This window comes from Leucobacter albus (genome assembly GCF_039528015.1).
GTDB lineage: Bacteria > Actinomycetota > Actinomycetes > Actinomycetales > Microbacteriaceae > Leucobacter > Leucobacter albus.
Map to the genome: position 1 here is coordinate 37098 of NZ_BAAAKZ010000001.1, position 57671 is coordinate 94768.

Sequence of the window (57671 nt, forward strand, 5' to 3'; positions counted from 1 at the left end):
ATGTTTAACGGCATCGTGTTCACAGGCTTCGCGCTGCTGCTGGTACTCGGCAGGTGGCAAGACGCTTTGTTCGGGCTCCCCGCGCTGTTCAACACCGTGATCGGGGTCGTGCAGGAGTTCAATGCGAAGCGCACGCTCGACCGCCTCGCGGTGCTCAATGCGCCCTCGGCGAGGGTGCTTCGCGACGGCGCAGAGGTTGAACTCGCACCCGAGCGGGTCGTGCTCGGCGACCTGCTCGTGCTGCGCCCCGGCGACCAGGTCACTGCCGATGCGAAGGTGGTTGAGACAGACCACCGGGGGCCGCGCGGCCTCGAGGTCGACGAGTCGCTGCTCACCGGCGAGTCTGACCCGATCAGAAAGGCGGTCGCCGACGAGGTGCTCTCGGGCTCGAGCGTCGTCGCTGGCACCGCGCTCGCCGAGGTTGTCGGCGTCGGCGCCGACTCGTATGCGTCGAAGCTCACTGTCGAGGCGCGGGAGTTCTCGCTCGTGAAGTCTGAGCTGCGCGGCAGCATCGATCGCCTGCTCAAGTGGATCTCGTGGGCCCTGATTCCGCTCATTCTCGTGGTCGTCAATGGCCAGATGATGGCGTTCGGTGGGTGGCAGGCCGCGCTCGCGTCGGGCGCCTGGCGCGAGGCGGCGGTCGGCACGGTCGCGGCCGTGATCGCGATGGTGCCGCTCGGCCTCGTGCTCATCACGAGCATCGCGTTTGCGGTGAGCGGCACGAAGCTCGCGCGCGATCAGGTGCTCATTCAGGAGCTCCCGGCCGTCGAGGGCCTCGCTCGGGTCGACGCCCTCTGCCTCGATAAGACGGGCACGGTCACCACCGGCGAGATGCGGTTCGATAGCGCCATCGAGCTCGCCCCGGTTCCCGGCTGGGAGGCGATTCTCGGCAGCATCGGAACCGACCCGGGGGCGAACGGTACTGCGCGCTGCCTGGCGGATCCGTATGGCTCCCGCCCCGCCGTCGAGATCGCTGCCGAGGTGCCGTTCGATTCGGCCAGGAAATGGAGCGCGCTGGCGACGACGGGTTTCGGATCCGCCCCCGACCGCGCCGCCCCCGACGGCGCGTGTGCGCCCGGCACCTGGGTGTTCGGCGCACCCGAATTCGTGCTGACCGGCACTGACTCCGACGCCGCGCGAAGCGCGCTGAGGCGCACCGGCGCGCTCGCCGAGGCCGGCCTGCGCACCCTGGTGCTCGCGCACTCGCCAGAGCACATCGGCGAGGCAGAGCACCCCGAGCTCCCCGCCGGGCTCACGCCGGTCGCGATTCTGACGTTCCGCGAGCAGGTGCGCGCAGACGCCTCCGAAACGATGGCCTACTTCAAAAAGCAGGGCGTCGACGTGCGGCTGATCTCGGGCGACGACCCGCGAACCGTGTCGGCCGTTGCTCGCGAGGTCGGCATCGAGCACAGCGCTGGCATCGACGCGCGCACCCTGCCGGAAGACATTGAAGAGCTCGCCGAGGTGCTCGAGCGCGAGCACGTGTTTGGCCGGGTTACACCGCGGCAGAAGCGGCAGATGGTGCACGCGCTGCAGAGCCGCGGCCACGTCGTCGCGATGACGGGTGACGGCGTGAACGACGCGCTCGCGATTAAGGATGCGGATCTCGGGATCGCGATGGACACCGCGACCCCCGCGACGAAGGCTGTTGCCAGGCTTGTGCTGCTCGACGGGCGCTTCGAGCGGCTGCCGGGGGTTGTCGCCGAGGGTAGGCGCGTGATCGCCAACATCGAGCGAGTCTCGAAGCTGTTCCTCACCAAGACGACCTATGCGCTCGCCATCGGCCTGATCTTTGGGCTCCTGGCGTGGGCCTTCCCCTTCCTGCCGCGACAGCTGTCGATCACCGACGGCCTCACCATTGGCATCCCCGCGTTCTTCCTCGCGCTCATGCCGAACGCTGACCGCTACCGCTCGGGTTTCTTGAAGCGCTCACTCTCATTCTCGATTCCCGCGGGCATCATCGTGACCGCCGCGGTGCTGACGCTCCACTTCGTTGCCCGGGCCATCGGGCCGTTCACCGAGATGGAGCTGCAGTCGGCATCGACGCTCACGCTCGCGGGTATCGCGCTGTGGGTGCTCGCCGTGCTCGCGCGGCCGATCCACCCGTTCCGGGTGCTCGTCGTGCTCGCGATGTACGCGGGGCTCGGGCTCGTGTGGGCGATTCCGTTCGTGCGCGACTTCTTCCAGGTGACCTGGTTGCCCGACGACCTTGGGTTGCTCGTGGTTGGCATCGTCGCGGTCGGCATCGTGCTCGTTGAGATCTTGCGGGCCTGGCACCGGCGGCGCACCGCGGCCTAGCGGGTCGCCCGCGAACCCCGCTACGCCGCCCGCCCCCGCTCGGCCGTGAGCGCGACGAGCGCCGCGAAGCGGGCGACGTAGTCGCGCACGAACTCCCGCGTGCGCTCGTCGACGAAGGCCCCGCTGTCGTCGAGCAGTGTCGGCGACTGCCCGAGAAACACCTCTGGCTGGCCGGGCAGCGGCATGTCGAAGTACGAGAGCGCGAGCCGCAGGTTTTTCTGCGAGCTGTAGCCGCCCATGCGGCCGACCGAGTGGCTGATGATGCCGGCGGGCAGCCCGCGCCATGCGACGTCGCTGTTCGGTTTCGAGCCGATATCGACGGCGTTCTTCAGACACGCTGGGATCGTGCGGTTGTTTTCGGGGGTGACGAACAGCACCCCGGTCGATGCCTTGATGGTCTCGCGAAAGCGGGTGTACTCGGCAGGCGTCGGGGTGCCAGGCGATGCGGGGTCGTCGTAGTCGAAGTTGTAGAGCGGCAGCTCGCCGATGGGCACGATGTTCGCTTCGAAGCCGTCTGGCATCAGAGCGATCGCGTTTCGCGCGATCTTGCGCGCGAAGGAGCCGGCGCGCAGGCTCCCGACGATGACGGAGATGGTGTGAGTCACAGTGTGCCTTTCGTTCGGGGTTGGTTGAGGGGTTGGGGGAGGGCGGCGGATCCGCGACAGATCTGCCGCGGATCCGCCGCCGCGCGCGTGCTCCGCTAGAAATCCCAGTCTTCGTCGCTCGTCTCCTCGGCCTTGCCGATGACGTACGACGAGCCGGAGCCCGAGAAGAAGTCGTGATTCTCGTCGGAGCCCGGCGCGAGCGCCGCGAGAATCTCGGGGTTCACCTGGGTCTCGCCCGCGTCGAAGCGGGCGGGGTAGCCGAGGTTCATGAGCGCCTTGTTCGCGTTGTAGCGCACGAACACGGCGACGTCGTCCATGAGGCCGAGGGGCTCATAGAGTTCGCCCGAGTACTGCAGCTCGAGCTCGTAGAGCTCCTCAAGTAGCTCCATGGTGAACTCGCGCATGTGCTGCTGCGTGGCCTGCGAGTGGGTCTCGAGCCCGCGCTGGTACTTGTACCCCGAGTAGTAGCCGTGCACGGCCTTATCGCGCAGAATCAGGCGAATCATGTCGGCCGTGTTCGTGAGCGTCGCGTGCACCGAGAAGTGCAGCGGCAGGTAGAACCCGGCATAGAGCAGCAGCGACGAGAGCAGCGTCGACGAGACCTTGCGCTTGAGTGGGTCGTCGCCGAAGTAGTGCGCGAGCACTGTCTTAGAGCGCTGCTGCAGCAGCTCGTTGCCGACGGCCCAGCGGTAGGCGTCGTCGATCTCGGGGGTGCTCGTGAGCGTCGAAAACACCGACGAATACGAGCGCGCGTGCACCGACTGCATGAACGCGATGTTCGTGTACACGGCCTCCTCGTGCTCGGTGCGCGCGTCTTGAATCTGGCAGATCTCGCCGACTGTCGCCTGCACGGTGTCGAGCATCGTGAGGCCGGTGAACACGCGCATCGTGAGCGTGCGCTCCTCGGCCTTAAGCCCCTCCCACGCCGGCAGGTCGTTCGACAGCGGCACCTTTTCTGGCAGCCAGAAGTTCGCGGTGAGCCTGTTCCACACCTCGAGGTCTTTGTCGTCGCTCATGCGGTTCCAGTTGATAGGGCGCAGCCGCGCGGCGGGGTCGCGGCGGTAGCCTGGCGGCGTCACCGACACCTCGGTGAGCGGGCGGCCGGGTTCGAGGGGAGTGCTAATGGGGTGCGGCATGGTGGTTCCTTTGCGGGGTGGTGATGGGTTGTGGGGCGGATCCGCGGGCGTCACAGCGCGCACGAGACGCACCCCTCGATCTCGGTGCCCTCGAGCGCTGGCTGGCGCAGCCGAATGTAGTAGAGCGTCTTGATGCCCTTGCGCCACGCGTAGATCTGCGCCCTGTTGATGTCGCGGGTCGTCGCCGTGTCCTTAAAGAACAGCGTGAGCGAGAGGCCCTGGTCGACGTGCTGCGTCGCCGCAGCGTAGGTGTCGATGATCTTCTCGGGGCCGATCTCATAGGCGTCTTCGAAGAACTCGGCGTTATCGTTCGTCATGAACGGCGCCGGGTAGTACACGCGCCCGAGCTTGCCCTCCTTGCGAATCTCAACCTTCGAGGCGATCGGGTGGATCGACGCCGTCGAGTTGTTTACGTACGAGATCGATCCCGTCGGCGGCACCGCCTGCAGGTAGGCGTTATAGATGCCGTGCTCGCGCACCGACTCGCGGAGGGTCTCCCAGTCGGCGCGCGACGGGACGCGCACCCCCGCAGCGGCGAACAGCTCGCGCACCCGCGCGGTCGCGGGCTGCCACTCGCGCTCCGTGTAGCGGTCGAAGTAGCTGCCGTCGGCGTAGCTCGACTCCGCGAAGCCGGCGAACGTCTCGCCGCGCTCGATCGCGAGCAGGTTCGAGGCGCGGATCGCGTGGTACGCGACTGTCAGGAAATACAGGTTGGTGAAATCGATGCCCTCGGCGCTGCCGTACCTGACGCGCTCGGATGCGAGGTAGCCGTGGAGGTTCATCTGGCCGAGGCCGATCGCGTGCGACGCGTCGTTGCCTGCCGCGACCGACGGCACCGCGGCGACGTCGGTCTGCTCGGAGACGCTCGTGAGCGCGCGCACCGCGGTCTCGACGGTCTGCCCGAAATCGGGCGAGCGCATCACCTCGGCGATGTTCAGCGAGCCGAGGTTACACGAGATGTCGTGCCCGATCTCGTCGTAGCCGATCGCCGCGTCGAAGCGCGATGGCGTGTTCACCTGCAAAATCTCGCTGCAGAGGTTCGACATGTTGATGCGCCCCTGGAGCGGGTTCGCGCGATTCACCGTGTCCTCGAACAACACGTACGGGTAGCCGCTCTCGAACTGCAGCTCGGCGAGCGTCTTGAAGAAATCGCGCGCGCTGATCTCGGTCTTGCGAATGCGCGGGTTCGCGACGAGCTCGTCGTAGCGATCGTTCACGGCGATATCAGCGAACGGCACCCCGTACTCGCGCTCAACGTCGTAGGGGCTGAAGAGCTGCATGGGCAGGTTTTCTTTCGCGAGCCGAAACGTGACGTCAGGAATCACGACGCCGAGCGACAGCGTCTTGATGCGAATCTTCTCGTCTGCGTTCTCACGCTTCGTGTCGAGAAACCGCAGAATGTCGGGGTGGTGGGCGTGCAAGTACACGGCGCCGGCCCCCTGCCGCGCGCCGAGTTGGTTCGCGTACGAGAACGAATCCTCGAGAATCTTCATCACCGGCACGACGCCAGAGGCCTGGTCGCGCACCTGCTTGATCGGCGCACCCGACTCGCGCAGGTTCGTGAGCAGCAGCGCCACCCCGCCGCCGCGCTTCGAGAGCTGCAGTGCGGAGTTCACGCCGCGGCCGATCGACTCGAGGTTGTCTTCGAGCCTGAGCAGAAAGCACGACACGAGCTCCCCGCGCTGCGCCTTGCCGGCATTGAGGAACGTTGGCGTTGCCGGCTGGAAGCGGCCCGCGAGCATGTCGTCGGCGAGTCGCGTCGCGAGCGCCTCGTCGCCGCTGGCAAGGTACAGGGCTGTCGCGACGACGCGCTCGGCGAAGGTCTCGAGGTACTGCTCGCCGTCGAACGTCTTGAGCGCGTATGACTGATGGAATTTGAAGGCCCCGAGAAAGGTCTGGAACCGGTGCCCTGCGGCCGCTGCACGGTCGTGGATCCGCGTCAAAAACGCGCGGTCGTAGCGCTGCAAGAACCCGGCCTCGTAGTAGTCGTTCGCGACGAGCCAGTCGAGCCGCTCGTGCGTGCTGGCGAATTGCCTGCGGCGGGGCGCGACGTGCTGCCTGAAGTACTCGCGCGCTGCCTCGCGGTCTTTGCCCAGCTGCATGCTGCCGTCTGGGGCGAAGAGGTTGAGCTGGGCGTTGAGGGCGTGATAATCCTTGCGCGCGCCGATGCCTGTGCCGATGCCTGTGCCGATGGGCCGGGCGGCTCGCTCGTTCGCGGGCGCTGCTGCGGTGATTGTCGTCATGCTGACTTCCTTGTTTCGTGTGGGTGGAGGTGCGGGTGATGCTGGGGGTTGCGCTGTGGGTTGCGCTCTGGGTGCGCGTGGAGTTCTTGCCAAAAGCGAGACAGCCCGGTGGTGACCTGCTCGACGTCGCGGTCGGTGCCGAGCAGCTCGAAGCGGTAGAGCTCTGGCACCCCGCACTTTCGCGCAATGATCGGCCCGGCGATGCAGTAGTGCTCGCCGAAGTTCGTGTTGCCGGCGGTGATGACGCCGCGCAGCAGCGCTCGGTTCGCGGGGTCGTTGAGAAACTGCGCGACCTGCCGGGGCACGGCCCCCGCGCGCTCGCCGCCGCCGTAGGTGGGGAGGGTGAGCACAAACGGCCGCGCGACGCGAATCATGGGTTCGAGCCGGGGCCTCAGTGGAATGCGCACGGCGGGCCTGTCGAGGCGCTCGACGAAGCGCCTCGTGTTCTCCGAGACGCTTGAGAAGTAGACGAGGTCTGGTGAAGAATCTGCTGCCAGCTCGCGGGGCGCGAGGGCTGTGCGATTGGCCGAGTGTGGTCGGTGCATGCCGCTCCAGTCGAAGTGGTGAGTGAGACGCGCGTACTCGCCGAACACTAGATCTAGTGGTCTTGGTGTGCGAGTTGGGCATATGTAGTATGCGACGGTCGCGCCGGGTTGAGAGTGAGACACGCCGAATAAATTAATACGGGTAGGCGAACTTTCTCTGGACGCGTGCCACTTGGCGCTCTCGGCGAATTTTGTCTAATCGGTTGGCGTCGGGGGTGTCGCACCCGATAGGGTGTTCGCTGGGGATTAAGCCTGTTGGGGCAGGTTTGGTCAATCTCGGTGCCGCATTCGTGGCTACCGACGCATAGACGCGACTCAATCTCGAGCGCGTCTAATTTTTTGATCCTGGGGGGAAGCGTCGATGTCTGAGTACATCGCGCAGCGCTCGCGCGCGCGCATTTTCATGAATTGGCTAGCGGGGGCGTTAGTCGCACTGCTGGTCGTCGGCGGCTTTAGTGCCCCGGCGATGGCGTCGAGCGACAGCTTCACTGTCGAGATGCCAGACACCGAGACCCACAACGGGCTGCCCGTGCTCGTCGAAGGCCAGACCTACAACATGGTCTTTGGCTACGGCATCATGGATGACGGCGAGGAGATTCTCGTCACGCTGCCAGCGGGCGTCTCCATTCCCGAGGAGATTCTCGGCGTGCAGGTTGGCAACAAGGCCGTCGAGTCGCTGACCATGGTCGAGCCGGGCAAGCTGCTCGTGAAATTCAAGAACCCGTTCCCGAAAGACGGGACCAACCAGGGCACGCTCGGCGTGAAGTTCACCCTCGACAAGATCGACACCGTTGGTGTGAACGAGCTTGTGTGGGGCGTGAATGGCGTGCCAACCAAGCAGACGTTCATCGTCACGACCGAAGACAACAAGCCGCAGAACACCGACACCTGGGCTGACAAGCACGGCGACGTGACCTGGCTCGAGCACACGGTCGTCGACGGCAAGGTCTCGATCGACCGGTCGGTGCTCGAAACCGTGTTCCCCTACACCGTTCGGGTTTCCAGCAAAGACGGTCGCCCTGTGTCGCTCACCGATCAGCTCGGCCCGAACCTCGTGTTCGCTGGGGAACTGAAGGGCACGAAGGTCGTGCGCGATGCGAACGGCATGAATCCGAAGGAAGACGCCCTGACCGACCTTCCCGAGATCTCGGGCACGGAGTTCAGCTACGACTTCACCGCCGAGGCGAACTCCTTGTACACCTTCACCTACGGGGCGAAGATTAACGGCGAGGAGGGGCTTGCGAAGATCACCGCAGATCTGCAGGCTGCCTACGACGCGGTTGCCTACGACACCGACGAAAAGGAAGCGGGCGGCGATTATTCGACGAAGCTGACGAACGGCGTTACCGTTGCGGGCGAGACGAAGGTCGCAGAGACGTTGATCAAGGGCAATGTTCCGGTCGCCCCAAGCCCGAAACCGGGTGACGCGTTCGACAAGAAGGTCGTTCCAGGCAAGCAGGCGTTCGAAGAAAAGCTCACCGCCGGCGCGAAGCTCGATGCTCCCATCGACCTGAGCTACACCCTCAAGGCAGACCTCACCGTGTGGGGGCCGTTCGTGGGTAACACGAAGCACGAGCTGAAGCAGAACGTCGTCGTGAGCGACACGCTCGCGGCTCCCGCAACCTGGCTTTCGGGCGAGGCCGGCGCGCCGGTGCTTACCGACGCGGCAGGCGCAACCTTCAAGCTGACCGAGGCGACCGAGCTCAAGGGCAAGGACAAGATTGCCGAGCTCATCGCTGACAACGCGTACGAGCACTACTACGTCTTTGACGGCCAGAACCTCTTCGTGAACCTCGGCAAAGACGTCACGAAGCACTACACCCTGACAGTCCCGGCGCAGCTCGACGAGCTGCCCGCGAAGGAGACAGGCCAGACGACCTACCTCTGGGAGTTCAAGCAGAAGAACTCGGCGAAGTTCATCTTTGGCGCGGGCAAGTCGGAGTCCAAGAACGCGACGACGACCATCACGACGCTGAAGGATCTGACCGGCGAGACGATCACCGACGGTAACAAGTTCTCGAAGACGGCGCTCGGCGGCACGGTCTCGCTCACCTCGGGCGAGTCGGCGAAGGTGCCCTACTCCTTCAAGGTTGCACAGGGCGTCGGCGACGCTGCGAAGTCGAGCATCGTCGACAAGGTTGACCACGAGGTCTTCAACGTCACCGAGGCCACGCTCCCCGAGATCAAGGATTCGATCACCGGCAACTACGGCGGGGCAAAGATCGACGGCGCGAGCTTCGACCTGTCGCTCGATGACAAGCAGCGGCTCGTCTTCACCCCGAACGCCGACTTCGCGAAGGGCACTGGCGCGACCGCACCCTTCATGAAGGCCTGGGAGATCACCTTCGAGCTGCCGACCCACGTGTTCAAGGGCAAGCAGACTCTCGAGGTCTCGAACACCGCCGACTACAACGGCAGCGACCTCGAGTACTCAATCACCTCGAGCTCGTCGACCAAGGCCACGAGCTACGGCGACGAGATGGAGGTGCGCAAGCACGTCTACGCGGGCGACGGTAAGTTCACGACGAACTTCCGCGCCGAAGTTGATGGCAACGGAAAGCTCATCAAGGACGAGTTCACCTACCGCGTCGAGCTCGAGCCGCACGGCTCCTTCGACCGCATGGTGTTCGACGTCGTCGACGTGCTGCCAAAGGAGCTCCAGTTCCTCGGGTTCGTCGCGAAGAGCGACCTCGATTCGGGCCGCTACGACGCGAGCACCTCGTACCAGATTCCGGGTTCACACCTTGGCGTGACCTTTGATGAGACGAAAAACACCCTGACGGTTGCCAAGGGCAAGCTCAACAAGGGCGAGGTCGTTTCGCTCTTCTTCAAGGTGAGGCTCACCGATCCGAAGGAGAATGTTGGCGTCACGAACATCATCGGTTCGTCTGGCGCGACGATCACGCCGACGAACGATTACCCGCTGAGCCTCCTCAAGCGCGACAGTGCCGATGCGGCAAAGCTCATCACCGACGAGAACGCTCGCTTCTCTGTGCTTGATGTAGACAAGAACGTTGTGCTCAAGGACCTGCAGGTCAAGGACGGCAGGATCGTGACGGCCGACGGCGGCACCCCCGTCGTTGAGCAGCCTGGCACCTTCTGGCTGCGCGAGGACACCGCACCCGCCGGCTACAAGAAGACCGACGAACTGCTCGAGATCGGCTTCAAGGCCGACGACAGCGCCAAGGAGGTCGTGCTCTTCAACGACCGCGAGAACTACGCGATCGGTGACTTTACCTGGATCGATACGAACCGCGACGGCATTCAGGATGCCGGCGAGGAGATTCTCAAGGGCGTGAAGGTTGACCTGCTGCAGAACGGCAAGATTGTCGACACGAAGTACACCGACGACAACGGCCGCTACCTGTTCGACGAGCTCCCCGCGGGCGAGTACCAGGTGCAGTTCACCCTCACCGACGAGCAGCAGAAGCAGTACACGTTCACGACCCAGAACTCGGGCAAGAACGGTGCTGTTGACTCCGACGCCGAGCGCGGAACTGGCCTCACCGCCAAGTTCGTGCTCGACGGCTCGAACAAGAACCTCACGAAGGATTACGAGCACGGCGATGTGAAGGCGACCGAGGGTATCGACCCGACGTGGGATGCCGGTGTTGTCAAGAAGACCTACGCGATCGGCGACTTTACCTGGGTCGACGTGAACCGCGACGGTATTCAAGACGACAAGGACGAGATTCTTCCGGGCGTCACCGTCGAGCTGTGGCAGGGCGACACCCTCGTTGCCTCGAAGGAGACCGACGACAACGGGCACTACCTCTTCGACAACCTTGAGGCTGGCGAGTACGAGGTCAAGTTCATCTTGACCGACGAGCAGCAGAAGGTCTACCGCTTCACCGAGCAGAACGCCGGCGACGACGTTGCTGCTGACTCTGACGCAGACCCGAAGACCGGTATTACGAAGACGATCGTGCTCGACGACTCGAACACGAACCTCACGCACGACTACACCACCGCCAAGGTGGGTGCGACCGAGGGCATCGACCCGACGTGGGACGCTGGCGTCATCAAGAAGAGCTGGGCGATCGGTGACTACACCTGGATCGACGTCGACCGTGACGGCGTTCAGGGTGAGGGCGACACGTTCCTCCCCGGCGTCAAGGTAGAGCTCATGCAGGGCGACAAAGTCATCGCGACGGAGTTCTCCGACGAGAACGGCCGCTACGTCTTCGACGAGCTCGAGGCCGGCGAGTACCAGGTGCGGTTCACCCTCACCGACGACCAGAAGAAGATCTACACCTTCACTGACCGCACAGTCGGCGACGACGGCGCGATCGACTCGAACGCCGAGCGCGGAACGGGCCTCACGACGACCATCGTTGTTGGCGACGAGAACCCGAACCTCACGAAGGATTACGACTTCAAGCCTGTGACCGCGACCGAGGGCATCGACCCGACGTGGGACGCCGGCGTTGTGGTGAAGACCTACGCGATCGGCGACTTTACCTGGGTCGACGTGAACCGCGACGGTATTCAGGATGAGAAGGACGAGATTCTTCCGGGCGTCACCGTCGAGCTGTGGCAGGGCGACACCCTCGTTGCCTCGAAGGAGACCGACGACAACGGGCACTACCTCTTCGACAACCTTGAGGCTGGCGAGTACGAGGTCAAGTTCATCTTGACCGACGAGCAGCAGAAGGTCTACACCTTCACGTCGAAGCTCGCTGGCGACGACGATGCTGCCGACTCCGATGCTGATCGCAAGACCGGTCTGACCGAGAAGATCGTGCTCGGAGACGACAACCCGAACCTCACGCTCGACTACACGACCGCTGAGGTGAAGGCGACCGAGGGTATCGACCCGACGTGGGATGCCGGCGTTGTGCTGAAGAGCTACGCGATCGGTGACGTCGTGTGGATCGACACGAACAAGAACGGTATTCAGGATGGCTCTGAGAAGGTGCTGCCCGGTGTGAAGGTCGAGCTGTTCAAGGATGGCAAGGTCATCAAGACCGCAACCACCGACAAGAACGGTCGCTACCTGTTCGACGACCTCATGGCCGGCGAGTACGAGGTGAAGTTCACGCTCACCAAGGAGCAGCAGAAGGTCTACAAGTTCACGAAGCAGCACGCTGGCGACAGCGACGCGGTTGACTCGAACGCAGACCCGAAGACCGGCTTCACCACGAAGATCGTGCTGAACGATGACAACGCGAACCTCACGTTCGACTACGAGTTCGGCACCTTCCGTGCGACGCAGGGCATCGACCCGACGTGGGACGCAGGCGTGATCGTGCTCGACATCGCAGCAGCAGAGAAGGGCACGCCCGGCGTGAACGATCTGCCGAGCACCGGTGGTTCGCTGCCGCTCACGCTCGGGGGCATCGCCCTCGCGCTGCTCGCGGCTGGTGGATCGCTGATCCTCTGGCGCCGCCGCACCGCGTAAGCGTGGTGTGGGGTAACGCGTAGCTTCCGCTAGTACGCTCTTCCCTCCATAGAAGGGGCCCACCCGGCATTGTGCCGGGTGGGCCCCTCCTGCGTATCTCATGGGTATTTCGTGTTTCGATGCGGAGCAGGCGCATCGAGGCGGGATTGCTCTGTGCGCGGCCGAGGTAGCAGGTGTGACTCGACTCAGACCGTGCGTGGTGTCAGTGGCCGTCGCTATTGTGAGCGGCATGGCCAAACGAAGCTCAGCCCGCACCCCGCGCATCGAACCGCTCGCGCTCAACCACCTCACCGAGGGTGAGGGAGCGGCCCTCGTGGCAGGTGCTGATCTCGACGGGCTGCGGTTCGAGCGCCTGGTGGCCCCCGCCTCGCTCGCGGGCACCACGCTGCTCGAATGTGAGGTGACCGAGCTCACCGCCGATCGGCTGGATATGCGTGGGGCCCGCGTGCTCGAGTCGCGGCTGGCGCGCTGGGCGGCGCCAACCATCGCCGCGCACGGGAGTAGTTGGCGCGACGCGGAGCTCATCGAATCGCGCATCGGGGCGCTCGACGTGACCGATGCCGACGTGCGCCGCCTGGTCGTCGAGGGGTCGAAGCTCGGCTGGGTGAACCTGCGCGGCTCAACTGTGCACGACGTGGTATTTCGCAACTGCACGTTCGATGAGCTCGACTTCGGTGGGGCACAGCTCGCCCGCGTGGCGTTCGAGGACTGCGTCACCGAGAAGCTCACACTCACCCAAGCCAGGGCTGACGGGCTCGACCTGCGCGGGCTCGAATTTCACGCAATCGAGGGGCTCGAGGGGCTGCGCGGCGCGACGATCTCGGGCGAGCAGACCCAACTGCTCGCTGAGACCTTCGCCGCCCACTTCGGGGCCACGGTCGAGGGCTGAGCTGCCGACCCGCGCCTGTGCTCCGCGCCCGGGATTCCGCGGTCTGCGCTCAATAAGCAGACAGCGCTCAATAGCCCAGATGCGGCCCTAAATTGCCTACCGGGTGCGGATTACCTAGGGAACTGCTGCCCCAGCCCGCACTAGCCGAGAACGAACTGCCGAAGGTCGGCCGGGGTCATCGCGTGGTGCGCTGCCCCGGCTGCCTCCTCCGGCTTACCGAAGCCCCACTCGACGAAGACGACGGGCATGTTGTGCTCGGCGCCGCCCTCGACGTCGTGGTAGCGGTCGCCGATGAGCACGGGGCGCGAGACGTCGGCACCGGCGGCCGTGAGCCGGTCGAGCGCCTGCTGCACGACGAACGCCTTGCCGTCGAGCTGCCCCTCGGGGCCCGAGCGCGCGCCAGACAGTGCGGTGAATGAGGGCAGCAGCTCGTAGTGGTCGAGAATCGCGCGCACCTGCGTCTCGGGCTTGGTGCTCGCGGTTGCCTGCGGAATCCCGGCAGCCGAAACAGCGCGCACGATCTCGGGCACGCCAGGGTACAGGTCGACCGTGCTCGCGTATCCGGGGGCAGACGAGAGGCCCCGGTACTGCGTGAGCGCGCGCTGCGCCTCATCTGGGCTCATGCCGCCGCGCAGCTGGAACGACTCGAGCAGCGGCGGGCCCATCCACATCGCGAGCTCCGAAGCATCTGGGGCCGGCCGGCCGAACGACTCGAACACCTCGGTGAGCCTCGCGAAGATGCCGCGAGTGGCGTCTGCAATCGTGCCGTCAACGTCCCAGAGAATACAGCTGAACCCCGAAGTTTCCATGCCTCAATCCTAGGCCTCGCAGATACGACGCCGCGGGAATAGGGCCGTGGGCACATTGGTTGTGGCCAAGAGATACCCCCAGGGGGTACGGTGGAAGTGACCCAACAGCAGTGCAGGGGGAACCATGAACAACGAACACGGTACACACGAAGGCCACCCGGGCTCGCCAGCGGGCCCGGGCCACGGAGCCGACGACCACGCCGACCACGCCGACCACGCGGGTCACGCCGACCAAGCCGACCACGATGCACACGGGGCCGGTAACCACGCCGGCCACGGCGGCCACGAAGGCGGCGGCCACGACGGCCACGCCGACCACGCGGGCCACGCGGGCCACGACGGCCACGTCGCCCAGTATCGCCGCATGTTCTGGATCATGCTCGTGCTGGCGATCCCCACCGTGGGGCTCTCTGGCATGTTCGCGTCGATCGTTGGCTACCCGCTGCCCGATGTGGCGTGGCTGAAATGGATCTCGCCGGTGCTCGGCACGGTGATGTACGTCTGGGGCGGCAAGCCGTTCCTCACCGGGGCCGTCGACGAGATCAAGGCGCGCAAGCCCGGGATGATGCTGCTCATCGCGCTCGCGATCACCGTCGCCTTCCTCGCGTCGTGGGCTGCGACGCTCGGGCTGATCCACCACGGGCTCGATTTCTGGTGGGAGCTCGCGCTCCTCGTTGTCATCATGCTGCTCGGCCACTGGATCGAGATGCGCTCGCTCGCGCAGACGACCTCGGCGCTCGACTCGCTCGCGGCGCTCCTGCCCGACGAGGCCGAGCGCGTCGAGGGCGGAGAGATCGTGAAGGTCTCACCGAGCGCCCTGCGCGTCGGCGACGTTGTCGTCGTACGGCCCGGCGGCAGCGTGCCAGCCGACGGTCGCGTCGTCGAGGGCCGGGCCTCGTTCGACGAGTCGATGGTCACGGGCGAATCGCGCACAGTCGGCCGCGGCGTCGGCGAGCCCGTCTCGGCTGGCACGGTCGCGACCGACTCCGGCGTGCGCATCGAGGTCACCGCGATCGGCGATGACACCGCGCTCGCCGGCATCCAGCGGCTCGTCACCGAGGCCCAGAACTCCTCGTCGCGCGCGCAGCGGCTCGCCGACACCGCGGCTGGCTGGCTGTTCTGGTTCGCGCTCGCGGCCGCGGCGATCACCGCGATCGTGTGGACCCTCGTCGGCCAACCCGACAACGCCATCGTGCGCACGATCACCGTGCTCGTGATCGCCTGCCCCCACGCGCTGGGGCTCGCAATCCCGCTCGTCGTGTCGATCGCGACCGAGCGTGCGGCCCGCGCCGGCATTCTCGTGAAGGATCGCCTCGCGCTCGAGAGCATGCGCCTCGTCGACGCCGTGCTGTTCGACAAGACCGGCACGCTCACCAAGGGCGAGCCGACTGTCACGCACGTCGACGTCGCTGGCTCGCTCAGCGAAGACGAAGTAGTTGCCCTTGCCGCGGCGGCGGAGCAGGACAGCGAGCACCCGCTCGCGCAGGCCATCGTGCGCGCCGCGCGCGACCGCGGCCTCGAGGTGCCGGCCTCGGCCGACTTCAGCTCGTCGCCGGCCGTCGGCGTGACCGCGACCGTCGGTGGCGCCGTGGTGCGCGTCGGGGGCCCCTACATGCTCGAGGAGGAGGGTGCCAGCGAGCTCGGCGTCGCCGAGACCTGGCGCGAGCGCGGCGCGATCATTCTGCACGTGCTGCGGGGCGGTGAGTTGATCGGCGCGCTCGCGCTGAGCGACGAGATTCGCCCAGAGTCGCGCGACGCTGTGCTGGCGCTCCACAAGCTCGGCGTCGAGGTCGTGATGATCACGGGCGACGCGCAGGCCGTCGCGCAGACCGTGGCCGACGAGCTTGGCATCGACAGGGTGCTTGCGGGCGTGCGGCCAGAAGACAAGGCAGCCGAGGTGCTCAAGCTGCAGCGCGAGGGCAGGCGCGTCGCCATGGTCGGCGATGGCGTGAACGACGCCCCGGCGCTCGCCCAGGCAGACGTTGGCCTTGCGATCGGCGCCGGCACCGACGTTGCGATCGCCTCGGCGGGCGTGATCCTCGCGAGCGACGACCCGCGCTCGGTGATCTCGGTCATCGAGCTCTCGAAGGCGACGTACCGCAAGATGCGACAGAACCTCTGGTGGGCGGCCGGCTACAACCTCATTTCGGTGCCGCTCGCGGCCGGAGTGCTCGCGCCCGTCGGCTTCGTGCTGCCGATGTCGGTCGGAGCCATTCTCATGTCGCTCTCGACCGTGGTAGTTGCCCTGAACGCGCAGCTGCTGCGAAGGCTCGACCTGCGGCCCGAGGTCACCACGAGCGAGGTGCTCAGGGGGTAACGTGCTGACGTGCTGACACTGGCGCGTGCCACCGGGTAGTCTCGGTGACACGCGCCAGTGCGCATCGGGTCGGGGGACCCGTTGGTCTGCGCGGCGGAAGGGGGCGGCCGTGGCCGATGGTGTTCGTGCCGATGGGGGCCGCGACGAAGGTGTTCGCGCCGATGCGGCTGCCGCACTCGCTGACCGCCTGAGCTTTCAGCTCTACGCCGCCTCGCGCGCGCTCACGAGCGCGTACCGGCGCGAGCTGCAACACTTCGGGCTGACCTACCCGCAATACCTCGCTTTGCGGGCTCTGGGCGCCGGCGACGGCCAGCCGGTCTCCGACCTGTGCGCGGCGCTCGAGCTCGACTCCGGCACCGTCTCGCCGCTGCTCTCCCGCCTCGCGGCCGAGGGCTACATCGTGCGTGAGCGAGTGGGGGCTGACGGCAGGCAGGTGCGGGTGTTCTGCACCGACAGCGGCCGCGAACTGCAGGCAAGGCTTGAAGGCGTTCCGGCCGAGGTCGCGCGGAGCCTCGCACTCACCGAGGCCGACTTCGGGCAGCTCTGCGCGATGCTCGGCTCACTGCGCGACACGGCGCGCCGCGCTCTCTCCGACGCGCCCGACCCCGCCGCCCGCGGCTGACGCGCCCGACCCCGCCCCGCCCGCCCCGCCCGAACCAGCGTCGATATGACACTTGTTGTCGCCATTTCGGCCGTCACGCGACCACAAGTGTCATATTCGTGCGGTTGTCGATATGGGCCCGGTCACCGAGCGCTCGTCGGCCCACTGCTCGACGCCGCGCAGCTCGGGCAGCCGGTCGCGGGTGAAGACCGGGTCCTTGCCCGATCGGCGCTGCGAAGAATAGTCGCGCAGCAGCTTGAACGCGACCCCAGACAGGAGCGCGATCGCGACGAGGTTGATGAGCGCCATAATGCCCATCACGCCGTCGGCGAGGTTCCACACGATGTCGGCCGAGACGAGAGCGCCCGCGAACACCGCCACGACGGCGACGACGCGGTAGCCGGTGAGCACGGCGCGGCCCGAGCGCAGAAACTCGATGTTTGATTCGCCGTAGTAGTAGTTTCCGAGAATCGACGAGAACGCGAGCAAGAAGATGATGACGGTGAGCAGCACGTTTGCCCACGGCCCGAGCGAGGTCGAGATCGCGCTCTGGGTGAGCTCGATGCCCTTCGCCGCGCCCGCGAGGTCTGGCGCCGCGACGAGCACGATGAACGCGGTGATCGAGCAGATGAGAAAGGTGTCGAAGTAGACGCCGAGGGTCTGCACGAGGCCCTGCTTCACGGGGTGGGTGACGGCCGCGGAGGCGCCCGCGTTGGGGGCGGATCCGAGACCCGCCTCATTCGAAAACATTCCTCGCTTGATGCCCGTGAGAATGACGTAGCCGAGCGCGGCGCCGGTGAACTGCTCGGCGCCGAACGCCGAGGTGAAAATCGTCGCGAACACCCCGGGAATCTCCCGCACATTGAGCGCGACGATGATGAGACCGAGCAGTAGGTAGAGCAGCGCCATGAGCGGCACGAGGGTCTGCGTGACCGAGGCGATGCGCCTCACGCCGCCGAAGATCACCGCGGCCATGAGGGCGGCGAGCACGCAGCCAGTGGCGAGCGGCAGCCAGCCTGGCATCTGCTCGCCGAGGGTGCCCGCGAGCGTCGCCTGAATGGTGTTTGCCTGCAGCGACGAGAAGGCAATCGGAAAGCAGGCGACGAGCACGACGGAGAACAGCACGCCCATCCAGCGCGCGCCGAGCCCGCGCTCCATGTAGTAGGCGGGGCCGCCCCGAAACCCGGTTTCGTCTTTGGTCTTGTAGAGCTGTGCGAGCGACGATTCGACGAACGACGATGCGCCGCCGATGAAGGCCATGAGCCACATCCAGAACACCGCGCCGGGGCCGCCAACGGCGATTGCCGTGCCGACGCCTGCGATGTTGCCGACGCCGACGCGCGAGGCCGCCGAGATCGTGAATGCCTGAAACGCTGAGACCGACTGCGGGGCGCCGTTCTCGTCTTTGGGCGTTGCGTCGGTGAGCGTGCGGAACATCTCGGGAATGAGTCGAAACTGCACCACGCCCGAGCGAATCGTGAGGTAGAGACCGAGCGCCACGACGATGGGCAGCACGAGCCACGTCCAGAACTGGTCGCCCCACTCGGCAATGAGGTCGCTGATCGCTTGCATGGGGAAAGCCTATGCGGGCCGAGGGGGTGAGAACAGCGTCGTTGCGCAAACTTAACCCTGCGCCTCGCGAGCCGCGGGCGACGCGCCGCCCGCAGCTCCGCGGGGCGGCGGTCAGCCGGAGATCTCGGTCCCGTCGACGTAGAGCCAGTTGCCGGCCTCGCGCACGAAGCGACTGCGCTCGCGCTGCTCGAACCGCCCCTCGGGGGTGCGGCCGATCGCGGTGAAGGTGACGTGCCCCTCGGTGTCGAAGGGCCCGCCGTGCTCGGCCGATTCGATGATGAGGCGGAGCCAGCGGGTCGCCGCGTCGAGCTCGAGCTCGGCCGGCCGTGTGCTTTCGTGCCAGCTGCGCAGCAGGTAGTCGGCCTCGCCGAGCGCGAAGGCGCTGTAGCGGGAGCGCATGAGCTGGGCCGCGGTGGGGGCTGGTGCGCCGAGGTGGATCGGGCCGCAGCATTCGCCGTAGGGGCTACCAAGCCCGCAGGGGCAGGGGGCGGCGTCGGCTGGCCTTGCATCGGAACTCACGGATCCACCGTACCGGCATCGCGCACGCGCCGCCGCTTGCATTCTGTATCACTGTCGTAATACAGTGGTACACGGCGGGTGCTAGCCCCGCCGCGAAAGGACCCACCATGCAGCTCGACGACTCCCGGCCCATCTGGGCACAGCTCGTCGACGAGTTCACGCGCCGCATCGCCTCGGGGGAGTGGCCGACGGGCCTGAAGGTTCCCTCGGTGCGCGAGCTCGCCCTCGAGCTCGGCGTGAACCCGAACACCGTACAGAAGGCGCTCGGCGAGGTCGACCGGATCGGACTCACCACCGCCGAGCGCACCGCAGGCAGGTTCGTCACGAGAGACGAGCAAGCAATCGAAGCGGCGCGCCAGGCGCTCGCCGCAACCACGGCCGACGCGCTCGTTGTGACAGCCGCCGGTCTCGGCATGACATTCGCCGATGCCGCCCAACTACTTGAACGCCGCTGGGCCGCGCACGCCGCCCCCGGCACCGACCGAAAGGACACCAGATGACCGAGCAGCACCTGCCGGCGTCACCGCCCGCGATCGAGGTGCGGGGCCTGAGCAAGGCCTACCGCGGCCGCCCGGCGCTTCTGAACCTCACGCTCAGCCTGCAGCCGGGCCAGATCGTCGGCCTCATGGGCGACAACGGCTCGGGCAAGACGACGCTGCTGAAGATTCTCGCCGGGGTTCTCGCCGACTGGCAGGGCTCGGTGCGGATAGCGGGGCACGCTCCCGGCCCGCAGTCGAAGGCGCTCGTCTCGTTCCTGCCAGACGCGTCGTTTCTGCCCGACCACCACAAGCCCGAAGACTCGATCGCGCAGTACGCGCGCTTTCACGCCGACTTCGACCGGGCAAAGGCCCGCGAGATGGTCGACTTCTTCGGCCTGCCGTGGGATCGCAGCCTGAAGGAGATGTCGAAGGGTATGCGCGAGAAGCTGCAGGTGTCGCTCGCGATGTCGAGGCGCGCGCACGTCTACCTGCTCGACGAGCCGATCTCGGGCGTCGACCCGGCCTCGCGCGACGTGATTCTCCGCGGCATCATCTCGAACTTCGCCGACGACGCGCTGATGTTCGTCTCCACCCACCTCATCCAAGACGTCGAATCAATCGTCGACTCCGTCGTGTTTCTGCGCGCGGGCCAGGTGCTCTTGCAGGGCGCGGCTGACGACCTGCGCGCCGAGCACGGCACGAGCCTCGACGGCCTCTTCCGAAAGGTGTACGCCGCATGATCGCCACGCTGTTCGCTGACGAGTTCCGCACCACCCGCAAGACGATTCTTCCGAGCATCGGCATCAAGCTTGCGATTATCGTCGCGGGGTATCTTGTCGCCGCGCTGAAGCTGCCGATCATCGGCGGCATTGGAATGAGCGTCGGTATCGCGGCATCGATTGCCCTCACCCCGGCGGTGCTCGCGCTGCTCGTCGCGCACTACTGGCGCACGATGTACGGCGCGCAGGGGTACTTCACGATGACGATCCCGGTGCGCGGGCGCACGATCTTCGCCGCGAAGGTGCTCTACGGCTTCGTCGCCGCCGTCGTCGCGCTGGCGCTGACGGTTGGCATGCTGCTGCTCGCCGGCATCGCCCACTCGCTGTCGCAGGGCGCGGGCCCGCTCGACTTCTTGCGCGAGGGCTTCGCGTTCGTGGAGCCGCGCACGGTGTGGCTTGCCGCGGCCGGTTTCCTGCTGTTCATGGCGTACACGGTCGTGTCGGGCGCCACGGCAATGTCGGTTGGCGCCGAGAGCCGCTTCAGTCACCTCGGGTTCGGCGCCCCGGTGATCTTCATGGTGATTCTGTACTTCGCGATGCAGCTCGTGGGGCTCGCTGCGATGGTGTTCGTGCCATTCGGGGTGCGGCTCACGGGCCCAGACGCCGGCTCGTTCGTCGCCGAGGGCATGATGCGCGATCTCACCGCGGCGCTCGCAGACCCGAGCGCAGAGCCCGGCGTGCTCGGCCTTGGCATCGTGCCGGTGTTCGTGCTCGCGGCGATCGCGCTCGCGTGGTGGGGCGCAACCTCGGTGGATCGCCGCACCTCGCTGCGCTAGGAGCTCGGGGCGCCGCGGAGCGGGAGCTACAGCGCCGGCTGCAGCTCTCGCACCACCGCGCCCCGGATCTCGCTGAACCGGGGCGCCGTGCCCGCGTTCTCGATGCCGTACACCGGCGGCACCGGCAGCGAGTTGTAGTGGAACGGGTTGCTCGCGTAGTACGCGCCGGTGTCGAGCAGCGCCACGAGATCCCCCTGCTCGAGCACGGGCAGCTCGCGGCCGCGGGCCACGAGATCCCCCGCGAAACAGCACGGCCCCGCTACATCTTGTACGGCGGTCGCGTGCGCGGGCTTTGCGGCGCCGGCCCTGTCGAACCCCTCGACCCTGAGCGGCCACGCGTCTGGCATGAACACCGTGCGCGTCGCGACCTGCGCGCCCGCGTGGGTGATCGCGACGCGGCGGCCGCCGACCTCTTTCGTGTACTCGACGTAGGCGGCGATGAAGCCGTGCTTCGCGAGAATGCTGCGGCCAAACTCGGTGACGATCTCGTAATCACCGGCAAACAACCGCGGCGCGCCCTCGGCGAGCGCCGCGACGTAGTCATCGAACGCGGAAATCGGGTTGTCGGTCTCGAAGTCGACGGGCAGCCCGCCGCCGATGTCGAGGGTGCGAATCTGCGCGTAGCCCGCGCGCGAGTTCACCTCGTCGGCGAACCTCACGAGCTCGTTTACCCCCTCAGCGATGAGGGGGAGCGGGCAGCCCTGCGAGCCGACGTGCGTGTGCGCGCGCCGCAGCCACGGCGACGCGAGGTACGCCTCGACGAGCTGCTCGCGCATGCCGGGGTCGCGCAGCGGCACGCCGAACTTGGAGTGCGCACTCGCGGTGCTCATCGCCGCGATCGCACCCGCGCCGACCTGCGGGTTCAGGCGAACACCGATCTCGGACTCAGATCCGCTTTCTTCGAGAATCGTGCGCACCCGCGCGAGCTCCTGGAAATTATCGACGTTCAGCGCCGCGCCGAGGCCGAGCGCTCGCCGCAGCTCGCCCCACGACTTCGCGGGCGAATCGAAGACGAGCCGCTCCGGCGTGATTCCCGCTTCGAGCGCGGCCGTGAGCTCGCCGTCGCTCGCGACCTCGGCCCCCATGCCGAGCTCGCCGAGCCGCGAGAGCACGGGCACGAGCGGGTTCGCCTTCACCGCGAAGGCGTGGAGCACCGGAATGTCTTTCGGAAACGCGGCGAGCAGGTGCTCGACGTTCAGGGCGACCCGCTCCCAGTCGAGAAACGCCACGAGCGGCGCGTGCTCCTCGTGCAACAACCCCTGCTGCAGGGCGTGGGTCAAGATGTTGGACCGTCGTGCGGAATCGCTCATGGTGTGCTGTGCTGCGCTCTCGTTGTCGTTGGTGGGCTAGCCGTGGTCTGCGGGGCCACTCCGGCAAAGGTGGGCCCTGAACCAGGCTAGGATTATTCGTTTGGCAGCAGATCCACCCCGAGGGATGACTTCGCGGGCGAATTCATCCCTGAGGGATGAGGATCGCGGGGGCCACAGCCCATATGGTGAACTGTGCCCTGCGGAGCTGCATGGGTAGGGCCCGCTCACGCCCGCCGCGAATCGCCTCGCTTAGCGATGCGCCGGCGATGCGCTGGCGGTGCGCGGCCCGAGAACTAAACAGAAGAAAGAACACACATGACTACCGCCACCCAACCGGGCGCAGCCGCCCAGACGGCCAAGGCAAAGCCGCACAGCACGACGATCACGTTCTGGCAGGGCGTCGCGATCATCTTCGGCGCGAACATCGGCGCCGGCATTCTTGCACTGCCGTACGGCGCGCGCAGCGGCGGCTTCCCCGCGCTGCTCATCGCGCTCATCGTAGCCGGCTTCCTCACCACGGCATCGATGCTGTACGTGGCAGAGGTCGCGCTGCGCACGAAGGAGCCGCTGCAGCTCGCGGGGCTCGCGAAGAAGTACCTCGGCAACACCGGCTCGTGGCTCGTGTTTGCCGGCGTCGCCGTGAACGGCCTCGGCGCGCTGATCGCGTACACCTCGGGCAGCGGCCGCATTCTCTCCGAGCTGCTCGGCCTGCCAGAGGCCGTCGGCAGCCTGCTCTTCTTCATTCCGGGCGTGCTCGTCGTCTGGTTCGGCCTGAAGGCGACGGGCCGCTCCGAGCAGGCGATCACGATCGCGATGCTCGTGCTGATTCTCGTGCTCTGCGGCTGGACGTTCTTCGGCCCAGGCATCGACGTGGCGAACATCACCTACGTGCAGCCGTACTTCATCATTCCCATCGTGAACCTCGCGGTGTTCGCGTTCATCGCGCAGTACACCGTGCCCGAGCTCGCGCGCGGCCTCGCGGCGAGCAACCCGCGCGCGCTGCCGCGCTCCATCGTTGTCGGCATGTGCGCGACCGGCTTCCTGCTCGCGCTCGTGCCCCTCGCCGCGCTCGGCATGATGGGCCGCGACGGCATCACCGAGGTCGTGACTGTCGCCTGGGGCGAGCAGCTCGGCTCGGTCGCGTACTACCTCGCGAACATCTTCGCGGTGCTCGCGATGATGACGTCGTTCTGGGCGATTGCGCTCACCCTGATGAGCAACATCTTCGACCGCTTCAAGTGGCCGTCTGAAAACGCTCCCGGGTACCGGGTCGCGGCGATTATCATTGTGGCAGTGCCCGCGTTCCTCATCGGGGTGTTCAAGCTCGCCGGCTTCGTGTCGGCGCTCGGTTACGCCGGAGGCTTCGCGGGGGCCATCATGTCCATCGTGCCGGTGCTCATGCTGCACCGGGCGCGCAAACACGGCGACCAGGAGCCGGCATGGAAGGCAGGCTGGGTGGCGCACCCGATCGTGCAGGCGCTGCTCATTGCGGTCTTCGGCCTCGCGTTCGTGTACTCGCTCGTGTCGGCGTTCGGCCTCGTTCCAGACGGTTGGGCGTAATGCTTCGCATTCCAGCGAGCTCCGCGATCACGGCGTTCTCGGCTCACTCCGAGCCGGTCGCCGTGGTCGCGCTCGGCGAGGCATTCGAGTGCGAGACGCAAGATTGCTACGCCGGGCAGATCACGTCTGAGGCCGTGCTCAGGCCGCACATCGACATGGCGCACTTCAACCCGGCGACGGGCCCGGTGTTCGTCGAGGGCGTGCTGGCCGGCGACGTGATTCGGGTCGATATCGAGGCGATCGACATCGGCGAGGCTGGCATCATGGCGCTGTCGCCGGGGCTTGGCGTGCTCGGCGACCGCATCGCAGCGGCAGACACCCGCGTGGTGCCGATCGCAGACGGGCAGGCGTGGGTCACCCCCGAGCTGCCCGTGCCGGTCGCCCCGATGATCGGGGTGCTCGGGGTAGCGCCAGCTGGCGACCCCATCGGCACCTCGTGGCCGGGCACGCACGGCGGCAACCTCGACACGCGCATTCTTCGGGCGGGCAGCGCGCTGCTGCTGCGCGCGCAGCACGACGGAGCGCTCGTCGCGGTCGGCGACCTGCACGCGGTGCAGGGCGACGGTGAGCTCGGTGGCACTGGGGTCGAGATCGCTGGCCGCGTGCGGCTCCGGGTGAGCGCCGTTGGCGCCGAGGCCTACGCAAGCGAGCTGCCAGCTGTCGTACACGAGGCCGGGCTGAGCCTGCTCGGGAGCGCGGCAACGCTCGACGAGGCGGTGCGCATCGCGTTCGCGGGCGCCGTCGACCTCGTGGGCGGCTGGCGGGGGCTTGCGTGGGAGGATGCGTACCGCGCCACGAGCCTCGTCGCGCGCACCGAGGTGAGCCAGCTTGTGAATCCGCTCGTCACGGCGCGCGTAACGATTCCGCGCGGCTGGTGCCCGGCCGCGCTGTTTGAGGCGCCGCCCGCGGGGGCCGCGCGTGGCTGACGCCCTGAAGATCGTGCTGGTGGAAGACCACCCGATCGTGCGGCTCGGGCTCGCGACCGTGATCGGGGCGCACGACGACCTCGGCGTCGTCGCCGAGGCAACCGACCCGTCAGGAGCGCTCGACGCGGTCGCCGAAACCGCACCCGATCTCGTGATCTTGCCGCTGCGCCTCGGTGGAGTGCGCGACGGGCTCGAGCTGTGTCGCGAGATCAAATCGATCGACGGCGGGCCGCGCGTGATGATGTACACCTCGTACACGAGCCAGTCTGATGCGACGCTCGCGTTTCTCTCTGGCGCCGACAGCTTTCTCACCAAAGACCACCCCGAGGGGCGGCTGATCGAGACCGTGCGCGCGACCGCGCGGGGAAACAGGGTGTGGAACGTCACGAGCGACACCGGCGCGAGCGCGCGCAATATCGAGGAGCGCGTGCAGCGGTCGGGGCTCACCGCGCGCGAGCAAGAGGTGCTCGGCTTTATGCTGCAGCGCTACACGAACGCCGAGATCGCGCGCGAGCTGTTTGTGACGGTGCCGACCGTGAAGACCCACGTCTCGAACGTGCTGCAGAAGCTCGGCATCGAGAGCCGCAAGGAGCTGTTCGGCTGAGCTGCGCTGAGCGGTGTTGAGCTGTGTTGAGCGGTGCTGAGCGACGTGCCACCGTACGCAACGGCGCCGCCGGCCAGGATGTTCCTGGCCGGCGGCGCCGTTTAGTGCCGCGTCGAGCTTTGCGCCGGGGTGCGCCCAGCGCAAACGACGCGGGCCGCGACCTACTCGCCGCGGCTGAACACCGCGAGCGACTCGAAGTGGTGCGTGTGCGGGAAGATGTCGAACGCCCGCAGCTCGAGCAGGTCGTAGCCCGAGTCGAGCAGCGACTTCGTGTCGCGGGCGAGCGCGACCGGGTCGCAGGCGACGTACACGATGTTCGCCGGGGCGAGCTCGGCGAGCTGCGCGGTCACGTCGCCGCCCGCACCCGAGCGGGGCGGATCGAGCACGATCGTGCCGCGGCGCAGCCGGTCGCGAACCGGCGCAGCCGCGTCGAGTAGCTCGGCAAGGTACTTGTCGACGCGGGCGGTCAGGGCGCGGGCGCCGACGATCTCCGAGAGATTCTCGGCAGCGTTGTCGGTCGCGTCTGGGTCTGACTCGACGGAGGTGATCTTCAGCCCGGGGCCCGCGGCCTCGGCGACCGCGGCTGCGAGCAGCCCTGCGCCGCCGTAGAGGTCGAGGTTCGCCGCGGCGGGGTCGAACTGGCCTGCCTCGATGAGGTCGGAGATCGCGTCGTGCACCGCGCCAAACAGCATCGCGGGGGCCTCGCGGTGCACCTGCCAGAAGCCGCCCGCGCGCACGATGAAACCGCGGTCTTCGACGAGCTCGGCGACGAGATCTTTCTCGCCACGGCGCTCCTTCTGGCCGACCTCGGTGAAGAGCATGCGGGGGTCGTCGTTCGCCGGGTCGATGAGGTCGATCGTCTGCAGGCCGTTCATCGCCTCGGCGAGCGGGGCGATCTGGTTCACGCCCTCGGTGGCGAGCGGCAGTGATGAGACCGGAATGACGGTGCGGCTGCGGGCCGCGTAGGGCCCGACCGCGCCCGTCTCGGGGTCGACGTGCAGGCGCACGCGGGTGCGGTAACCCAGACCGTTCGCCTCGTCGTCGCCCTCGGCCGGCTCCACGAGCTCTGCGAGGGTTTCCGAGAAGTCTTCGCCCTCTTCGCCGGCGAGCTCGATGTCGCCGAAGCGGGCCATCGAATCGACGAGCACCTCGGCCTTGAGCACGCGCTGGCGGGCGAGATCGATGTGGCCGAACTCGGCGCCGCCGGCGCGCTCGGCGGGGTCGCGGTCGACCGAGGCCTCGGCCCAGACGTGCTCGCGGCGATCTTCCGACGCGTCGATGACGCGGGTGACCGCTGCGCGGGCGAACGACTTCTTCTTCTGGTCGGTGATGCGGGCGAGCACGCGCTCGCCCGGGATAGCGTCGGCGACGAACACCACGCGCCCATCGTGGCGGGCGACGCTCACGCCGCCGTGGGCCATACCGGTGATTTCGAGCTCGATCTCGGAGCCGATTTCGAGGGGCGTGCTTGCGCGCTGTTCAGACATGGGAACTATTCTCCCACGCGAACTCAATGCTGATGCCTGGGAACGAGAAAGGGGCTAGGTGGCGAACCACCTAGCCCCCGCTCAGCGTGAGAGTTAGCCCATCAGCGCCGATGCGTCTGCGAGCTCGTCGGCCGCCGGCGCCTCAACCTTCACGGGCTCGCCCCACTTGGAGTACTCAACCGTGCCTGTGCCAACGCCGCCGGCGTTCGGCATGACGATGCGGCGGGGTAGGTCGTCGGAGCCGATGAACATGTCGTAGACGATCGTCTCGCCGAGCGTGGAGACGAGCGTGTCGATGTCGACGCCCTCTTGGGTCTGTGCCTGTGCCTCGAACAGCTTGCGCGTATCGAGGGTGAGCGTGAGCTGCGTGGTCTTTACACCGTCGATCTCGGGGCCCTTGGGGTCGGCCACAAAATCGGTGAGGGCTGCGCTGAAGCCCCCGACCTGGGAGCCGGGGTTAACCTGGTCGATCATTGCGCTGATGTCGCCAGCGCCGCCTGGCATCGTCGACATGTCGAGGAACTTGTTTTGCGACAGCTCGCCCATGTTCATGAACATCTTGCCGTCGACGAGGCGAATGTCGCTCGTCATACCCGAAACATCCATGCTCATCTGCATCTGGATCTTCTTCGGATCCTTGTCCAGAACGATGTCGGCTTCGAGGGCGCCGTCGACGGAGTCGCCGAGCTGCATCGTCATGTGGGCCGAGCCGGCGTTAAGCTGGGCCTTCTCGATGCGCTCCGCGAAGTTCTCCTTCGTGAGCTCGCCGCCCTTGGCCGGCGCCTCCTGGGTGGTGGTCGTGCCGCCGTCGGCGGGAGCCGACGGCGAGCTGCACCCGGTGAGGGCGAGCCCGCCAGCGAGCAGAATCGAAGTGGTCAGTGTGGCCTTACGTGAAAGCTTCATGCAATAACGGTAACGCGAGCGAGCACCGCAGCGCGATTCTCGCGACAAAATTGTGGAGAGATTGCCTAGGCTTTTGCGTATGCAACTGATTCTCGCCTCGACATCGCCCGCCCGCCTCTCTGTGCTCAGGGGCGCCGGCATCGAGCCGGTGTGCTTCTCCCCCGAGGTCGATGAGGAGGCTGAGGTCGCCGCGCGCGAGGCCGCACTCGGGCGTGCGCTCACCGCCGCCGAGCTCACCGAATACCTCGGCAGGCTCAAGGCCGAAGACGTGGTGCGCCGCTACGCGAGCGAGATCGCGGAGCTGGGCGGCGGGCTCGTGCTCGGGGGCGACTCGATGTTTCTGCTCGACGGCGAGGTGCTCGGCAAGCCCCACGTGCCAGAGGTCGCCCTCGAACGCTCGAAGCAGCACCGCGGCAGAACCGGCGTGCTGCACTCGGGCCACTGGCTCGTCGACTGCACTCGCATGGTCGGGCCAGGTGAAGCCGACGAAGCCGCCGCGCCGCGCACCGCCGCGGGCCTCGGGCAGCCTGCACGCCCGGCTGCCGGGGCCGTTGACACGGCGACCGTCACGCTCGCCGCCGACGTCACCGACGCCGAACTCGCGGCCTACGTTGCCACGGGTGAGCCCCTGAAACTCGCCGGCGGGTTTGCGATCGACGGCCTCGCCGGTGCGTTCATCGAGCGCATAGAGGGAGCGCCGAGCTGCGTGATTGGGCTCTCCCTGCCCGCCCTCAGGCGGCTCGTGCGCGAGCTCGGCCACGACTACCCGGCGCTCTGGGCCGGCGGCTCGCCGGTGCTGCCCTAACCGGGCCGCCGCGCCGGGCCGGGCCGCCGCGCCGCCCGCCCCCGCCCCGGGCCCGCCACTGCGCCGCGCATATGACAGTTGTTGTCGCCTGGCGGCTCGGATGGCGACAACAACTGCCATATTGAGTGACGGTGAGGGCCGCGCCCGGCGGGCGGTGCGGGCCCGGCGGCCAGGGCGGCCGCGGGCCGCGGGCCGCTAGGCGAGGCCGCGGGCGAGGTCTGCGATGAGATCGTGTGGATGCTCGAGCCCAATCGACATGCGCACGATTCCCGCGTCTGGCTTCGCGTCTGCCGCGACCGGCCGGTGCGTGAGCGCCGAGGGGCTCTCGATGAGCGAGTCGACGCCGCCGAGGGAGACCGCGTGCGTGAACACCCGCACCGCCGAGGTGAGCCGCTCGGCGGCAGCAGCCCCGCCGTGCAGTCGCACCGCGATCATCGCGCCTGGCCCGGCCAACTGGGAACCCAGCACGCCGCTCGGGTCGCCGCCGAGGCCCGGGTAGTACACCTCGGCAACACCCGGTTGAGTGGCGAGCCACTCGGCGATGCGGCCCGCGGTCGCCTGCTGGGCGCGCACGCGTAGCGGCAGCGTCGCGAGCCCGCGATGCAGCAGATAGGCCGCGAGCGGGTGCAGCACCGCGCCGGTGATCGCGCGAATCGGCCTGAGCCGCGATGCGTGCTCCTCAGAGCAGGCGATGACGCCGCCGATCACGTCGCCGTGGCCGCCGAGATACTTCGTCGCGCTGTGCATGGACATTGCCGCCCCGTGGTCGAGCGGGTTTTGCAGCACCGGGGTCGCGAACGTGTTGTCGACGAGCACCGGCACAGCGCCCGCCTGCTCGACCACGGCCGCGATGCTCACGAGCTCGAGCGTCGGGTTGGCCGGCGTCTCGAGCAGCACGAGCCCCGTGTCGCCCCGGATCGCCCCGGAGACCTCGTCTGGCGAGCAGAAGGTCACTTCGGTGCCGAGCAGCCCGGTGGCGAGCAGGTGATCGGTGCCGCCGTACAGCGGCCGAACCGCCACGACGTGCCTCTTCCCGTCGGCGCCAGCGAAGGCGAGCAGCGCCGCAGACAGGGCCGCCATGCCGCTCGCAAACGCGACCGCCGCCTGAGCGTGCTCGAGTTGCGCGAGGCCCGACTCGAACCTGGCGACCGTCGGGTTCCAGAGCCGCGCGTAGACCGCGCTGCCGCCGGCCGGCACGGTGCCGCCGCTCGCGAGCGCCTCGTACGAATCTCCGCCGCTCAGCACATCGGCCAGCGGGTTCGTCGTTGACAGATCGATCGGTAGCGCGTGCACACCGAGCGCGTTGAGATCTTCCCTGCCCGCGTGCACCGCGAGCGTATCAAGCATCATTGCCGAATCTTCCATGCGCCCATTCTCCCGAGAAAGGGTGTGCGGGCTGTGAGGCCGCCGCAGTAGGGTGAGGGGTTCGGCGCGGTCGCAAGCAGCTCGCCGCGCGCGAGCAGCACGGCGGTTACATCACGCCGCGGGCGAGCAGCGCGACGGTGAGCGCAGCGACGGTTTCGCCATCCGTGAGATCCACCCCGGCGAGCTCCTCAATAAGCGCGAGCCGCTGGTAAAACACGGAGCGCGAGAGCCGCGCCCGCTGCGCGGCGAGCGAGCGGTTCGTTGGGTGCGCAAGGTAGGCCCCGAGCACCCGAACCAGGTCGCCTGTGTGCCCCGTGCCCGGTGCCCTGTCGTGGTCGAGCAGCGGGTCGAGCAGGGTCTCGGCGAACTCGTGCAGCTCGGGGATGCCGGCCAGGCCGCGCACGAGGTAGGCGAGCGGGCGCTCGGCGGCGAGCTGCACGGTCACCCACGAGTCGCCCTGTGAGCTGCGGCCTGCCGCGCCGCCCGCCGCCGCCCGCTCGAGCGAGGAGATCAGGGCGCGGGGCCGGGTCGCGGTCACGCCGATGCTCAGGTGGGCCCGCCACGAGCGAGGCGTCTGCTCCGGCAGCATCATGCCGAGCTCGTGCGCGAGCCGCGCGGCGAGGGGGTGCTGCTGGGCGGTGTGGCCGCGCCCGAGCCGCGGATCCGCCGCGGGGAACGACATCAGCGCGAGCAGCGTGCGCGGGCCAGCGAGCTCGCCATCCGCCGGCGCGAGCAGCACGCTCGCCTCGGGGGCGACGGCGCGGCGCAGCGCGGTCTGCAAGATAGCGGTCTCGAGCGATTCGTGCGCCCCGAAGTCTCCCGTGCCCGTGAGCGTCGCGCCGACGAGCACCCGCCCGGCAAGCGGGAGCCCCGCAGCGGCGAGCTGGCTGGCGAGCTCGCGCTCGCCGGTGTAGCGGCCAGAGAGCACCGCGTCGAACAGGCGCTTCGAGCCGAAGTCGAGCCAGGTGTCGCCCCCGGTGTCGGCGAGCCTCGCGAGCGCGAGCGCGAAGGCGCCGAGCTCGAGCACCGTTGCGCGCCCGGCTGCGTGCGGTGGGCCGGGGAGCGCGGTGAGCGAGCCCCACCGCGTGCCCTGCGCCTCGACGGGAACCCGCGTCGCGCCCTCGGGCAGCGGGGGCTCCGCACCCTGCTGACGCGGGTCTGGCGCGGCCCACCGCTCGAGCACCGTCGCGTCGCCGCCCGACCACGCGACGACGCGGTGGCCCGCGTCTTCGAGCACGACGGGGGCGCCGAGGGTCGCAGCGATGCGGTCGACAACGTAGTCGACGGGGCTGCGGTTCAGGCCGAGCTCGGTGAGCATCGCGTGCACTTCGGCCCGGGCTTCGAGCGCCTCGTTTTGTGCCGCGAGCACCCGCTGGTGCACGCGCTGGGTGATCTGCACGAACCGCACGACGCGGTGCAGCACGATGAGCGGTATGCCGCGCGCCACGCATGCCTCGCTGAGCTCTTCGGGAGCGGCCTCGAAATGGGTGCCGAGCTCAAACACGATGCCGGCCGGGTCGGCGTCGATGAGGGTTTCGACGAATGCGCCGAGCCCTGTCGCGCCGCCTCTCGCCGTCGGCCAGCCGGCCCCCGTGGTGAGCACGAGCTCGCCGCCGTCGAGCAGCGCGGGGGCCTCGCGCCCGGCAACCACGTGGGCCCAGCGTACGCGGCGTTCGAGGCCAGCCTCGCCGGTGACGAGCTCGGGCGCTCCAGCCTGCAGCTCGGCGATGCCGAGCACGTCGCCGATGCTCGGGTAGGGCTCGGTTGTCTCGCTCACATACAAAGTGTACGGAATATGGGGCAGATTGCGATACTTTGCCGGGTGCCGCGACCGAGTTCCGCTGAAATACTAGGCATCATGAGGGTCGTCTGGCCCGAACACATTGCGTGAACATGAACTGTTGAGAGGACAGCAACAATGGCACACATCCCCCACGTCATCGGCGGCGAAAAGGTCGAGGCAGCTGAGCGCACCCAGCCCATCTTCAACCCGGCGACCGGCGAGCAGCAGCACGAGCTCGGCATCGCCTCGGTCGAGACCGTCGAGCGCGCAGTCGCAGCAGCCCAGGCGGCGCTGCCGATGTGGCGCAAGACGAGCCTCACAAAGCGCGCCGATGTGTTCTTCAACCTGCGCCAGCTGCTCAAGCAGCGCACCCCCGAGCTCGCGGCAATCGTCACCAGCGAGCACGGCAAGGTGCTCTCCGACGCCGCAGGCGAGATCGCTCGCGGTCTCGAGAATGTCGAGTTCGCCTCCGGCCTCCTCCACCTGCTCAAGGGTGAGCGCGACGAGCAGGTCTCGACCGGTGTCGACGTGCACTCGGTGAAGCAGCCCGTCGGCGTCGTCGCGGCAATCACCCCGTTCAACTTCCCGGTTATGGTGCCGCTGTGGATGATCGCGTCGGCGATCGCCTGCGGCAACACCGTCGTGCTCAAGCCCTCCGAGCGCGACCCCTCCGCCTCGGTGTTCATCGCCGACCTGTTCCGCGAGGCTGGCCTGCCCGACGGCGTGCTCAACGTCGTGCACGGTGACAAGGTTGCCGTCGATACGCTGCTTGACAGCCGCGACGTGAAGGCCATCAGCTTCGTTGGCTCCACCCCGATCGCGAAGTACATCTACGAGCGCGCAGCTGCGAACGGCAAGCGCGTGCAGGCACTCGGCGGCGCGAAGAACCACATGCTCGTCATGCCAGACGCAGACCTCGACATGACCGCAGACGCGGCGGTCTCGGCAGCCTATGGCTCGGCCGGTGAGCGCTGCATGGCGGTCTCCGTTGTCGTCGCAGTTGGCGGCGTCGGCGACGAACTCGTCGCGAAGATCGCCGAGCGCATGGCCGAGCTGAAGATCGGTGACGGCACCGACCCCGCGTCAGAGATGGGCCCGCTCATCACGCAGGAGGCGAAGGAGCGCGTCGAGTCGTACGTCGCGGGAGCCGCGGCCGAGGGCGCGACCGTCGTCGTCGATGGGCGCGAGGCCGAGTTCGCGGGCGGTGGCTTCTTCACCGGCGTCTCGCTCATCGACCACGTGAAGACTGACTCGAAGGTCTACCGCGACGAGATCTTCGGGCCCGTGCTCGCGGTTGTGCGCGTCGACAGCTATGACGAGGGCCTCCAGCTCATCAACGACCACCAGTTCGGCAACGGCACCGCCATCTTCACCCGCGACGGCGGCGTCGCGCGCCAGTTCGAGTTCGAGGTCGAGGCCGGAATGGTCGGCATCAACGTGCCCATCCCGGTGCCCGTCGGTTCGTTCTCGTTCGGCGGCTGGAAAGACTCGCTGTTTGGCGATTCGCACATCTACGGCCCGGAGTCGATTCACTTCTACACCCGCTCGAAGGTCGTTACGACGCGCTGGCCGAACGCCGAGCCGTCGAAGGTCGACCTCGGCTTCCCGAGCAACAGCTAACATCACCCAGAGGAGCGAAGGAGCACACTATGGCTGACTACATTGACCTCAACGGCGCCGAGCAGCAGTTCGGCGACACCGACGCCCAGCGTGAGGTGCGCCAGAACGACCGCGACTACGTCTTCCACTCGTGGTCGGCGCAGGGCGCGATTAACCCGCTGCCCATCGCGAATGGCGAGGGCGCATCGTTCTGGGACTACGACGGCAACGAGTACCTCGACTTCTCGTCGCAGCTCGTGAACCTGAACCTCGGGCACCAGCACCCCGGCCTCGTCAAGGCGATCCAGGAGCAGGCGGGCCGTCTCGCGACGATCCAGCCCGCGATGGCAAACGACGTGCGCGGCGAGCTCGCCAAGCGCATTGTTGAGCACTCCTTCGAGGGCGCACGCTCGGTGTTCTTCACGAACGGCGGCGCCGAGGCAATCGAGTACGCTGTGCGCCTCGCGCGGCAGTCCAGCGGCAAGCGCAAGATTCTCTCGCGCTACCGCTCGTACCACGGCTCGACCGGCACCGCGATCACCATGACCGGTGAACCGCGCCGCTGGGCAAACGACGTCATCGACGGCGAAGTGGTGCACTTCTTCGGCCCCTACCTCTACCGTTCGGCCTTCTGGGCGACGACCCCCGAGGAAGAGTCGGAGCGTGCGCTTGCGCACCTCGAGCAGCAGATCCAGCTCGAGGGTGCGAGCACCATCGCGGCGATCGTGCTCGAGACCGTGACGGGCACCAACGGCGTGCTCGTGCCGCCGCCCGGCTACCTCCCCGGAGTGCGCGCGCTCTGCGACAAGTACGGCATTCTGCTCATCTGCGACGAGGTCATGGTCGGCTTCGGTCGCACCGGCGAGTGGTTCGCGTACCAGGGGTTTGACGTGAAGCCCGACCTCGTGACCTTCGCGAAGGGCGTGAACTCGGGCTACGTGCCGCTCGGCGGCGTCGTGATCTCGGAGGCCGTGCACAACGCGTTCGTCGACCGCGCCTTCCCCGGCGGGCTCACCTACTCGGGCCACCCGCTCGCGTGCGCCGCCGGCGTTGCCACCTTCGACATCTTCGAGGCCGAGGGCATCATCGAGCGCGTGCGCGACCTCGCGACGCGCGTCATCGAGCCGCGGCTCGCCGAGTTCGCGGCGAAGCACAGGTCGGTCGGCGAGTACCGCGGCAAGGGGCTCTTCTGGGCGCTCGAGCTCGTGGTGGATCGCGAAACGCACGAACCGCTCGTGCCGTTCAACGCCGCAGGAGAGGCCGCCGCCCCGTTCAATGCGGTCGTCGCAGCCTGCAAGCAGGCGGGCCTCTGGCCGTTTGCGGCGGGCAACCGCCTGCAGATCGCGCCGCCGCTCGTGATCAGCGAGGAAGACCTCGTGCGTGGCCTCGACATCATCGATGCAGCGCTCGATGTTGCCGATAGCTACTACACGGGTAAGTAATTCGAGCGCGCAGCGGGGCCTGGTTTGCACAAACCAGGCCCTGCTTGGCGTTACCCCTATATCTTTTTTCGACGCCGGGCCAGAATGGGACAGGAACCCCAAAGACGGGGGAAAGCTTTTCTAGGAAGGATCCGTTCATATGAGCGCTCTCGAAGACATTCAGAAGTACGCCCCGAACGCCAGCGCCGCGGTTGTTGCACAGATGGAACAGACCTATGCGCTCGCGCTCACGAACGCCGACGCGCGGCTCGTGTCGTACAGCGACCCCGCCGAGCTTGCTCGCGTGCGCGAAAGCTTTGTGAAAGAGAAGCTCGGGGTCACCGACTCTGACGCCGCGATCGATGAGGCGATCGCCGCCGTCGGTGACCAGGTGCCCGGCCACAAGCAGCGGCTCACCGTCTACTACCTGCTCGCGGCGCACTACGGCAAACTCGGCGTTTTCGGCGGCTGAGGGGCGCTCGCGCCGCGGTGACCCGAGCGGGCCGCGCGCGGTGCCACGAGGAGTGCGGGCGGCGGTGCAATGACGCACACGCCGCCCGCGCCCGTTCGGGCAGTCTGCGCGCCGGCCGCGCGCAGCAGCGCGCTCGGCGGGGCGAGGAGTAGGCTGGAGCCACGCTTCCGACCCTAGAGAGGCAATGTTGCTGAGTGCGCTGACGGGCTTCGTCGTGGTCGGGTTCGCCATTTTGGTCGGGTGGATCCTCGGCAAGACCGGCGTGCTCGACGCTTCGGCGCGCGGCGTGCTCGCGAAGCTCGTGTTCTGGGTGCTCTCGCCGGCCCTGCTCTTCGTAGTGCTCTCGCAGGCCCAGGTCGAGATGCTGTTCTCGTCGCTCCTGCCGGTGTCTGCGATCGCCGCGCTCGTGGTGATCGGCGGCTACGCGCTCGTGGCGAAGCTCGTGTGGCGGCGCTCGGCGGCCGAGACGCTCATCGGCGCCCTGTCTGCCGGGCAGGTGAATGCGAACAACATCGGCATTCCACTCTCGCTCTACATTCTCGGCAGCGCGGCATACCCGGCGCCCGTCGTGCTCTTTCAGTTGCTCGTGCTCACTCCCGTGTCGCTCTCGATTCTCGAGGCGTCGGTCGGCGGCAGGTTTCGGCTCAGCGTGATCTGGCGCGCCCTCGCGAACCCCATCATCATCGGCTCAGCGCTCGGCACCGTGGTCTCGGTCACCGGCGTCACCCTCCCCACAATTGTGTTCGCGCCGATCGAGTTGATTGCGAACGCGTGCGTGCCCGTGTTGCTCATCAGCTTCGGCATCTCGCTCAACGGGCAGCGGGTGCTCGGCGCCGGCGGTAACCGGCGCGAGGTCGTGTACGCGAGCGCGCTGAAGCTGGTTGGCATGCCCATCGTCGCCTGGCTGACGGCGACCTACGCGTTCGGGCTCGGCCCGGCCGAGGTGCTCATCGTCGTCGTGCTTGCCGCCCTGCCGACCGCGCAGAACGTGTTCAACTACTCGCAGCACTTCGGGGTCGGCGAGACCGTGGCCCGCGACACCGTGTTTATCACGACCGTCGGCTGCATCCCGGTGCTGTTTCTTGCCACCGTGCTGCTCGGCTAGCTCCGTGGCGGCGGGTTGACGCGCGAAAGTGGATCGCCGTAGGATTTGCCTAACGACCATTAGTTAGGCGGGGCAATGACGCGTGCGCGTATCCTCCAGGCGGCGCTCATGCGCTTCTCCGGCGGCGACTATTCCGAGACCTCGCTGAAAGACATTGCCGGCGACGTCGGCATCAAGGCGCCGTCGATCTACGCACACTTCGACAACAAGCAGCAGCTGTACATCGAGGTCTACGAGCGATCCATCGCGGAGCACCGCGAGTACTTTCGCGCGCTCATCGCCGAGACCGCAACCAGCGAGCCGCTCGAGCGCCTCAAGCGGCTCCTCCTTGGCGTGCCCGACTTTTACCGGGAGCGGCCGCAACTCTTCAAGCTTCACCTGCGCACAACCCTGAGCCACAACCTGGGCAGGGAGCGGGGCATCGCCGAGGCATTTCAGGTGTGGGACACCGAGCTCTCGGCAACCGTCAGCGAGGCATACCTCGCCGGCGTCTCTCGGGGGCAGCTCACCAGCATGCCAGCGGAGGCCTTCACGTCCCATTTCCTCGCCCTGATGGACGGCCTGTTCCTTCAGAAGGCCTACTACTCACCGGCCGTGTACGACGCGCACGTTGCCCAGACCTGGGGCGCGCTCGAGCGACTCATCGCTCCTGCGGCCCCCACGGAGACACCCTCATGACAGACAACCAGGCCGCCGCAGCGGCACCCGGGGAGGCGCCAGCGCGCCGCACCCGCTCCGACTACGAGCTCGGCACCGTGCCGCAGGGCGAGCGCAAGCATTGGCTCCCCATCGCGGGCATCTGGATAGCGGTCGGCATCGACCTCTCGGGCACCATCATGGGCGTGCAGCTCGGCAACGGCCTGCCGTTCGGCCAGGCGCTGACCGCGACGATTCTCGGCTCCGTGCTGCTCGGGCTGCTCGCGATGGCCTGTACCTACGTCGGCGCGGCGACCGGGCTGACGAGCGCGATGCTCTCGCGCGCCGTCTTCGGCCGCGTCGGCGGCCTCGTCATCGCGGTCGCGATGGCGATCTCCTCGCTCGGGTGGTTCGGCGTGCAGACAGGGTTCTTCGCAGACAACGCGCGCATCGCGGTGCACGAGCTCTTCGGCGCAGACGTCTCGGTGCACGTGTTCACCATCATTGGCGGCCTGCTCATGATGCTCACCGCGCTCTGGGGATACCGCTCGATTCAGCGGCTCAGCTCGTGGGCGGTACCGCTGCTCATCGGGCTGTTGCTGCTCGCCGTCGTGCTCGCGTTTGTGCAGTTCGGCACGGGGGACCTGCTCGCGGCCGTCGAGCCGCAGTTCAGCTTCGGTGGGGCGGTGTCGCTCGTCATGGGCATCTTCGTGTTCGGCGTGATTGTCTCGCCAGATATCGCGCGCTGGGCGCGCACGCCGAAGCAGGCGATGGCCGCCGGCTTCGTCGGATTCTTCATCGGCAACTCCCTCATCGTCATCGTCGCCCTCGTGCTCTCGCGCGTGATGGGCGTCGAAGACCTCATGCGCATGTTCTTCCTGCTCGGCCTCGGCGCGATCGCGCTCATCGTGCTCACGCTCGCGCAGTGGACGACGAACACGAACAACCTCTACTCGGCGGCGCTGAACCTCTCTGTCGTATTCCCGCGCGTGAGCCGCCGCACGCTCACGCTCGTTGGCGGCGTCGTCGCGATCGGCGCGGCGCTCGCCGGCATCTACGACGCCTTCATTCCGTTCATTTCGCTCATGGGCACGTTCATCGCGCCCTACGGTGGCGTCTACCTCGCCGAGTTCTTTACGCGCGCCCGCAGCAGGCTGCGCACTGGCGCTGACCTCGTGCCGGCCCTCGACGGCTGGGCGTTCGTCGCGTGGGGCGTTGGGTGCGCCGTCGGCATCTCGACGACGCAGCCGGGCGACGGGCTCGGGGTCGGGCTGTTCACGCTCACCACGATTCCGGCCGTCGACGCCATTCTTGCGGCCTTCGTCACCCACGCGCTCATCGGGCTCGTACGCCGCGGTGGCGACTCCGGTGCGGGCGGGGCTGACGCAGGCGCTGGTGGGGCCGCTCCCGCAGGCGGTGCGCCCGCCGTCACTGGAGAGGCCACCGCTCCGCGATCCGCCGCCACAGGCGACACCCCCGCGGCCGGCGTGCCGCTGAACACGGCGGGGTTCTACCGCCCAGCACCCGAGGCCCTCGGAGGAGCACGATGAAGACCGCAGCCCACGGATCCGCCCCCCTGCAGACAATCACCGAGGCCGACATTGACGACATCGCGATCGGCGCTGCCGTGCTCGGCACGGGCGGCGGCGGCGACCCGCACGTCGGCTCGCTGCACGCGAAGCGCGCGATTCGCCTGCACGGCGACGTGCCGGTGCTGCGCGTCGACGAGCTCGACCCCGAGGGCCTCGTCGTGCCGGTCGGCATGATCGGCGCGCCCTCCGTCTCGATCGAGCGCATCGCCGGCGCCGAGGAGCTCGGCCGCGCGCTCGACCTGCTCGAGCAGGGCACCGGCAAGCGCGTCGCCGCAATCATGCCGATCGAGATCGGCGGCGGCAACTCCCTCATTCCGATCGCGGCGGCGGCGGAGCGTGGCCTGCCAATCGTCGACGGCGACGCGATGGGTCGCGCGTTCCCCGAGGCTCAGATGGTCACCTTCCACCTCGCCGGCTACGGGCCGGGAGCGACCGTGCTCGTCGACGCGCAGGGCAACGCCGTGCTGTCATACCCCGTGAACGGCGCGTGGTCGGAGCGCCTCGCGCGCGTGCTCACGTTCGAGATGGGCGGATCCGCGACAATGATCGACTACGCCTACCCCGGCGCCGTCGCCCGCGAGTGCGCGATTCCCGGCACGCTCACGATGGCGCGCGAGATCGGCGGCATGCTCCGCAGCTCCGAGCTGCGCGACGACGAGCGCATCGGCGCGATGCTCGACAGGCTCGGCGGCTTTCGGTTGTTTGACGGCAAGGTCACCGAGATCGAGCGCGCCGTCGAGGGCGGGTTCACGCGCGGCAGGGCCGCGCTCGCAGGCACGGGGGCGGATCGCGCCTCGCAGTTCGAACTCTCGTTTCAAAACGAGATGCTGCTCGCCACCCGCGACGGCGAGGTCGCAGCGGTCACTCCCGACCTCATCGCGGTGCTCGACCAGGCCACGGGCCACCCCATCACCACCGAGACGCTGCGCTACGGCGCCCGCGTCACGGTCGTCGCGTTCCCGTGCCACCCGCAGTGGCGCTCCGAGCGCGGCATCGAGACCGCCGGCCCCGGCTACTTCGGCTACGACGTGCCGTTCACGCCGGTAGAGACACTCGCGGCCCGGGCGGCCGCGCTGGTCGCGCCGGCGGTGCCGGTCGTGCCGGCAGGATCGACAGTATCGGCCACGCTGGCCGCACGAACGGAGGCAGGCGCGTGAACTACCGCATCGGAATCGACGTCGGTGGCACGAACACCGACGCAATCGTGCTCGACTCAGACCGCAAGGTCGTGGCGTCGATCAAGACCCCGACGCAGTCGCACTCGGGCGACGGCGTCGCCGCAGCCATCGACGAGGTGCTCGCCGCGGCGGCGATCGCGCCCGGCGAGGTGCGCGCCGCGATGCTCGGAACCACGCACTGCACCAACGCGATCGTCGAGCGTCGCGGGCTCGGCCGCGTCGGCGTGCTCCGCCTCGGCGGGCCAGCGACGACCGCGGTGCCGCCGTTCGAGGGGTGGCCCGAAGATCTGCGGGCCGCGGTCGCCGGGCCGGCCTTCGTTATTGCCGGCGGCAACGAGTTCGACGGCCGCGAGATCAGCGCGCTCGATGAGGCGGGCGTGCGCGCAGCGGCCGAAGCCATGCGCGGCAAGGTCGATGCCGTTGCGGTCGTCGGCGTGTTCTCGCCCGTCGCCGATACCCACGAGCTGCGTGCGGCCGAGATCGCAGCAGAGGTGCTCGGCGTGCCAGTGTCGCGCTCCGTCGAGATCGGGTCGATCGGGCTGCTTGAGCGCGAGAACGCGACGATTCTCAACGCGGCGCTCATTCGCACCCTCGGCGACATGGCCGCCGGCTTCGAACGGGCGCTCGCGGCGCACGGCATCGACGCAGACATCTACTTCGGGCAGAACGACGGCACGCTCATGCGGCTAGAGTTCGCGCTGCGCTACCCGGTGTTTACGATCGGCTGTGGCCCCACGAACTCGATTCGTGGCGCCTCGCACCTCAGCGGCGTGAGCGACGCGCTCGTCGTCGATATCGGGGGCACCACGACCGATATCGGGGTGCTCGTCGGCGGCTTCCCGAGGCAGTCGTCGCGCGCGGCCGAGATCGGCGGTATTCGCACGAACTTCAGAATGCCAGACGTGCTCTCCGTTGGCCTCGGCGGCGGCACGATTGTGCGCGGGCACGGGCGTGGTGGCGTCGGCGCTGGCGACGCGCCCATCGTGCTCGGGCCAGACAGCGTGGGTTATCGCATCGCGACCGAGGCGCTTGCGTTCGGCGGCTCGACGCTCACGGCCACCGACATCGCGATGGCGGTCGGGCGGCTCGAGATCGCCGGGCGCGCGGCCCCAGCACTCGACCCCGAGCTCGTCGCGCAGGCCGACCAAGCCATTCGCGAGCTCGTCGAAGAGGCGATCGACCAGATGAAGCCGAGCGCGGCGCCCGTGCCAATCGTGCTTGTCGGCGGCGGGGCGCGCGTCTCGCCGGAGTCGCTCGCCGGGGTCTCTGAGGTGATTCGGCCGGAGCACGCCGGTGCCGCGAACGCCGTTGGCGCCGCCCTCGGCGATGTCGCCGGCCAGGCCGAGCAGGTATTCTCGCTGCGGGAGACCAGCCGCCAGCAGGCCGTCGAGCTCGTGCGGGGCGACGCGATCGCGCGCGCTGTGGAGGCGGGCGCAGACCCCGAGACCGTCGAGGTGCTCACGCTCGAGGAGCTGCCGGTCGCCTATATGGAAGACACGGTCATCGTGCGGGCGCGCGCCGCGGGCAGGCTCGGCTAGCGGCCCGCCCGGCGGCCCGCCCGCCCGTCCCGGCCCCGCCCGTCCCGGCCCCGCCCGTCCCGGCCCCGCCCTACATATGGCAGTTGTTGTCGCTTCCCACCGCGGGAGGCGACAACAACTGCCATATGCGTGAACGGCGGGGAGCTCCCCGTGCGGGCGGCGAGGGGAAGCCGGAGCCGGTGGCGAGCCGGGCAACCGGCTAGGGAGTGTGCCCGGTTTCGACGGGCAGCTCCGGGTGGTTCGACCACTGCGACCACGAGCCGGGGAACAGCGCGCCCTCGCCGCCAGCCAGAGCCAGGGCAAACAGGGCGTGGCTCGCGGTGATGCCCGAGCCGCAGTAGATGCCGACGCGGGGCGACGCGGCCGGCTCGCCATCGAGCGAGACGCCGACGCCAGCGAACCGGTCGCGTAGCTCGCGCGGGGAGAGGAAGCGCCCGTGCGCGTCGACATTGCCACTCGTTGGCAGGTTGCGTGCCCCGGGAATGTGGCCGGCGACGGGGTCAATGGGCTCTGACTCGCCGGCGAAGCGCTCGGGTGCTCGCGCGTCGAGCAGCGCGTGCTCCTGGGCGAACCGGCCAGCGGCCTCGAGCGAGAGGGTGGGGGAGTGGCCCGGGCGCAGCCGCACCGTGCCCGGGGTCGGCGCCGGCGCTGACTGCTCGAGCGGCAGGCCGGCCGCGATCCACCCGGCAAGGGCGCCGTCGAGCAGTGCGACGTTCGCGAACCCCGCGTCGCGCAGCACCCACCAGAGCCTGGCAGCTGCGAAGTTGCCGCCACCGTCGTAGGCGACGACCGTGTCGCCGGGGTTTAGCCCCCACCGCCGAGCGGAGTCCGTGAGCGCGGCGCCGCCGGGCAGTGGGTGCCGCCCTGCGGTCGCGGGGCCCACGTCAGAGAGCTCTGACTCGAGGTCGACGTAGACGGCGCCCGGAATGTGGCCAGCGAGGTAGTCGGCGTGACCCGCGGGGTTCGCGAGGCTCCAGCGCACGTCGAGTACGCGGGTGCGCGGCGCGGGGGCCCTGCGTGCCCCTTGCTCGCCACCGGCCAGGTCGTCTGCTGCCTCGGCCGCAGCTGCCTCAGTGGCTTCGCCTGCTTCCGCGGCGAGCCTGGCGCTGAGCGCCTCGGGGGTGATCAGCAGCTCGGCTCCGCTCGGGTAGCCGGGCTCGGGGGCGTCGTTGCGTTCGCTCATGCTGCGATGGTACGGGACGGTGCTTCGTGACGGCTCAGGATCCGCCTCGAAAATAAACATAGCACTACTATGTAATTAGGCGTATGCTGTTCGCGTGACCTCCCTTTCCCCCACCGCGCAGCCAGGCCCCGCCCACGCGGCGCTCGCGCTCGAACTCGTGCGCTCGTCGGCGCGACTCACCCGCTCGGCAAGCAAAATTCCCGGGGTGACCTACTCGTCGATCGCCTGGCGCGTGCTCGCCGACCTCGAGCGGCACGGCCCCGCGCGCATCACCGAACTCGCCGCCGCGCAACGCGTTGCGCAGCCCACGATGACCGCGCTCGTGCAGCGCCTCGAGGGCGAGGGGTGGGTGCAGCGCGAGCCAGACCCGGCAGACGGCCGGGCCACGCTTGCGACGGTGACGCCGGCCGGTCGGGCCGCGCTCGCAGGCTATCGCGCCGGCGCCGCCGCGCTCATCGCCCCGAAGCTTGTCGACCTTTCTGCGGCAGACCTTGCCGCGCTCGGCCGCGCGGCCGAACTCATGCACCAGATCGCCGACTCGACGTAATCGGGCGCGGCGCCCGGCCCAACCACCACACCACGGTCAGTACCCGCCACACTAGGCGCACCAGGCACACCACGGTCAGCACCCGAACGAAGGAACTCCCACGAACACCACGAAGCCCACGACCTCACTCCTCCGGCAGCCAACAGCCGTCTGGGCGATTGCCTTTGCCTGCGCGATCTCGTTCATGGGCATCGGCCTCGTCGACCCGATCTTGCCGCGCATCAGCGCAGACCTCGGCGCGACGCCGAGCGAAACCATGCTGCTGTTCACGAGCTACCTCTTCGTCACGGGCCTCGCGATGTTCTTCACGAGTTGGGTTGCTGGGAGGCTCGGGGTGAAATGGACCCTCATCGCAGGCCTCACCCTCATAGTGCTGTTTGCGGCCCTCTCTGGCCTTGCGGGCTCGGTCGACGCGATCATCGGGTTTCGCGCCGGGTGGGGTCTCGGCAACGCGCTGTTTCTGTCGACCGCGCTCGCCGCGATCGTGGGCGCCGCGTCTGGCGGGTCGCGGCAGGCCATCGTGCTCTACGAGGCAGCGCTTGGCATCGGCATGGCGGCGGGGCCCCTCGTCGGAGGCGCGCTCGGCGAGGTCTCGTGGCGCGGGCCGTTCTTCGGAACCGCGGTGCTCATGGGCATCGCCCTGATCGCAATCTTGGTGCTGCTGAGGTTTCCGAAGCCAAGCGCCGCCGAGGCGGCCGCCGCGCGCGCAGCAAGGCCGGGGGCGCTCGCGAGCTTTCGGGCACTGCGCAACCCCGCGTTGCTCGCGCTCTCGCTCGTCGCGGTTTGTTACAACTTTGGGTTCTTCACGCTGCTGGCCTATAGCCCCTACCCCATCGAGGGGGCTGCCCGTGTCGCCGGGCAGCAGTTCGGGGCGCACGAGCTCGGCCTGGTGTTCTTCGGGTGGGGCCTCGCGCTCGCGGTGACATCGGTCGTAGTCGCACCCGCTCTCACGCGAAGGCTTGGGCTGCGGCGGGTGCTGTTCGCCGCGCTCTCGCTATTCGCCGCCTGCCTGGTGCTGCTCGGCATCTTTGCTGAGGCGCTGCCCGCCCTCATTGCGCTCGTCATCGTGAGTGGGCTCCTGCTCGGCATCATGAACACGGCGCTCACCGAGGCCGTGATGGAGGCGACGGAGCTGCCGCGCAGCGTCGCCTCGTCGACCTATTCGGGCGTGCGGTTCGTTGGCGGTGCGATCGCGCCAGCCGTGGCAGGGCCGCTGGCCGCCGCGCTCGGGGTTGCGGCGCCGTACTGGCTCGGGGCCGCGGCGGTGCTTGCGGCGATAGTCGTACTCGCCCTCATGGGCAGGCACCTCGCCCACATCGGGGTCGAGGTCGGTGCTGCCCTTGGGGCTGGGGCTGGGGCTGGGGCTGGGGCTGGGGCTGGTGCTGGGGCTGGTGCCGGGGCTGGGGCTGGTGCCGGGGCTGGGGCTGGGGCGGAGCCCGAAACCGAGCGCGAGGCCGAGCGAGAGGCCGAGGCTGAGGCCCGAGCGATCGGCCTGGGAGACGCGAGCTAGCGCCCTGCCTGAGCGTGCGGCTGCTCGCCGGCCTGGGCTTCGACGCGGGCAGCGAGCTCGTAGACACGGTCATCGAGCTTCTCAATGCGTTGCTCGACCCGTGTCAGGCGGTCGTCGATGCTCGCGAGATGAGCGTTCGTGGTCTCAAACTGCCCGGCGAACTTGATGTCGAGTGCAGAAATCTGGCCGCTGAGTTTCGACTCCAGGGTGTCGCTCCGGTCATTGAGATGAGTGCCAACGGCGACGATCTGCCACGTGAGCCGGGAGTCGAGCTCGTCGATCTTGCCGCTGAGTGTAGCCTCGAGCTCTGCAATCTGCCCCGAGAGTTTGGCGTCGAGTGCGCCGATGTGGCCCGAGAGTTTGGTGTCGAGCGCGCCGATCTGGCCCGAGAGTTTTGTGTCGAGCGCGCCGATCTTGCCCGAGAGTTTGGTGTCGAGTGCGCCGATGTGGCCAGTGAGCTTGGTGTCGAGTGCGCCGATGTGGCCAGTGAGCTTGGTGTCGAACTTCACGTCGAGCGCACTCAGCGCCGCGGTGAACGCCGCGGTGAGTCGCTCTTCGGAGCGTCTGATCGCCCCTAGCGTGAACCGCCCGAGCGTGAGCGCGGCGATAGCGATACCGAGAAGGCTCGCGATGGTGTCGATATACGGTGACATGGCGCTCCTCTCGGTGTTGGGCAGGCGGCCAGTCGGTTGGCTATTACGCTACGCACGTTGCCAACGGGTTGCAATCACCGCACGCAAGATGTGGAAAACTCCCCATCGCGGCCCGAGTTGGCCGCGATGGGGAGAACGATTGGCCCGAGCGCCAGGCCCCGAGCGCCAGGCCAGCAGCCGACCCGAGCGCCCGCGGGCGGCGGTGCCGCCCTACTTCCCGCCGGCTGCGAGCCGCATCAGATCAGAGTCGAGGTTGATGCCGAGCTCGGTGCCGCCGGCGCTGCCGTAGGAGTGCTGGTAGCTGTCCCAGCCCTCGCCGCGCGCGTTCTCGCGGAACCCGCCAGCGACAAGCGCGATCAGCTCGGTCGCTGCGCGATCCACACGCCCGCCGAACTCGCCGCTGTTCCAGTCATCAGGGGAGCTCACGAGCGAGGTCGGCGCAGTCACGGTGCGCAGATAGGAGAAGAATCCGCGAAGCTGGTCGTCGACGACGAGCGAGTGCCGCGGGCTACCAGCGGTCGCAGCGAGCAGCACCGGGGTGCCAATGAGCAGGTCGTTGTCGAGCACCTGGAAGAACGAGGTGAAGAGACCGCTCGCCGCCGCCTTATAGACGGGGGTCGCCGCGATGATCGCGTCGGCGTCGCGGAGAATCTCGCTCGCGCGCTCGAGCTCCGCTGAGACGAGCTGAGTGGTGAGTGCCGCGACGATATCGCCCGCCAGCGGGCGCAGGTCGATGACGCGCGCCTGCATGTCGATGCCACGGCGCTCGGCTTCGGCGAGTGTCTTTGTGGTCGCGCGATCGGCGAGGAGTCTCGTGGTTGAGGGATCGCTGGTGCCCGCGTTGACGACGACGAGCTGCTTGGTGTCTGCCATGATCTGCTTTCTGAGTCTCTGGGTAAAGCTGTTGTACGGGATTATGCGGTGCGGGCGGCCACGAGCTTCTGCGTGAGCCGCTGCAGTTCGCGCAGCTCTTCTGGTGCAAGTGCGCGCATCGCCTGGCCGATGTCGCGGCCGTGGGCGCGCCCAACCTCGCGCTGCACGCGAATGCCTTCTGCGGTGATCTCGATGAGTACGGCTCGGCCGTCCTCGGGGTTCGGTTTCCTAATGACGAGGCCGCGCGAAACGAGGCGATCCACCATGCGCGAGAGGGCCGGCTGGCTGAGCAGGACGTCCTCCTGCAGGTCGCACAGCCGCATCGCATCGCCGCGCTTCACGAGCGTGTAGAGCACGTCGTACTCGCGCATGCTCGCCTCGCCCCAGATGGGCTTCGCGGCGAAGTCGCCCGACAGACGCGCGTGCGCGGTCATGAGAGACTCCCACGCCTCGTTGGCGAGCCGAATATCTGTTCTGTGTGTGCTCACGGTCGTGCTCCTCTGGGGTGGTGTGATGAGCTGCGGTGCGGTGCGGTGCGGTGCGGTGCGGTGCGGTGCGGTGCGGTGCGGTGCGGTGCGGTGATGCGGCGGTGCGGATCCCGGCCCGGCCAGCCGCGAAGGCTGACCGGGCCAAGGGCTGGCTACAGCCCGAACGCCGAACCGGCCTTCGCCTTGCTGTCCTGGTAGGGCGATCCGCCCGTGACGTTGTCGCCGCGGTTCGGGTTCGGGCGCGGCTGGCGGGGCGCCTCGTCACCGTACTTCGCCTTGATGAGATCGGCGTGTGAGGGGGCCTCGGGCACCTCGGGGTCGCGCAGCTTCGCGAGCTCTGCGCGCAGCACCGGCAGCACCTCGGAGCCCAGCAGGTCGAGCTGCTTGAGTACGGTGTCGGTGGGAAGCCCCGCGTGATCCACCAGGAACATCTGGCGCTGGTAGTCGCCGAACGTCTCGCGGAACGAGAGCGTCTTGTCGATGATCTCCTGCGGGCTGCCGACGCTCAGCGGCGTCTGGTGCATGAAGTCTTCGAGCGATGGGCCGTGACCGTAGACCGGGGCCTCGTTGAAGTACGGGCGGAACTCGCGGAGCGCGTCTTGCGAGTTCTTCGCGACGTACGCCTGGCCGCCAAGGCCGACGATCGCCTGCTTCGCCTTGCCGTGCCCGTAGTGCTCGTAGCGCTGGCGGTAGAAGTTCACGAGGCGCAGCGAGTGCGCCGACGGCGCGAAGATGTGGTTCGAGAAGAAGCCGTCGCCGTGGAACGCGGCCTGCTCGGCGATTTCGGGGGTGCGGATCGAGCCGTGCCACACGAACGGTGGCACATCGTCGAGCGGGCGCGGCGTCGAAGTGAAGCCCTGCAGCGGGGTACGGAAGTTGCCCTCGTGGTCGACGACGTCCTCGCGCCACAGTCGGTGGAGCAGGTTGTAGTTCTCGAGCGCGAGTGGCAGCGCTGAGCGAATGTCTTTGCCGAACCATGGGTAGACGGGGGCGGTGTTGCCGCGGCCGAGCATGAGGTCCATGCGGCCGCCCGCGAGGTGCTGCAGCATCGCGTACTCTTCGGCGATGCGCACGGGGTCGTTCGTCGTGATGAGCGTGGTGCTGGTCGACAGCTTCAGCGTCTTGGTCTGCGCCGCGAGGTAGGCGAGGAATGTCGTCGGGCTCGACGAGAAGAAGGGCGGATTGTGGTGCTCTCCGATCGCGAAGACGTCGAAGCCGACCTCCTCAGCGTGCGTGGCGATCTTGGCGAGGCCGGTGATGCGCTCGGCTTCGCTCGGGGTGTCGCCGCTGACGGGGTCGCGGGTGACGTCAGAGACGGAGAAGATCCCGAATTCCATGGTGTGCTCCTGGGTGTTGGTGCTGTGGTGCGGTGGTGTGCGCCGGCGCGAACCCTGGGCAGTGCCCCGATCCACACATTTACATGCGCTTGCATATAAATGTAACGGGAAAGGCTGAGAAGTATTCCCGTGCATCTAAATTGGTGCGCTGGGCTTTCTTTATGCGCTGGGCGTTGAAGCCGCCGGGCGCTAGAACACCATCGGGCGGTCGTAGTCGTCTTCGAAGGTGCCGCCCAGCAGGCTCGGATCGATGTCGGCGACGACGGGAACGTGGTCGCTCGGGGCGTCGCCGCGCCGCTCGTCGCGGTGAATGCTCGCGCCAGTCACCGTGTCGGCGAAGGCCTGCGAGCCCATGATGAAGTCGATGCGCATTCCCTCGTTCTTCGGGAAGCGGCCTGCCTTGTAGTCCCAGAAGGTGAAGCCCTCAGGCACGATCGGGCGCACGACGTCTTGCACGAGCGGTGCGAACGACTCGAACGCCGCGCGCTCGGCGGGCGAGACGTGGGTCGAGCGGCCGAGCACGAAGCTCGGGTCACCCATGTCGGCGTCGAACGGGGCGATGTTCCAATCGCCCATGAGCGCGAGCGGCAGGTCGGGATCCTCGTCGAGCCAGGCCTCCGTGTTCCGGCGAAGCGCGGCGAGCCACTCGAGCTTATACTCGAGGTGCGGGTCGTCGAGCGAGCGCCCGTTCGGCACGTACAGGCTCCAGAGGCGCAGGTCGCCGACGGTGACGCCGAGCGCGCGGGCCTCGAGCGGCAGGCCGTTCGGCCCGGTGCCCTGGTGCTCTTCCTGCCCCTTGATTGGCTTGCCGAACCCGGGCATGCCGTCGAAGCCGTGCGCGACGTCGGTCATCTCGTGGCGGCTCGCGAACGCGACGCCGTTCCACTGGTTCAGGCCGTTGATCTCGAGGTGGTAGCCAGCCTGTTCGAAGGCCTCGACGGGAAACTGGTCGGGGCGGCACTTGATCTCCTGCATGGCGAGCACGTCGATATCCTCGCGCTGCAGCCAGTCGACGACGCGACCGAATCGAGTGCGGATCGAGTTGACGTTCCAGGTGGCGATGCGCATGCGTCAAGCCTAGCCGGGTTGCTCGTGGTGGGCGGATCCGCGAATGAGTCCTGTATAGAATTTTTGTCTAACTTCTGTTCTTTATGTCCATTTAGGGTGAAAAATGACTAGAGTGAAGTCATGGCAATGACGTACGATCTCGCTATTACCGGGGGCAAGCTGGTGTGTGGTTCCGCCGTGAAGCTAGGCGATATTGGTATTCGTGGCGGTGAGATCGTTGATATCTCTGACCCAGGAGAGCTCCCAGGCGGCGCGATACGAACGATTGATGCCGAAGATAACTTGGTGATGCCGGGTCTCGTTGACCTACACGTGCACCTAGCGGAAGAAGACTCCGGGGAGCAGGGCCATGGCATGCTGGCCAGGGCCGGGGTGACAACGGCGCTAGACCTGACCGGGCCAACAGAAGAAACGGTTCGCCTTGCAGCAACACACGGGGCGGGGCTCAACATCGCCGTCGTCGAAGCCATTCGACCTGAGAAGCACCTGCCGCTGCGGCCCACCCCCGGCCAAATTCGCGATGCGCTCTCTCGCATTCTCGCGGCTGGCGCGATCGGCGTGAAGCTGCACATCGACGCTGGTTGGGGCCCAGACGAGACCGCCGCGATTATTGCCGAGGCTGCAAAACAGCAATTGTGGATCGCGTTGCACTGCGGAACGACGGCCTCGGCAAGCGACCTCACAGGCCTCGAAGAGGGGCTACGGCTCGCCGATGGCGCGCGAGTGCAGATCGCGCACGTCAACAGCTACTGTCGCGGAGATATTGCTGACCCTGTGCGTGAAGCAGAGCGGGCCATTGAGTTACTGCGTGCCGCGCCCAATGCGGTGGGCGAGTCATACCTCGACCGCTTCAATGCGACCTCGGGTCACTGTATCGACGGGGAGCCGGTGAACCGACGTCTCCGCGGGTGGCTGGAGCGCGCCGGGTTCGAGCCAACTGAGCGAGGAGTCGTGCGGGCGATTCGAGCTGATTGGGCGGGGGTGGTGGTGCAGGGCGACGAGGTGACAGGCCTCGTCTCTGGTGAGGCCGGCGTCGCCCACTATCGGGCAGCGGGCACGCAGACGCTACTGTGCCTTCCCGTGAACCCAGCGGCCTCGAGAGTGCTCCTCGCGGCATCGAAATCGGCGACCGGGGCGTTTGATGTGCCTGCGCTCGCGACCGATGGCGGCGGAATTCCGAGGAACACGACGCTGTCAGCCGGGCTTGCGCTTGTCGAGCTGGGGTTTCTTACCCTGCCCGAGCTTGTACAGAAGGCCTCGACGACCCCGGCAGGCCTCCTCGGGCTGCAAAACAAGGGGACGCTCAGCGATGGAGCCGATGCCGATGTCACGATCGTGGACGCGCGCACGAGAGCGGTCTCCGCGACAATCGCCGGTGGGCGGATCGTGTACTCGGCCGGACAGACCCTGCGTGAGACATCGCGCCTACTCACAACGAGAGCAGAAGCTTGCGGGTGGGCAGGGCCGAAGACAGCATTGGAACTCGCAAGTTCAGGGCTTATCTCGGGGCAGTGGTAGCGGGGATGACAGCGGAGTTCTTTGCGCAGTTGTGCGAGGTCGGTGAGCGAGCAAGAATCGCCACCGACACTCCGGGGCTGGCGCTCGCCTATGCGAGCGGCTCGGGGCAGACGTGGTTCGCGGGCCTCGGTGTCGCCGACGTCGCAACAGGCACACCCATCGACGCAGGCACGGTATTCCGCTGGTGTTCGCTCACCAAACTGCTTGTCGCCGAGACTGTGATCGGGCTTGCCGCAGGCGACTCGAGTCTTCTCGATACGCCGGTCACCCGCATTCTCACGGGGCTCAGGGAGCCGTTCACCGGGGTCACTGTGCAGATGCTGCTCGACCACACGAGCGGGATAGAAGGGGAGTGGCCGGTGTCGCTTGCCGAGTTTGGAAACGGTCGTGACGCGCTCGAAAGGTTCGTTCGGGCCGCGGGCGAGTTGCGCGCGTTCGCGCCTCCTGGGGAGCTCTTTGGCTACTGCAACCCTGGCTACTGGCTATTGGGGGCCGTCATCGAGAAGTTGACGGGCACGGACGTGGAAGACGCGCTGCGTGCGAGCATCGTGCAACCCACGTCTCTCGCGACCCTCTTTACGGAGGGGCAGCGCAGGGAGCGCGAAGGCGAGCCAGCCCAGTTCTGGGCGGGGGGCAAACCCGCGAACGTCGCCACTCCGTACATATGCGCAGCGGCAGGGCCCCACCCGAACGGCTGGGACAGGATGCCGCGCGCAAGGGTCGCGAGCGGTGGCGCCTGGGGGAGTGTTGGTGACGCCATCCGGTTTGGCCTCGCCATGGTGGAGCGCCCGGAGAGCGCGTGGCACCTTCGCGCCGGTCGCGCCGTTCAGACGGGCGAGCCGGGAGGGTATCAAGGGCTTGGGTGGAGAATGCAGCGTAGGGTGCGGGGCACGTCGTTTGGCCACAGCGGCTCCTACGACGGCTATGTGACGCAGCTGCAAATCTTTCCTCGGTCTGAAACGCATGGAGAAGGTGGTGTGCTCGCCATCTTCGCTAACAGTGATTCCGGTGCCGGTGTGCGCTCGGCGGTACTGAACTTCGCGCTTGAGCGCCTCCACGGTGAGGTTGTGCACCCGCAGGTTCAGCCTGCGCCTGCGCCGTCAGACTTCGCCGGCAGCTATGGTTTCCCGGAAATCGGGAGCATCGAGCTCGAGTTCAGTTCTGGAGTCGCGGCCGGCGGTGAACTGACAGTTCGCGCATCGGGCGAACCGGGTCGAGGCTTTCGGGTCGCTGCTGCCGAGGGTCACGGCCGTCTGTACCGAGTCGCCGAAGGGCCATTTGCTGGCCAGGCGCTCGAGTTGCTCCCGCTCGGTGATGGGCCTGGGCGGGCGATCCGACTTGGTGGGAGGCTCGGTGGTCGACTTGAAGCCCGAGCTGGTGGCCACGCGGAGGCGGGCCTCGCTGCGCAGCTGGGGGAAGATCATGGATGAGTCAGGGTGGATCGGGGCAGCTGAGCGTTGGCGGGCGACCTGCCGCGTGACGCCCGCGGTCGCGGTCGACGTTGCCGCGGCGAATGCGAATGTCGGTGAGGTCGCTCGCTACATTGCGATGTGCGGTGGCGAGTGGCGTGCTCACGTGAAAACGGTGCGCACCGCCTGGGGTGTGCGTATGCTCCTTTCGCACGGCGTGCGGGCAGTCAAAGCGTCGACGATAGGCGAGGCCTACGCCGCAGCCAGCGCTGGTTGTTCGGATGTGCTGTTGGCGTACCCAGCGCTTGAGCCCAAGCTCGCCGCGCTCGGCAGGCTCGCGGAGCGGTTCCCTGCCGTGCGCTTTAGCGCGCTCATCGACACGCACGAAGCGATCTCTGCCTGGCCCGCCACGAGCGGCGTTGCCGCGATGATCGATCTTGACACTGGTATGCGTCGCACCGGTATTGAGGTGGCCGACACCGGCGCGGTTATCGACCTCGCCCGAGGGCTCGCCGAGAGCGGGGTCGAGCTCGCCGGGCTGCACAGCTATGACGGGCACCTCGCGGCGGTGCCGGTTGGTCAGCGCCTCGCTGAGGTGAGAGCTGCCACGCATCTGGTCAATCAGTGCGCCACGGCTCTTACCGACGCTGGTGCCCGGGTGCCTGAAATCGTGGCAGGGGCGACGCACACGCTCGAGGAGCATCTCGCCGTACTGGGAGAGCCAGGGGAAGACGGGGCGAGCGAGGCGCGCAGAACATTCGGGCCAGGAACGCTCGCGCTACTCGACGGCCGAAGCCGACAGCGGCTGTCTGATGACGGGAGCGTGCTCAAGGTTGTGCCAGCAGCGATGGTGTTCGCACGGGTCGTGAGCCGCAACGGCTCGCGCGTGACCCTCGACGCCGGAGCAACCGCGATCCAGGCTGATGCGGGCAAGCCCCACGCGCGCGTGCTCGGGGCCAGTGCTGCCGCGACTGTGCGGGGCCTGAGCCAGGAGCATCTCGTCATAGAAGAGCCCTCGGTGGCGTGGCGCGTGGGCGATGTCGTCCCCGTGCTGCCCTGGCACATAGACACCGCTCTGAGCCAGTTCCGCGAGATCGTGCTCCTCGGCGACGGCGAGGTGGGGCTGAGCGAACCCGTAGTTGGGCGTCACTGAGTCGCTGGGTCGCTGAGCCACCGAGCCACCAAGCCACCGAGTCGCTGCGGAGCGGCAGAGCCTATTTTTCGCCGTCTTCGTTTCTGATTCGTACGAGGTAGTTGTAGACGGTGGCTCGCGAGAGCCCGAGGCGTTCCGCGATCACTGGTACGGAACGCTTGAGCTGAATCACCCCTGACTGCTCGAGCAGGCGGAACACCTCGGTGCGCTCGGCCGTCGTCAGCCGTGTGAGTGGATGGCCGAGTACGGCCTCTGCTTCGGCGAGCGCGGAATCGATGACTGCGTCGGGGTCGGGGCTAAACGTGGTTTGGGGCGCTTCGCGTTCGTCGCTGACGCCGGTGAGCTGGTCGATGAGGCGCCCAACGTTGCGTAGCTCGGTGATATCGATGTTCATGCAGAGCGCGCCGATGACATTGCCGGCCGAGGTGCGGAGCAGGAGCGTTGACGACTTGAGCACTCGGCCGTCGGGGAGCCGTGTGATGTAGTTGAGGTCGTTTTCGGCTGCGTCGCCCTGTCTCAGCATGTTCAAGCCGATCAAGCTCATCGGTGAGCCGGTTTCTCTGCCGGTGATGCTGCCCGCGACCGCGACGACCGAGTGGTCTTTGTTGCGGTAGTCATGCAGTACGACCTCGCAGTGGTCGCCGATGGTCTTTTGAATCCCGTCGATGATCAACGCGTACGAATTGAGGATGCCTTCGACCTCGGGCGAGTTCTCGACGTTCGGGATAGGAGCCATGCTCGGAATTGTAGTGAGTGTGCTCAATTCGTGCTCGCTTGGCCTCCGTCGGTGAGCAGAACCGCCTCGACTTCGACCGGTGAGTTCATGGGCAGCCTCGGGACGCCGACGGCTGATCTCGAGTGCTCGCCAGCGGTGCCGAGTACTTCGACGAAGGCCCGTGAAGCCCCGTCGGCAACGAGATGGTGAGAGAAGAAATCGTCTGCCGTTGACACGAACGCGGTCATCTTCACGATTGCCTTGACGCGGTCGAGGCTTCCCAGCGCCTCTGCGGCGTGAGCAAGAACGTTCAGTGCGCAGATTCTTGCGGCCTGCTGGCCCTGCTCCAGCGTGAGATCTGACCCGACCCTGCCGCGAAGCGGAAACTCTCCGTTCGAGAAGGCAACCTGGCCTGAAATGTACAGGCGGTCACCCTCGAAGCGGTAGGGCAGGTAATTTGCGAATGGTGGTACCGCCTCGCCTGTCGTTTGGTGATGTGCGGTGGTGTTGTTCTCGGGCATGACTCTCCTTCGTCGTGTGATCAGCCTATGGGTTCTTAGAATTTCTATCAAGACTCTTGACAATCTATCTATTTAACCAGCATTGTTGCATTGTTGCACTGCTCAGGGCACCTATTTCCAGGGCCCCGCTGAAAGGGAATACCGTGAATCAACGAAGAACTCTGGTAGCCATGGCGCTATTTGCCTCCGCCACAATCGCGCTCTCCTCGTGCGCATCAACCGCAGCGCCGCAGGCGGAGACGCCAGCACTGACCGCGTCGACGAATGACATCAATCCGACCGATCGGGGCGATCTCGAAGACGGGGGCGTGCTGCAGTGGGCATTGAGCGCGTCGGTGACAAACTTCAACTACTACAACCTCAACGGCGCGCAGGTTGACACGTTCAACATCATGGGGGCTCTGCTTCCGCGGCCCTTCCACTACAGCCCAGCCGGCGAACCGACCGTCAACGAAGACTTCTACAGCTCCATCGAAGTCCTTTCGCAAGACCCGCTGACCGTTGCGTACGAGATTCAACCCGACGCGGTGTGGTCAGACGGCAGCGCGATCGGAGCCGCAGATTTCGCGGGAATGTGGCGAGCGAACAGCGGCAACGATGAGCGGTTCGAGGGTTGGGGCACGACAGGCTACGACCGAATTTCAGACGTGACCGAGGGCGAAACCCCACAGCAAGTGGTTGTCACGTTTGGTACCTACTTTGCAGACTGGCAGAGCCTGTTCGACCCGCTCATTCCGGCTTCGCTCACCGCGACGCCCGAGGCGTTCAACACGTCGTGGGCGCAGGCTCCCCTCGTGACAGCCGGCCCATTTGTGTGGGGTGGTGAGGATAAGTCTGCGAAGACTTATTCGCTTAAGCGAAACCCTGATTGGTGGGGTGAGCCAGCCGTGCTCGATGAGATCCTTTTCCGGGTGTATGGCGACCCGTCGGCCTTCGTAGGGTCTTTCAAGACGGGGCAACTCGACTTCTGGGAAGCAGACGAGGTCGAGCAGTACCAGGCGGCGAAGGAGCTCGGCGACGCGTCCGTGCGGTCAGCGGGATCCCCGGTCTTTCGCATGTTCACCTTCAACAAGGCAGACGAGGTTCTCAGCGATCAACGGGTGCGGCAGGCAATTATTCTCGGAACTGATCGGGTGCGTATGGCCGGCCTGCTCGCGGGCAAGATCGGCGGAGAAGCCCGTGCGCTCCAAAACCACATCTTTATGCCGAACCAGATGGGCTACGCAGAGAACTGCGGAGAGCTGTGTGAATACGACCCAGAGGCGGCGAAGGCGTTGCTGGAGGAAGCGGGTTGGTCGCTCGGCGGCGACGGATACTTCGAGAAGGATGGGAAGCCGCTCGACATCTCGATGGTGGTGCAGTCGGGGCGAGCGAACTCGGCGCACGAGGCTCAAATTGCGCAGAGCTCGCTGAAAGAGGCCGGAATCAAGCTTACGATCCGCACGGTTCCCGTCGACGACTTCTTTAGTAAGTACGTGACCGTTGGTAACTTCCAGCTTGCCACCTGGACGTGGAATGGGGTTGTGACGCCGGTTGCGAAATCGCTGTCAATGTACACGCTCGACCCGAACAATATCCAACGCAACTACGGCGCTGGTGGCACGACCGAAATCAACGACCTCCTCCAGCAGGCTGTACAGTCGCACACGCTTGAAGAGAAGTACGACACCGCAAACCTCGCAGACGAAAAGATCTGGGAAGACGCGGCGTGGCTGCCGCTCTATCAGGTGCCGCAGAACACCGCGGCACGAGCGAACGTGGCCAACCTTGGCTCCCAGGGCTTCGCTGACATTCGGTTCCAAGAGATCGGGTTCGCAAAACAATGAGTGGTTTGTACCCGCCGGTTAGTGCGGGGCTGCGCAGGCGTGACACGGGGCGGTCATGCTGACCTTCATGCTGCGCCGACTCGGCGCAAAACTCGCCCTCGTGTTCGTGGCCACCAGCCTCACGTACCTGCTCGCGTCGATCACGTTGAACCCGGCGCAGGTGTATCTGAACCAATCGCAGCAGCTCTCCGAGAGTGCCATCCGGTCGAATCTGAACACCTATAACGTGAACCCCGAGACGCCGCTGTTTGAGCGCTACTGGACATGGCTCTCCGGCGTGGCACACGGCAACCTTGGGCTCATCTATCAAACACAGACCCCGATCTCTGAGGAGCTCCTGCGGCGCATGGGCGTGAGCTTTCGACTGTTGGTGGTCGGAACGGTGTTGGCGGTTGTGCTCGGCGTGCTTGTCGGCGTGATCGGCGCTATCCGACAGTACAAGGTCGACGACTACGTCTCGACGATCGTTGCCTTTGTTCTGCTGTCTACGCCAGTGTTTTTGCTCGCGAACGCATTGAAGTACGGCGGTGACATCGCAAACGTCGGGTTCGGCCAGGTGCTGTTCTATTCTGACGGCGAGTACCACACTGGGCCAAGCGCCGGGCTCCTCGAGCGTGCCCAGCACCTTGCGCTTCCGACACTGGCGATCATCCTGGGGCCAGCTGGAATCGCGTACTTTAGCCGGTATCAGCGCAGCGCCATGCTTGACGTTCTCGGGAGCGACTTTCTGCAAACGGCTCGTGCGAAAGGGCTGACCAAGTGGCGGGCCTTCTTCACTCACGGCCTGAGAGTCGCCCTGATCCCGATGGCGACGTTCTTCGCCTTTACGTTCGGGCTACTGCTTGTCGGAGCTTCGTTTACCGAGCGAATATTCAACTGGAACGGCATGGGGCAGTGGGCGATCGACGCGATCAATAACAGCGACGTGAACGCGATCGCTGCAATCGCCGGCGTCGTCGCGCTGCTGGTTATGTTCTCCAGTTTCCTGGCCGACGTGCTGCACGCAGCGCTTGATCCGCGCGTTCGCGCAGCAGGGAAGGTCGCCGTATGAGCAAAGAGCGAGTCACCCCGGTTCGGGCTACGTCGCGGGCACAGCTTGTGATGCGAAGGTTCAGGAGGCACCCGCTCGCACTCATCGGGGGAGTCATTCTCACGTTCCTCATCCTGATGGCATACGTGCTGCCCTTCTTCCTGCCCTACCGGCCGGAAGATCTTGATCCCGACTATGCGCAGAGTCTGGTCGGCCCCAACCCGTTGCACTGGTTTGGAACAGACCAAATCGGCCATGACCTGTTGGCGCAGAGCTTGAGCGGGCTGCAGAAATCACTGCTGATCGGATTTGTCGCCGCTCTCGTGAGTACCGGAATCGCGGCAACGGTTGGTTCGATCGCTGGCTATTTCGGCGGTTGGAGCGACCGTGCGATCACAGTGGTGATCGAGGTGCTGCTCGTTCTGCCCTCCTTCCTCATTGTTGCCATCATCAGCCCGGCAATCCAGGGAACAAGTTTTGTGCTCCTCGCACTCGTCATCGCCGCGTTCAACTGGATGCTCACGGCTCGCGTGGTTCGAAGCCTCGCACTGTCGCTGCGTGATCGTGAGTATGTCGAGGCTGCCCGA

48 protein-coding genes (1 of these 48 only partly in view) are annotated in these 57671 nt (G+C 67.2%); 28 read left to right on the forward strand and 20 right to left on the reverse strand.

The genetic code is table 11. The features are described from left to right. Positions 1–2298, forward strand: a 2298-nt coding sequence (locus ABD115_RS00185) for an HAD-IC family P-type ATPase (RefSeq protein WP_343956973.1), incomplete at its 5' end; no start/stop codon positions are given. 20 nt (positions 2299–2318) lie between these two features. On the opposite strand, the gene ABD115_RS00190 is transcribed toward ABD115_RS00185, so the two are convergent. The 4 genes from ABD115_RS00190 to nrdI form a co-directional block, all read right to left on the reverse strand. Then, positions 2319–2903, reverse strand: a complete 585-nt coding sequence (locus ABD115_RS00190; protein WP_343956975.1) for an NADPH-dependent FMN reductase — start codon at positions 2901–2903, stop codon at positions 2319–2321. Between the two features lie 95 nt (positions 2904–2998). Beyond that, a complete protein-coding gene (gene nrdF / locus ABD115_RS00195) occupies positions 2999–4039 on the reverse strand; it encodes a class 1b ribonucleoside-diphosphate reductase subunit beta (RefSeq protein WP_343956978.1) in 1041 nt (346 codons plus the stop codon). A 50-nt stretch (positions 4040–4089) separates the two neighbouring features. Next, complete coding sequence (gene nrdE, locus ABD115_RS00200) at positions 4090–6141, reverse strand: class 1b ribonucleoside-diphosphate reductase subunit alpha (protein WP_425560053.1); 2052 nt, start codon at positions 6139–6141, stop codon at positions 4090–4092. 137 nt (positions 6142–6278) lie between these two features. Next, entirely contained in the window at positions 6279–6827 is a 549-nt protein-coding gene (gene nrdI / locus ABD115_RS00205; RefSeq protein WP_343956982.1) for a class Ib ribonucleoside-diphosphate reductase assembly flavoprotein NrdI, read from the reverse strand. A gap of 361 nt (positions 6828–7188) precedes the next feature. Between nrdI and ABD115_RS00210 the strand changes: the two genes are divergently transcribed. Then, positions 7189–12228 (forward strand): SdrD B-like domain-containing protein, encoded by a 5040-nt coding sequence (locus ABD115_RS00210; RefSeq protein WP_343956984.1) that lies wholly within the window; start codon positions 7189–7191, stop codon positions 12226–12228. A 175-nt stretch (positions 12229–12403) separates the two neighbouring features. Continuing rightward, positions 12404–13117, forward strand: coding sequence for a pentapeptide repeat-containing protein (locus ABD115_RS00215; protein WP_343956986.1), 714 nt, complete (start codon positions 12404–12406; stop codon positions 13115–13117). Positions 13118–13257: 140 nt separating this feature from the next. Here the strand turns inward: ABD115_RS00215 and ABD115_RS00220 are convergent, their stop codons facing one another. Further along, positions 13258–13926, reverse strand: a complete 669-nt coding sequence (locus ABD115_RS00220) for an HAD hydrolase-like protein (RefSeq protein ID WP_343956988.1) — start codon at positions 13924–13926, stop codon at positions 13258–13260. 124 nt (positions 13927–14050) lie between these two features. Here ABD115_RS00220 and ABD115_RS00225 point away from each other — a divergent pair, with 124 nt between their 5' ends. Further along, positions 14051–16243, forward strand: a complete 2193-nt coding sequence (locus ABD115_RS00225) for a heavy metal translocating P-type ATPase (RefSeq protein ID WP_343956990.1) — start codon at positions 14051–14053, stop codon at positions 16241–16243. Between the two features lie 109 nt (positions 16244–16352). Further along, positions 16353–16865, forward strand: a complete 513-nt coding sequence (locus ABD115_RS00230) for a MarR family winged helix-turn-helix transcriptional regulator (RefSeq protein ID WP_343956992.1) — start codon at positions 16353–16355, stop codon at positions 16863–16865. Between the two features lie 90 nt (positions 16866–16955). Here the strand turns inward: ABD115_RS00230 and ABD115_RS00235 are convergent, their stop codons facing one another. Together ABD115_RS00235 and ABD115_RS00240 are read right to left on the reverse strand one after the other, a co-directional pair. Beyond that, entirely contained in the window at positions 16956–18416 is a 1461-nt protein-coding gene (locus tag ABD115_RS00235) for an alanine/glycine:cation symporter family protein (protein ID WP_343956994.1), read from the reverse strand. A 111-nt stretch (positions 18417–18527) separates the two neighbouring features. Further along, positions 18528–18935: a YchJ family protein gene (locus ABD115_RS00240; RefSeq protein ID WP_343956996.1), complete on the reverse strand. Its 408-nt coding sequence runs from the start codon at positions 18933–18935 to the stop codon at positions 18528–18530. Positions 18936–19042: 107 nt separating this feature from the next. Between ABD115_RS00240 and ABD115_RS00245 the strand changes: the two genes are divergently transcribed. From ABD115_RS00245 to ABD115_RS00255, 3 genes are read left to right on the forward strand one after another with little or no spacing between them, the layout of a single operon-like run. Continuing rightward, a complete protein-coding gene (locus ABD115_RS00245) occupies positions 19043–19435 on the forward strand; it encodes a GntR family transcriptional regulator (RefSeq protein ID WP_343956998.1) in 393 nt (130 codons plus the stop codon). Continuing rightward, positions 19432–20154 (forward strand): ABC transporter ATP-binding protein, encoded by a 723-nt coding sequence (locus ABD115_RS00250; RefSeq protein ID WP_343957000.1) that lies wholly within the window; start codon positions 19432–19434, stop codon positions 20152–20154. The genes ABD115_RS00245 and ABD115_RS00250 overlap by 4 nt, the downstream gene beginning before the upstream one ends. Further along, positions 20151–20969 carry a hypothetical protein gene (locus ABD115_RS00255; RefSeq protein ID WP_343957002.1) on the forward strand — a complete coding sequence of 273 codons (819 nt, stop codon included), beginning with the start codon at positions 20151–20153 and terminating at the stop codon, positions 20967–20969. Before ABD115_RS00250 ends, ABD115_RS00255 begins: the two co-directional genes overlap by 4 nt. A 26-nt stretch (positions 20970–20995) precedes the next feature. Here the strand turns inward: ABD115_RS00255 and ABD115_RS00260 are convergent, their stop codons facing one another. Then, positions 20996–22279 carry a type III PLP-dependent enzyme domain-containing protein gene (locus tag ABD115_RS00260; RefSeq protein ID WP_343957004.1) on the reverse strand — a complete coding sequence of 428 codons (1284 nt, stop codon included), beginning with the start codon at positions 22277–22279 and terminating at the stop codon, positions 20996–20998. Positions 22280–22594: 315 nt separating this feature from the next. Between ABD115_RS00260 and ABD115_RS00265 the strand changes: the two genes are divergently transcribed. From ABD115_RS00265 to ABD115_RS00275, 3 genes are read left to right on the forward strand one after another with little or no spacing between them, the layout of a single operon-like run. Continuing rightward, positions 22595–23839: an aromatic amino acid transport family protein gene (locus tag ABD115_RS00265; protein WP_343957006.1), complete on the forward strand. Its 1245-nt coding sequence runs from the start codon at positions 22595–22597 to the stop codon at positions 23837–23839. Further along, positions 23839–24765 carry an acetamidase/formamidase family protein gene (locus ABD115_RS00270; protein WP_343957008.1) on the forward strand — a complete coding sequence of 309 codons (927 nt, stop codon included), beginning with the start codon at positions 23839–23841 and terminating at the stop codon, positions 24763–24765. The genes ABD115_RS00265 and ABD115_RS00270 overlap by 1 nt, the downstream gene beginning before the upstream one ends. Continuing rightward, on the forward strand, positions 24758–25369 hold the full coding sequence (locus tag ABD115_RS00275) for a response regulator (RefSeq protein ID WP_343957010.1): 612 nt from the start codon (positions 24758–24760) through the stop codon (positions 25367–25369). Before ABD115_RS00270 ends, ABD115_RS00275 begins: the two co-directional genes overlap by 8 nt. 161 nt (positions 25370–25530) lie before the next feature. Here the strand turns inward: ABD115_RS00275 and ABD115_RS00280 are convergent, their stop codons facing one another. Next, positions 25531–26856, reverse strand: coding sequence for a class I SAM-dependent RNA methyltransferase (locus tag ABD115_RS00280; protein WP_343957012.1), 1326 nt, complete (start codon positions 26854–26856; stop codon positions 25531–25533). 93 nt (positions 26857–26949) lie between these two features. Beyond that, complete coding sequence (locus tag ABD115_RS00285) at positions 26950–27759, reverse strand: SCO4651 family lipoprotein (RefSeq protein WP_343957015.1); 810 nt, start codon at positions 27757–27759, stop codon at positions 26950–26952. Positions 27760–27838: 79 nt separating this feature from the next. Here ABD115_RS00285 and ABD115_RS00290 point away from each other — a divergent pair, with 79 nt between their 5' ends. Next, the gene (locus ABD115_RS00290) at positions 27839–28564 is read left to right on the forward strand and encodes a Maf family protein (RefSeq protein ID WP_343957017.1); all 726 of its coding nucleotides are present in this window, start codon (positions 27839–27841) and stop codon (positions 28562–28564) included. A 195-nt stretch (positions 28565–28759) separates the two neighbouring features. Here ABD115_RS00290 and ABD115_RS00295 read toward each other — a convergent pair whose 3' ends face one another. Together ABD115_RS00295 and ABD115_RS00300 are read right to left on the reverse strand one after the other, a co-directional pair. Then, the gene (locus tag ABD115_RS00295) at positions 28760–29929 is read right to left on the reverse strand and encodes a trans-sulfuration enzyme family protein (protein ID WP_343957019.1); all 1170 of its coding nucleotides are present in this window, start codon (positions 29927–29929) and stop codon (positions 28760–28762) included. Between the two features lie 106 nt (positions 29930–30035). Beyond that, entirely contained in the window at positions 30036–31706 is a 1671-nt protein-coding gene (locus ABD115_RS00300; RefSeq protein ID WP_343957021.1) for a PucR family transcriptional regulator, read from the reverse strand. A gap of 141 nt (positions 31707–31847) precedes the next feature. Between ABD115_RS00300 and ABD115_RS00305 the strand changes: the two genes are divergently transcribed. The 8 genes from ABD115_RS00305 (at position 31848) to ABD115_RS00340 (ending at position 41253) form a co-directional block, all read left to right on the forward strand. Next, complete coding sequence (locus tag ABD115_RS00305) at positions 31848–33332, forward strand: CoA-acylating methylmalonate-semialdehyde dehydrogenase (protein ID WP_343957023.1); 1485 nt, start codon at positions 31848–31850, stop codon at positions 33330–33332. Between the two features lie 29 nt (positions 33333–33361). Continuing rightward, positions 33362–34753, forward strand: coding sequence for an aspartate aminotransferase family protein (locus ABD115_RS00310; RefSeq protein ID WP_343957025.1), 1392 nt, complete (start codon positions 33362–33364; stop codon positions 34751–34753). A gap of 139 nt (positions 34754–34892) precedes the next feature. After that, complete coding sequence (locus tag ABD115_RS00315) at positions 34893–35204, forward strand: DUF2853 family protein (protein WP_343957027.1); 312 nt, start codon at positions 34893–34895, stop codon at positions 35202–35204. A 184-nt stretch (positions 35205–35388) separates the two neighbouring features. Further along, a complete protein-coding gene (locus ABD115_RS00320) occupies positions 35389–36309 on the forward strand; it encodes an AEC family transporter (RefSeq protein ID WP_343957028.1) in 921 nt (306 codons plus the stop codon). 75 nt (positions 36310–36384) lie between these two features. After that, the gene (locus ABD115_RS00325; RefSeq protein ID WP_343957030.1) at positions 36385–36987 is read left to right on the forward strand and encodes a TetR/AcrR family transcriptional regulator; all 603 of its coding nucleotides are present in this window, start codon (positions 36385–36387) and stop codon (positions 36985–36987) included. Then, positions 36984–38495, forward strand: a complete 1512-nt coding sequence (locus tag ABD115_RS00330; protein ID WP_343957032.1) for a cytosine permease — start codon at positions 36984–36986, stop codon at positions 38493–38495. The genes ABD115_RS00325 and ABD115_RS00330 overlap by 4 nt, the downstream gene beginning before the upstream one ends. Further along, the gene (locus ABD115_RS00335; protein WP_343957034.1) at positions 38492–39694 is read left to right on the forward strand and encodes an S-methyl thiohydantoin desulfurase family protein; all 1203 of its coding nucleotides are present in this window, start codon (positions 38492–38494) and stop codon (positions 39692–39694) included. Before ABD115_RS00330 ends, ABD115_RS00335 begins: the two co-directional genes overlap by 4 nt. Then, positions 39691–41253 carry a hydantoinase/oxoprolinase N-terminal domain-containing protein gene (locus ABD115_RS00340; RefSeq protein ID WP_343957036.1) on the forward strand — a complete coding sequence of 521 codons (1563 nt, stop codon included), beginning with the start codon at positions 39691–39693 and terminating at the stop codon, positions 41251–41253. Before ABD115_RS00335 ends, ABD115_RS00340 begins: the two co-directional genes overlap by 4 nt. Before the next feature lie 199 nt (positions 41254–41452). On the opposite strand, the gene ABD115_RS00345 is transcribed toward ABD115_RS00340, so the two are convergent. Further along, a complete protein-coding gene (locus ABD115_RS00345; protein WP_343957039.1) occupies positions 41453–42436 on the reverse strand; it encodes a sulfurtransferase in 984 nt (327 codons plus the stop codon). Positions 42437–42530: 94 nt separating this feature from the next. Between ABD115_RS00345 and ABD115_RS00350 the strand changes: the two genes are divergently transcribed. Both ABD115_RS00350 and ABD115_RS00355 read left to right on the forward strand, forming a co-directional pair. Further along, positions 42531–42983 (forward strand): MarR family winged helix-turn-helix transcriptional regulator, encoded by a 453-nt coding sequence (locus tag ABD115_RS00350; protein ID WP_343957041.1) that lies wholly within the window; start codon positions 42531–42533, stop codon positions 42981–42983. A 184-nt stretch (positions 42984–43167) separates the two neighbouring features. After that, positions 43168–44493 carry an MFS transporter gene (locus ABD115_RS00355; RefSeq protein ID WP_382389496.1) on the forward strand — a complete coding sequence of 442 codons (1326 nt, stop codon included), beginning with the start codon at positions 43168–43170 and terminating at the stop codon, positions 44491–44493. Here ABD115_RS00355 and ABD115_RS00360 read toward each other — a convergent pair. The 5 genes from ABD115_RS00360 to ABD115_RS00380 form a co-directional block, all read right to left on the reverse strand. Next, positions 44490–45146, reverse strand: a complete 657-nt coding sequence (locus tag ABD115_RS00360) for a hypothetical protein (RefSeq protein WP_343957043.1) — start codon at positions 45144–45146, stop codon at positions 44490–44492. The genes ABD115_RS00355 and ABD115_RS00360 overlap by 4 nt on opposite strands. 210 nt (positions 45147–45356) lie before the next feature. After that, positions 45357–46019 (reverse strand): CE1759 family FMN reductase, encoded by a 663-nt coding sequence (locus tag ABD115_RS00365; protein WP_343957045.1) that lies wholly within the window; start codon positions 46017–46019, stop codon positions 45357–45359. A gap of 41 nt (positions 46020–46060) precedes the next feature. Then, the gene (locus ABD115_RS00370; RefSeq protein WP_343957047.1) at positions 46061–46507 is read right to left on the reverse strand and encodes a MarR family winged helix-turn-helix transcriptional regulator; all 447 of its coding nucleotides are present in this window, start codon (positions 46505–46507) and stop codon (positions 46061–46063) included. Positions 46508–46659: 152 nt separating this feature from the next. Next, positions 46660–47844: a CE1758 family FMN-dependent luciferase-like monooxygenase gene (locus ABD115_RS00375; RefSeq protein WP_343957049.1), complete on the reverse strand. Its 1185-nt coding sequence runs from the start codon at positions 47842–47844 to the stop codon at positions 46660–46662. 189 nt (positions 47845–48033) lie between these two features. Next, positions 48034–48912, reverse strand: a complete 879-nt coding sequence (locus ABD115_RS00380) for an exodeoxyribonuclease III (RefSeq protein ID WP_343957051.1) — start codon at positions 48910–48912, stop codon at positions 48034–48036. A 120-nt stretch (positions 48913–49032) separates the two neighbouring features. On the opposite strand from ABD115_RS00380, the gene ABD115_RS00385 reads away from it, so the two are divergent. From ABD115_RS00385 to ABD115_RS00395, 3 genes are read left to right on the forward strand one after another with little or no spacing between them, the layout of a single operon-like run. Next, complete coding sequence (locus ABD115_RS00385) at positions 49033–50430, forward strand: amidohydrolase family protein (protein WP_343957053.1); 1398 nt, start codon at positions 49033–49035, stop codon at positions 50428–50430. Between the two features lie 5 nt (positions 50431–50435). Next, positions 50436–51860 (forward strand): serine hydrolase domain-containing protein, encoded by a 1425-nt coding sequence (locus ABD115_RS00390; RefSeq protein ID WP_343957055.1) that lies wholly within the window; start codon positions 50436–50438, stop codon positions 51858–51860. Further along, positions 51853–52992, forward strand: a complete 1140-nt coding sequence (locus ABD115_RS00395) for an alanine racemase (RefSeq protein WP_343957057.1) — start codon at positions 51853–51855, stop codon at positions 52990–52992. The genes ABD115_RS00390 and ABD115_RS00395 overlap by 8 nt, the downstream gene beginning before the upstream one ends. A 61-nt stretch (positions 52993–53053) precedes the next feature. On the opposite strand, the gene ABD115_RS00400 is transcribed toward ABD115_RS00395, so the two are convergent. Both ABD115_RS00400 and ABD115_RS00405 read right to left on the reverse strand, forming a co-directional pair. After that, entirely contained in the window at positions 53054–53728 is a 675-nt protein-coding gene (locus tag ABD115_RS00400; RefSeq protein ID WP_343957059.1) for a helix-turn-helix transcriptional regulator, read from the reverse strand. A 23-nt stretch (positions 53729–53751) separates the two neighbouring features. Then, complete coding sequence (locus tag ABD115_RS00405; RefSeq protein WP_343957061.1) at positions 53752–54228, reverse strand: RidA family protein; 477 nt, start codon at positions 54226–54228, stop codon at positions 53752–53754. A 170-nt stretch (positions 54229–54398) separates the two neighbouring features. Between ABD115_RS00405 and ABD115_RS00410 the strand changes: the two genes are divergently transcribed. The 3 genes from ABD115_RS00410 to ABD115_RS00420 form a co-directional block, all read left to right on the forward strand. Then, complete coding sequence (locus tag ABD115_RS00410) at positions 54399–56054, forward strand: ABC transporter family substrate-binding protein (RefSeq protein WP_343957063.1); 1656 nt, start codon at positions 54399–54401, stop codon at positions 56052–56054. Positions 56055–56121: 67 nt separating this feature from the next. Further along, positions 56122–57105 (forward strand): ABC transporter permease, encoded by a 984-nt coding sequence (locus ABD115_RS00415; RefSeq protein ID WP_343957065.1) that lies wholly within the window; start codon positions 56122–56124, stop codon positions 57103–57105. Beyond that, positions 57102–57671: the 5' portion of an ABC transporter permease gene (locus ABD115_RS00420; protein ID WP_343957067.1), read on the forward strand. 330 nt of this gene lie beyond the right edge of the window; only the first 570 of its 900 coding nucleotides appear in the window; the start codon lies at positions 57102–57104; its stop codon lies off the right edge, out of view. The genes ABD115_RS00415 and ABD115_RS00420 overlap by 4 nt, the downstream gene beginning before the upstream one ends.

Bases quoted from the DNA above. Each gene is read 5' to 3' on its own strand.
- ABD115_RS00380 (WP_343957051.1), bottom strand. From the start codon at position 48,912: ATGCGCATCGCCACCTGGAACGTCAACTCGATCCGCACTCGATTCGGT.
- ABD115_RS00225 (WP_343956990.1), top strand. From the start codon at position 14,051: ATGAACAACGAACACGGTACACACGAAGGCCACCCGGGCTCGCCAGCG.
- ABD115_RS00345 (WP_343957039.1), bottom strand. From the start codon at position 42,436: ATGAGCGAACGCAACGACGCCCCCGAGCCCGGCTACCCGAGCGGAGCC.
- ABD115_RS00330 (WP_343957032.1), top strand. From the start codon at position 36,984: ATGACAGACAACCAGGCCGCCGCAGCGGCACCCGGGGAGGCGCCAGCG.
- ABD115_RS00255 (WP_343957002.1), top strand. From the start codon at position 20,151: ATGATCGCCACGCTGTTCGCTGACGAGTTCCGCACCACCCGCAAGACG.
- ABD115_RS00305 (WP_343957023.1), top strand. From the start codon at position 31,848: ATGGCACACATCCCCCACGTCATCGGCGGCGAAAAGGTCGAGGCAGCT.
- ABD115_RS00235 (WP_343956994.1), bottom strand. From the start codon at position 18,416: ATGCAAGCGATCAGCGACCTCATTGCCGAGTGGGGCGACCAGTTCTGG.
- ABD115_RS00325 (WP_343957030.1), top strand. From the start codon at position 36,385: ATGACGCGTGCGCGTATCCTCCAGGCGGCGCTCATGCGCTTCTCCGGC.
- ABD115_RS00260 (WP_343957004.1), bottom strand. From the start codon at position 22,279: ATGAGCGATTCCGCACGACGGTCCAACATCTTGACCCACGCCCTGCAG.
- ABD115_RS00245 (WP_343956998.1), top strand. From the start codon at position 19,043: ATGCAGCTCGACGACTCCCGGCCCATCTGGGCACAGCTCGTCGACGAG.
- ABD115_RS00295 (WP_343957019.1), bottom strand. From the start codon at position 29,929: ATGGAAGATTCGGCAATGATGCTTGATACGCTCGCGGTGCACGCGGGC.
- ABD115_RS00315 (WP_343957027.1), top strand. From the start codon at position 34,893: ATGAGCGCTCTCGAAGACATTCAGAAGTACGCCCCGAACGCCAGCGCC.
- ABD115_RS00355 (WP_382389496.1), top strand. From the start codon at position 43,168: ATGGGCATCGGCCTCGTCGACCCGATCTTGCCGCGCATCAGCGCAGAC.
- nrdF (WP_343956978.1), bottom strand. From the start codon at position 4,039: ATGCCGCACCCCATTAGCACTCCCCTCGAACCCGGCCGCCCGCTCACC.
- ABD115_RS00360 (WP_343957043.1), bottom strand. From the start codon at position 45,146: ATGTCACCGTATATCGACACCATCGCGAGCCTTCTCGGTATCGCTATC.
- ABD115_RS00290 (WP_343957017.1), top strand. From the start codon at position 27,839: ATGCAACTGATTCTCGCCTCGACATCGCCCGCCCGCCTCTCTGTGCTC.
- ABD115_RS00335 (WP_343957034.1), top strand. From the start codon at position 38,492: ATGAAGACCGCAGCCCACGGATCCGCCCCCCTGCAGACAATCACCGAG.
- ABD115_RS00220 (WP_343956988.1), bottom strand. From the start codon at position 13,926: ATGGAAACTTCGGGGTTCAGCTGTATTCTCTGGGACGTTGACGGCACG.
- ABD115_RS00405 (WP_343957061.1), bottom strand. From the start codon at position 54,228: ATGCCCGAGAACAACACCACCGCACATCACCAAACGACAGGCGAGGCG.
- ABD115_RS00375 (WP_343957049.1), bottom strand. From the start codon at position 47,844: ATGGAATTCGGGATCTTCTCCGTCTCTGACGTCACCCGCGACCCCGTC.
- ABD115_RS00400 (WP_343957059.1), bottom strand. From the start codon at position 53,728: ATGGCTCCTATCCCGAACGTCGAGAACTCGCCCGAGGTCGAAGGCATC.
- nrdE (WP_425560053.1), bottom strand. From the start codon at position 6,141: ATGCAGCTGGGCAAAGACCGCGAGGCAGCGCGCGAGTACTTCAGGCAG.
- ABD115_RS00210 (WP_343956984.1), top strand. From the start codon at position 7,189: ATGTCTGAGTACATCGCGCAGCGCTCGCGCGCGCGCATTTTCATGAAT.
- ABD115_RS00280 (WP_343957012.1), bottom strand. From the start codon at position 26,856: ATGTCTGAACAGCGCGCAAGCACGCCCCTCGAAATCGGCTCCGAGATC.
- ABD115_RS00385 (WP_343957053.1), top strand. From the start codon at position 49,033: ATGGCAATGACGTACGATCTCGCTATTACCGGGGGCAAGCTGGTGTGT.
- ABD115_RS00310 (WP_343957025.1), top strand. From the start codon at position 33,362: ATGGCTGACTACATTGACCTCAACGGCGCCGAGCAGCAGTTCGGCGAC.
- ABD115_RS00250 (WP_343957000.1), top strand. From the start codon at position 19,432: ATGACCGAGCAGCACCTGCCGGCGTCACCGCCCGCGATCGAGGTGCGG.
- ABD115_RS00265 (WP_343957006.1), top strand. From the start codon at position 22,595: ATGACTACCGCCACCCAACCGGGCGCAGCCGCCCAGACGGCCAAGGCA.
- ABD115_RS00395 (WP_343957057.1), top strand. From the start codon at position 51,853: ATGGATGAGTCAGGGTGGATCGGGGCAGCTGAGCGTTGGCGGGCGACC.
- ABD115_RS00415 (WP_343957065.1), top strand. From the start codon at position 56,122: ATGCTGCGCCGACTCGGCGCAAAACTCGCCCTCGTGTTCGTGGCCACC.
- ABD115_RS00410 (WP_343957063.1), top strand. From the start codon at position 54,399: ATGGCGCTATTTGCCTCCGCCACAATCGCGCTCTCCTCGTGCGCATCA.
- ABD115_RS00320 (WP_343957028.1), top strand. From the start codon at position 35,389: ATGTTGCTGAGTGCGCTGACGGGCTTCGTCGTGGTCGGGTTCGCCATT.
- ABD115_RS00285 (WP_343957015.1), bottom strand. From the start codon at position 27,759: ATGAAGCTTTCACGTAAGGCCACACTGACCACTTCGATTCTGCTCGCT.
- nrdI (WP_343956982.1), bottom strand. From the start codon at position 6,827: ATGCACCGACCACACTCGGCCAATCGCACAGCCCTCGCGCCCCGCGAG.
- ABD115_RS00390 (WP_343957055.1), top strand. From the start codon at position 50,436: ATGACAGCGGAGTTCTTTGCGCAGTTGTGCGAGGTCGGTGAGCGAGCA.
- ABD115_RS00365 (WP_343957045.1), bottom strand. From the start codon at position 46,019: ATGGCAGACACCAAGCAGCTCGTCGTCGTCAACGCGGGCACCAGCGAT.
- ABD115_RS00270 (WP_343957008.1), top strand. From the start codon at position 23,839: ATGCTTCGCATTCCAGCGAGCTCCGCGATCACGGCGTTCTCGGCTCAC.